Annotated in this window: 45 protein-coding genes and 4 pseudogenes (2 of these 49 only partly in view); 31 read left to right on the forward strand and 18 right to left on the reverse strand. The window is 70.0% G+C overall.

Going from position 1 to position 57,671, the window contains the following annotated elements; all coding sequences use genetic code 11:
- The 10 genes from OHB49_RS32600 to OHB49_RS32645 all read left to right on the forward strand — a co-directional run.
- On the forward strand, nucleotides 1-635 hold the 3' portion of the coding sequence (locus tag OHB49_RS32600) for an amino acid ABC transporter permease (RefSeq protein WP_030977247.1). 244 nt of this gene lie to the left of the window's left edge; only the last 635 of its 879 coding nucleotides appear in the window; the start codon falls outside the window, past its left edge; it ends in the stop codon at nucleotides 633-635.
- Nucleotides 632-2,509, forward strand: coding sequence for an FAD/NAD(P)-binding protein (locus OHB49_RS32605; protein ID WP_329164530.1), 1,878 nt, complete (start codon nucleotides 632-634; stop codon nucleotides 2,507-2,509). Before OHB49_RS32600 ends, OHB49_RS32605 begins: the two co-directional genes overlap by 4 nt.
- Nucleotides 2,510-2,579: 70 nt before the next feature.
- Complete coding sequence (locus tag OHB49_RS32610) at nucleotides 2,580-3,479, forward strand: amino acid ABC transporter permease (RefSeq protein WP_329164532.1); 900 nt, start codon at nucleotides 2,580-2,582, stop codon at nucleotides 3,477-3,479.
- A gap of 41 nt (nucleotides 3,480-3,520) precedes the next feature.
- Nucleotides 3,521-4,273: an amino acid ABC transporter ATP-binding protein gene (locus tag OHB49_RS32615; RefSeq protein WP_329166696.1), complete on the forward strand. Its 753-nt coding sequence runs from the start codon at nucleotides 3,521-3,523 to the stop codon at nucleotides 4,271-4,273.
- 51 nt (nucleotides 4,274-4,324) lie between these two features.
- The gene (locus OHB49_RS32620) at nucleotides 4,325-5,299 is read left to right on the forward strand and encodes an ABC transporter substrate-binding protein (protein ID WP_329164534.1); all 975 of its coding nucleotides are present in this window, start codon (nucleotides 4,325-4,327) and stop codon (nucleotides 5,297-5,299) included.
- 21 nt (nucleotides 5,300-5,320) lie between these two features.
- Complete coding sequence (locus OHB49_RS32625; protein ID WP_329164535.1) at nucleotides 5,321-6,388, forward strand: LLM class flavin-dependent oxidoreductase; 1,068 nt, start codon at nucleotides 5,321-5,323, stop codon at nucleotides 6,386-6,388.
- Nucleotides 6,385-7,728 carry an NtaA/DmoA family FMN-dependent monooxygenase gene (locus OHB49_RS32630; protein ID WP_329164536.1) on the forward strand — a complete coding sequence of 448 codons (1,344 nt, stop codon included), beginning with the start codon at nucleotides 6,385-6,387 and terminating at the stop codon, nucleotides 7,726-7,728. The genes OHB49_RS32625 and OHB49_RS32630 overlap by 4 nt, the downstream gene beginning before the upstream one ends.
- 4 nt (nucleotides 7,729-7,732) lie before the next feature.
- Nucleotides 7,733-8,557, forward strand: coding sequence for a DUF1684 domain-containing protein (locus OHB49_RS32635; RefSeq protein ID WP_329164537.1), 825 nt, complete (start codon nucleotides 7,733-7,735; stop codon nucleotides 8,555-8,557).
- A gap of 296 nt (nucleotides 8,558-8,853) precedes the next feature.
- Nucleotides 8,854-9,753, forward strand: coding sequence for a S1 family peptidase (locus OHB49_RS32640; RefSeq protein WP_030977232.1), 900 nt, complete (start codon nucleotides 8,854-8,856; stop codon nucleotides 9,751-9,753).
- A 208-nt stretch (nucleotides 9,754-9,961) separates the two neighbouring features.
- The gene (locus tag OHB49_RS32645; protein ID WP_329164538.1) at nucleotides 9,962-10,441 is read left to right on the forward strand and encodes a hypothetical protein; all 480 of its coding nucleotides are present in this window, start codon (nucleotides 9,962-9,964) and stop codon (nucleotides 10,439-10,441) included.
- Nucleotides 10,442-10,493: 52 nt separating this feature from the next.
- Here the strand turns inward: OHB49_RS32645 and OHB49_RS32650 are convergent, their stop codons facing one another.
- Nucleotides 10,494-11,420 (reverse strand): DUF4231 domain-containing protein, encoded by a 927-nt coding sequence (locus OHB49_RS32650; RefSeq protein ID WP_329164539.1) that lies wholly within the window; start codon nucleotides 11,418-11,420, stop codon nucleotides 10,494-10,496.
- 212 nt (nucleotides 11,421-11,632) lie between these two features.
- On the opposite strand from OHB49_RS32650, the gene fxsA reads away from it, so the two are divergent.
- The 4 genes from fxsA to fxsT all read left to right on the forward strand — a co-directional run bounded on the left by fxsA (nucleotide 11,633) and on the right by fxsT (nucleotide 19,592).
- Nucleotides 11,633-11,800, forward strand: a complete 168-nt coding sequence (fxsA, locus tag OHB49_RS32655) for an FxSxx-COOH cyclophane-containing RiPP peptide (RefSeq protein ID WP_063756058.1) — start codon at nucleotides 11,633-11,635, stop codon at nucleotides 11,798-11,800.
- A gap of 31 nt (nucleotides 11,801-11,831) precedes the next feature.
- On the forward strand, nucleotides 11,832-14,105 hold the full coding sequence (fxsBH, locus tag OHB49_RS32660) for a radical SAM/SPASM protein FxsBH, inactivated beta-hydroxylase extension form (protein ID WP_329164541.1): 2,274 nt from the start codon (nucleotides 11,832-11,834) through the stop codon (nucleotides 14,103-14,105).
- A gap of 212 nt (nucleotides 14,106-14,317) precedes the next feature.
- Nucleotides 14,318-15,673 (forward strand): FxsC protein, encoded by a 1,356-nt coding sequence (fsxC, locus tag OHB49_RS32665; protein ID WP_267008147.1) that lies wholly within the window; start codon nucleotides 14,318-14,320, stop codon nucleotides 15,671-15,673.
- Nucleotides 15,657-19,592: an FxSxx-COOH system tetratricopeptide repeat protein gene (fxsT, locus tag OHB49_RS32670; RefSeq protein WP_329164543.1), complete on the forward strand. Its 3,936-nt coding sequence runs from the start codon at nucleotides 15,657-15,659 to the stop codon at nucleotides 19,590-19,592. The genes fsxC and fxsT overlap by 17 nt, the downstream gene beginning before the upstream one ends.
- Nucleotides 19,593-19,649: 57 nt before the next feature.
- Here fxsT and OHB49_RS32675 read toward each other — a convergent pair whose 3' ends face one another.
- The gene (locus OHB49_RS32675) at nucleotides 19,650-20,525 is read right to left on the reverse strand and encodes an alpha/beta fold hydrolase (protein ID WP_329164545.1); all 876 of its coding nucleotides are present in this window, start codon (nucleotides 20,523-20,525) and stop codon (nucleotides 19,650-19,652) included.
- 391 nt (nucleotides 20,526-20,916) lie between these two features.
- On the opposite strand from OHB49_RS32675, the gene OHB49_RS32680 reads away from it, so the two are divergent.
- Nucleotides 20,917-22,002: a S1 family peptidase gene (locus tag OHB49_RS32680; protein WP_329164547.1), complete on the forward strand. Its 1,086-nt coding sequence runs from the start codon at nucleotides 20,917-20,919 to the stop codon at nucleotides 22,000-22,002.
- Between the two features lie 127 nt (nucleotides 22,003-22,129).
- Here OHB49_RS32680 and OHB49_RS32685 read toward each other — a convergent pair whose 3' ends face one another.
- Together OHB49_RS32685 and OHB49_RS45900 are read right to left on the reverse strand one after the other, a co-directional pair.
- Nucleotides 22,130-22,642 carry a hypothetical protein gene (locus OHB49_RS32685; RefSeq protein WP_329164548.1) on the reverse strand — a complete coding sequence of 171 codons (513 nt, stop codon included), beginning with the start codon at nucleotides 22,640-22,642 and terminating at the stop codon, nucleotides 22,130-22,132.
- A 116-nt stretch (nucleotides 22,643-22,758) separates the two neighbouring features.
- Nucleotides 22,759-22,902, reverse strand: a pseudogene (locus OHB49_RS45900) (DUF2201 family putative metallopeptidase); the annotation flags it as partial.
- 993 nt (nucleotides 22,903-23,895) lie between these two features.
- On the opposite strand from OHB49_RS45900, the pseudogene OHB49_RS32690 reads away from it, so the two are divergent.
- Nucleotides 23,896-24,043, forward strand: a pseudogene (locus tag OHB49_RS32690) (trypsin-like serine protease); the annotation flags it as partial.
- Nucleotides 24,044-24,113: 70 nt separating this feature from the next.
- On the opposite strand, the gene OHB49_RS32695 reads toward OHB49_RS32690, so the two are convergent.
- The 3 genes from OHB49_RS32695 to OHB49_RS32705 are packed head-to-tail and all read right to left on the reverse strand — an operon-like array spanning nucleotide 24,114 to nucleotide 27,402.
- On the reverse strand, nucleotides 24,114-24,761 hold the full coding sequence (locus tag OHB49_RS32695; RefSeq protein ID WP_329164549.1) for a hypothetical protein: 648 nt from the start codon (nucleotides 24,759-24,761) through the stop codon (nucleotides 24,114-24,116).
- Between the two features lie 31 nt (nucleotides 24,762-24,792).
- A complete protein-coding gene (locus OHB49_RS32700; protein WP_329164550.1) occupies nucleotides 24,793-26,940 on the reverse strand; it encodes a DUF6571 family protein in 2,148 nt (715 codons plus the stop codon).
- Between the two features lie 9 nt (nucleotides 26,941-26,949).
- The gene (locus OHB49_RS32705; protein ID WP_329164551.1) at nucleotides 26,950-27,402 is read right to left on the reverse strand and encodes a hypothetical protein; all 453 of its coding nucleotides are present in this window, start codon (nucleotides 27,400-27,402) and stop codon (nucleotides 26,950-26,952) included.
- A gap of 230 nt (nucleotides 27,403-27,632) precedes the next feature.
- Here OHB49_RS32705 and OHB49_RS32710 point away from each other — a divergent pair.
- The 4 genes and pseudogenes from OHB49_RS32710 to OHB49_RS32725 form a co-directional block, all read left to right on the forward strand.
- A pseudogene (locus OHB49_RS32710) lies at nucleotides 27,633-28,202 on the forward strand (nucleotide disphospho-sugar-binding domain-containing protein); the annotation flags it as partial.
- Between the two features lie 325 nt (nucleotides 28,203-28,527).
- The gene (locus tag OHB49_RS32715) at nucleotides 28,528-32,025 is read left to right on the forward strand and encodes a DNA polymerase III subunit alpha (protein ID WP_329164553.1); all 3,498 of its coding nucleotides are present in this window, start codon (nucleotides 28,528-28,530) and stop codon (nucleotides 32,023-32,025) included.
- On the forward strand, nucleotides 32,022-33,029 hold the full coding sequence (locus tag OHB49_RS32720; RefSeq protein WP_329164555.1) for a DNA polymerase Y family protein: 1,008 nt from the start codon (nucleotides 32,022-32,024) through the stop codon (nucleotides 33,027-33,029). Before OHB49_RS32715 ends, OHB49_RS32720 begins: the two co-directional genes overlap by 4 nt.
- 189 nt (nucleotides 33,030-33,218) lie before the next feature.
- Nucleotides 33,219-34,112 (forward strand): esterase/lipase family protein, encoded by an 894-nt coding sequence (locus OHB49_RS32725; RefSeq protein ID WP_313936549.1) that lies wholly within the window; start codon nucleotides 33,219-33,221, stop codon nucleotides 34,110-34,112.
- Nucleotides 34,113-34,131: 19 nt separating this feature from the next.
- Here the strand turns inward: OHB49_RS32725 and OHB49_RS32730 are convergent, their stop codons facing one another.
- Nucleotides 34,132-35,166 (reverse strand): lytic polysaccharide monooxygenase auxiliary activity family 9 protein, encoded by a 1,035-nt coding sequence (locus OHB49_RS32730; protein WP_329164556.1) that lies wholly within the window; start codon nucleotides 35,164-35,166, stop codon nucleotides 34,132-34,134.
- Nucleotides 35,167-35,461: 295 nt separating this feature from the next.
- Here OHB49_RS32730 and OHB49_RS32735 point away from each other — a divergent pair, with 295 nt between their 5' ends.
- Nucleotides 35,462-36,940, forward strand: a complete 1,479-nt coding sequence (locus tag OHB49_RS32735; RefSeq protein ID WP_329164558.1) for a trifunctional class I SAM-dependent methyltransferase/NUDIX hydrolase/VOC family protein — start codon at nucleotides 35,462-35,464, stop codon at nucleotides 36,938-36,940.
- Here the strand turns inward: OHB49_RS32735 and OHB49_RS32740 are convergent.
- Together OHB49_RS32740 and OHB49_RS32745 are read right to left on the reverse strand one after the other, a co-directional pair.
- Nucleotides 36,937-37,446, reverse strand: coding sequence for a DUF402 domain-containing protein (locus OHB49_RS32740; RefSeq protein WP_329164559.1), 510 nt, complete (start codon nucleotides 37,444-37,446; stop codon nucleotides 36,937-36,939). The genes OHB49_RS32735 and OHB49_RS32740 overlap by 4 nt on opposite strands.
- Nucleotides 37,427-38,347, reverse strand: coding sequence for a GNAT family N-acetyltransferase (locus OHB49_RS32745; RefSeq protein WP_329164560.1), 921 nt, complete (start codon nucleotides 38,345-38,347; stop codon nucleotides 37,427-37,429). The genes OHB49_RS32740 and OHB49_RS32745 overlap by 20 nt, the downstream gene beginning before the upstream one ends.
- 70 nt (nucleotides 38,348-38,417) lie before the next feature.
- Between OHB49_RS32745 and OHB49_RS32750 the strand changes: the two genes are divergently transcribed.
- Entirely contained in the window at nucleotides 38,418-38,792 is a 375-nt protein-coding gene (locus OHB49_RS32750; RefSeq protein WP_030968273.1) for a GntR family transcriptional regulator, read from the forward strand.
- A 150-nt stretch (nucleotides 38,793-38,942) separates the two neighbouring features.
- Here OHB49_RS32750 and OHB49_RS32755 read toward each other — a convergent pair whose 3' ends face one another.
- The gene (locus tag OHB49_RS32755) at nucleotides 38,943-40,037 is read right to left on the reverse strand and encodes a DUF5925 domain-containing protein (protein WP_443079586.1); all 1,095 of its coding nucleotides are present in this window, start codon (nucleotides 40,035-40,037) and stop codon (nucleotides 38,943-38,945) included.
- Nucleotides 40,038-40,301: 264 nt separating this feature from the next.
- Here OHB49_RS32755 and OHB49_RS32760 point away from each other — a divergent pair, with 264 nt between their 5' ends.
- Complete coding sequence (locus OHB49_RS32760) at nucleotides 40,302-41,111, forward strand: SGNH/GDSL hydrolase family protein (protein ID WP_329164563.1); 810 nt, start codon at nucleotides 40,302-40,304, stop codon at nucleotides 41,109-41,111.
- A gap of 18 nt (nucleotides 41,112-41,129) precedes the next feature.
- Here OHB49_RS32760 and OHB49_RS32765 read toward each other — a convergent pair whose 3' ends face one another.
- On the reverse strand, nucleotides 41,130-42,770 hold the full coding sequence (locus tag OHB49_RS32765) for a serine/threonine-protein kinase (protein ID WP_329164565.1): 1,641 nt from the start codon (nucleotides 42,768-42,770) through the stop codon (nucleotides 41,130-41,132).
- A gap of 277 nt (nucleotides 42,771-43,047) precedes the next feature.
- Here OHB49_RS32765 and OHB49_RS32770 point away from each other — a divergent pair, with 277 nt between their 5' ends.
- Complete coding sequence (locus tag OHB49_RS32770; protein ID WP_030968281.1) at nucleotides 43,048-43,311, forward strand: hypothetical protein; 264 nt, start codon at nucleotides 43,048-43,050, stop codon at nucleotides 43,309-43,311.
- A gap of 60 nt (nucleotides 43,312-43,371) precedes the next feature.
- Here OHB49_RS32770 and OHB49_RS32775 read toward each other — a convergent pair.
- Nucleotides 43,372-43,540, reverse strand: a pseudogene (locus tag OHB49_RS32775) (CoA transferase); the annotation flags it as partial.
- A gap of 217 nt (nucleotides 43,541-43,757) precedes the next feature.
- On the opposite strand from OHB49_RS32775, the gene OHB49_RS32780 reads away from it, so the two are divergent.
- The gene (locus OHB49_RS32780) at nucleotides 43,758-45,503 is read left to right on the forward strand and encodes an amidohydrolase (RefSeq protein ID WP_329164567.1); all 1,746 of its coding nucleotides are present in this window, start codon (nucleotides 43,758-43,760) and stop codon (nucleotides 45,501-45,503) included.
- Nucleotides 45,504-45,609: 106 nt separating this feature from the next.
- Here the strand turns inward: OHB49_RS32780 and OHB49_RS32785 are convergent, their stop codons facing one another.
- Nucleotides 45,610-46,437 carry an ABC transporter permease gene (locus OHB49_RS32785; protein WP_329164568.1) on the reverse strand — a complete coding sequence of 276 codons (828 nt, stop codon included), beginning with the start codon at nucleotides 46,435-46,437 and terminating at the stop codon, nucleotides 45,610-45,612.
- Nucleotides 46,434-47,411, reverse strand: coding sequence for an ATP-binding cassette domain-containing protein (locus OHB49_RS32790; protein WP_329164570.1), 978 nt, complete (start codon nucleotides 47,409-47,411; stop codon nucleotides 46,434-46,436). Before OHB49_RS32790 ends, OHB49_RS32785 begins: the two co-directional genes overlap by 4 nt.
- Before the next feature lie 64 nt (nucleotides 47,412-47,475).
- On the opposite strand from OHB49_RS32790, the gene OHB49_RS32795 reads away from it, so the two are divergent.
- The gene (locus tag OHB49_RS32795; protein WP_030968289.1) at nucleotides 47,476-48,183 is read left to right on the forward strand and encodes a TetR/AcrR family transcriptional regulator; all 708 of its coding nucleotides are present in this window, start codon (nucleotides 47,476-47,478) and stop codon (nucleotides 48,181-48,183) included.
- Between the two features lie 19 nt (nucleotides 48,184-48,202).
- Here OHB49_RS32795 and OHB49_RS32800 read toward each other — a convergent pair whose 3' ends face one another.
- From OHB49_RS32800 to hmgA, 3 genes are all read right to left on the reverse strand, one after another.
- Nucleotides 48,203-49,420, reverse strand: a complete 1,218-nt coding sequence (locus OHB49_RS32800; protein WP_329164571.1) for a type ISP restriction/modification enzyme — start codon at nucleotides 49,418-49,420, stop codon at nucleotides 48,203-48,205.
- 72 nt (nucleotides 49,421-49,492) lie between these two features.
- Nucleotides 49,493-50,278: a GntR family transcriptional regulator gene (locus tag OHB49_RS32805; RefSeq protein ID WP_329164573.1), complete on the reverse strand. Its 786-nt coding sequence runs from the start codon at nucleotides 50,276-50,278 to the stop codon at nucleotides 49,493-49,495.
- 264 nt (nucleotides 50,279-50,542) lie between these two features.
- Entirely contained in the window at nucleotides 50,543-51,880 is a 1,338-nt protein-coding gene (gene hmgA / locus OHB49_RS32810) for a homogentisate 1,2-dioxygenase (protein WP_329164574.1), read from the reverse strand.
- 177 nt (nucleotides 51,881-52,057) lie between these two features.
- Between hmgA and OHB49_RS32815 the strand changes: the two genes are divergently transcribed.
- The 5 genes from OHB49_RS32815 to OHB49_RS32835 all read left to right on the forward strand — a co-directional run.
- Complete coding sequence (locus tag OHB49_RS32815; protein WP_329164575.1) at nucleotides 52,058-54,232, forward strand: right-handed parallel beta-helix repeat-containing protein; 2,175 nt, start codon at nucleotides 52,058-52,060, stop codon at nucleotides 54,230-54,232.
- Nucleotides 54,229-55,086 carry a hypothetical protein gene (locus OHB49_RS32820; protein ID WP_329164576.1) on the forward strand — a complete coding sequence of 286 codons (858 nt, stop codon included), beginning with the start codon at nucleotides 54,229-54,231 and terminating at the stop codon, nucleotides 55,084-55,086. Before OHB49_RS32815 ends, OHB49_RS32820 begins: the two co-directional genes overlap by 4 nt.
- Nucleotides 55,083-56,366, forward strand: a complete 1,284-nt coding sequence (locus OHB49_RS32825; RefSeq protein WP_030968302.1) for a hypothetical protein — start codon at nucleotides 55,083-55,085, stop codon at nucleotides 56,364-56,366. The genes OHB49_RS32820 and OHB49_RS32825 overlap by 4 nt, the downstream gene beginning before the upstream one ends.
- A 46-nt stretch (nucleotides 56,367-56,412) precedes the next feature.
- On the forward strand, nucleotides 56,413-57,033 hold the full coding sequence (locus OHB49_RS32830; RefSeq protein ID WP_030968304.1) for a TetR/AcrR family transcriptional regulator: 621 nt from the start codon (nucleotides 56,413-56,415) through the stop codon (nucleotides 57,031-57,033).
- 194 nt (nucleotides 57,034-57,227) lie between these two features.
- Nucleotides 57,228-57,671, forward strand: the beginning of a protein-coding gene (locus OHB49_RS32835; protein ID WP_329164577.1) for a molybdopterin oxidoreductase family protein. 1,836 nt of this gene lie beyond the right edge of the window; only the first 444 of its 2,280 coding nucleotides appear in the window; it begins with the start codon at nucleotides 57,228-57,230; its stop codon lies off the right edge, out of view.

Raw genomic sequence — 57,671 nt, forward strand, 5'->3', positions numbered from 1 at the left:
GCCTCACCCTCTGGCTCACCGCCCTCGTCATGGCGCTCGGCTTCGCCCTCGGCACACTGCTGGCCGTACTCAGGCTCTCCACCAACCGTGTCCTTCAGGTGGTCAGTTGGGGCTACGTCTGGCTCTTCAGGTCCACCCCGATCCTGGTCCAGCTGCTCTTCTGGTTCAACATCGGAGCGCTCTACCCGGAGATCCTCGGTGTCCGTACGGTGAACCTCCTCGGGCCCGTCACGGTCGCCGTCATCGGCCTCACCCTGCATGAGGCCGCGTACGCGGCCGAAGTGGTCCGCGGCGGCATCCTGTCCGTCGAGCGCGGGCAGATCGAGGCCGCACAGTCGCTGGGCCTCGGCGCCTGGCGCCGGTTCCGCCGGATCGTGCTGCCGCAGGCGATGCGCTCCATCGTCCCGCCCGCAGGGAACATGCTGATCGGCACGCTCAAGGGCACCTCGATCGTCAGCATCATCGCCGTGCAGGACCTGCTCTATTCGGTGCAGCTCGTGTACCACCGCACCTACCAGGTGATCCCTCTGCTGCTCGTCGCCACTCTCTGGTACGTGGTGGTCACCTCGCTGCTCAGCGTCGGCCAGCACTACATCGAACGGCACTACGCCCGTGGCACGGCGGGTGCCCGGTGAGCGTCGGGCCGGCCCTCGTCATCGTCGGCGCCGGGCCGCGCGGCACCGGCCTCATCGAGCGCATCGCCGCCAACGCCCCCGAGCTGTACGAGGGCCGGCGGCTGGACATCCATCTCGTCGACCCGTACCCGCCCGGCGGCGGCCGGATCTGGCGGCACGACCAGTCCCCGCTGCTCTGGATGAACTCCATGGCCGAGGACGTCACCATGTTCACCGACGACACGGTCCAGCAGGAGGGGCCGATACGTCCGGGGCCCGCACTGCACGCCTGGGCGGCCGACGTCCGCGACGGCAGAGTCACCCTCGGGGTCGAACCGGAACTCCTCGCACAGATACAGGCGCTGGGAGGCCAGGACTTTCCGAGCAGACGGCTGCAGAGCGCCTATCTGGGATGGGTGTACGAGCAGGCGGTGGCCGCACTTCCGGCGGGCATCACCGTGCATGAGCACCGTGGGCACGCCCTGCGCGTCACCGGGCAGCGCGACGGCCGTCAGCACGTCTGGCTGGAGGGCCGCGACGATCCGCTGACCGCCGACCTCGTCGTGCTCACCATCGGTCACCTCGATGCCGAACCCGCGCCCGAGCACGTCGAGTTGACGCAGTTCGCGGACCGGCACGGGCTCGTCCACCTGCCGCCCGACTTCACCGCCGACAGCGACCTGACCGCCCTGCCCGCCGGTGAACCGGTCATCGTCCGGGGTTTCGGGCTCGCCTTCATCGATCTGATGGTGCTGCTCACCGAGGGGCGCGGGGGGCGGTACGAGAACGGCGAGTACCTGCCCTCCGGCAAGGAGCCCGTTCTGCACATCGGATCGCGTCGCGGTGTCCCGTACCACTCCAAGATCGGCTACGGCCGGCAGGGCGAACGGCCGCCGCTGCCGCGCTTCCTCGGCCCGGACCGGACCGAAGAGCTGCTGAGCCGGCCCGGCCCGCTCGACTTCCGGCGCGATGTGTGGCCACTTGTCGACAAGGAGCTCGGATACGCCCACTACCACCGGCTCTTCGCCGCCCATGCCGAGCGCACGACCGTCGACTGGCAGGTCTTCGAGGAGAAGTACACGGCCGCCGACCCGGGCAGCCAGGAGCTGCGCGCCCTCGTCGTCGCCGCCGTGCCCGACCCGGCCGACCGGCTCGACCTCGAATCGCTCGACCACCCGCTGGACGGCGTGCGCCACCCGTCGTACGACGCACTCCAGGTCGGGCTGCGCGAGTACATCAGCGCCGACCTCGACCGCCGCCACGACCCCGCGCACAGCGAGGACCTCGCCGTCTTCCTCGGACTGCTCTCCGTCTACGGGCAGTTGATGCGGCTCGGTGACATCGGCGGCTGGTGGCACGGCTTCTTCAGCTACCTCGCGTCCGGCCCGCCGGGACCCCGGCTGCACCAGCTGCTCGCCCTCTCCCGGGCCGGGGTCGTCCGCTTCCTCGGCGCGGGAATGACCATCGAGGCGGACGAGGAACGGGGCGTCTTCCGGGCCGGCAGCGCCACCGTTCCGGGGGAGTGGATCGAGGCCCGCGCACTGGTCGAGGCCCGGCTGCCTGATCCGTCACTGGAACGCACCCGCAGCCCGATCCTCCAGGCGCTGTACGAGGACGGAGCCGCCGCCACCGCCACCGGACTGCTCTCCGTCGACCCCGACGACGGCCGGATCCTGGGCCGCGACGGCCGCCCGCACCCCCGGCGCTTCGCCCTGGGTCCGCACACCACCGCGCGGGCGAGCGGCGCCTTCACCCGGCCGCGCACCGGCGGCCCGGCGTTCCGGCAGAACGACGCCACCGCACGGACGGCTCTGGCGTTCCTCCGCGACCTGCTCTGTAGCGACGGCGCCGACCGCAGCGACGGAACGGACGGCGGCGACCGCCTCAGCGCCTGACCGCGGTGCCGTCCCACCTCCTCAGCCCCCTCCGCCCTTGGCCCCATGGCCCGTATCCCAAGGAATCCTCATGTCGCTCACCAGCGATCCACCTCTGGACAGAACGACCGGGCCCCAGGCCGAAGCCGCTTCCGCCATCGACTACGGTGCGCTCACCGTCGTCCCCGTGCGCCACCCCTGGCGCTGGGCCGCCGTCGTCGCCACCGCCGTCCTGCTCGCCCAGTTCCTGCACGGTCTGGTCACCAACCCCGGCTGGGAGTGGGACGTCTTCGCCCGCTTCTTCACCGCCGAGACCATCCTCAAGGCCGTCTGGATCACCCTCCAACTGACCTTCTACGGCACGGTGCTCGGCTTCGCGCTCGGCATAGTGCTCGCCTTCATGCGGCTGTCGGCCAGCCCGTTCCTCGGCGCGGTCGCCTATGCGTACATCTGGGCGTTCCGCTCCATACCACTCATCGTCCAGCTGCTCTTCTGGTTCAACCTCGCCTATCTGTACAAGGAGCTGCAGTTCGGCATCCCGTTCGGGCCCGGCTTCTTCTCCTTCGACACGATGAACCTCGTCGGCGCGATGAGCGCGGCCGTCCTCGGGCTCGCACTGCACCAGGCGGCCTACGCGGCGGAGATCGTCCGTGGTGGCGTACTCGCCGTGGACAGCGGCCAGTTGGAGGCGGCCGCCGCACTCGGTATCCCCCGGCACCGGCAGTTGTGGCGGATCGTGCTGCCGCAGGCGATGCGTTCCATCCTGCCGAACGCCGCCAACGAGATCATCTCGCTCTTCAAGGGCACCTCGATCGTCTCCGTGATGGCGATCGGCGAACTCTTCTACCAGGTCCAGGTCGTCTACGGACGCAACGGCAGGGTCGTGCCGCTGCTGATGGTCGCCACCGTCTGGTACATCCTCCTGACCACCGTGCTCTCCGTCCTCCAGTACTACGTCGAACGTCACTACGCCAAGGGGGCCGCGCGATGAGCGCCATCACCACCGATTCCACGGATGCCGTCCCGGACGCCATGGTCGAGATCCGCGCCGTGCACAAGAGCTTCGGCACTCTCGAGGTCCTGCGCGGCATCGATCTGTCCGTACGCGCCGGAGAGGTGACCGTCGTCCTCGGCCCTTCCGGGTCCGGCAAGTCCACGCTGCTGCGCACCATCAACCACCTGGAGAAGGTCGACAACGGCTGGATCAGCGTCGACGGCACCCTGGTCGGCTACCGCAGGGACGGCAACAAACTCCACGAGCTCCGCGAACGCGAGGTCCTGCGCCAGCGCACCCGGATCGGCTTCGTCTTCCAGAACTTCAATCTCTTCCCGCACCTCACGGTGCTGGAGAACATCATCGAGGCGCCGGTCTCCGCCCTGCGCCGCCCCCGCAAGGAGGCGGTCGCCGCCGCCGAGAAGCTCCTCGCCCGGGTCGGACTCGCCGACAAGGCGGGGGCGTACCCGAAGCAGCTCTCCGGCGGGCAACAGCAGCGCGTGGCCATCGCCCGCGCGCTCGCTCTCGAACCGAAGCTGCTGCTCTTCGACGAGCCGACCTCGGCGCTCGACCCCGAACTGGTCGGCGAAGTCCTCGACGTCATCAAGGACCTGGCGCACGGCGGCACCACGATGATCGTCGTCACGCACGAGATCGGCTTCGCCCGCGAGGTCGCCGACACCGTCGTCTTCATGGACGAGGGACGGATCGTCGAGCAGGGCGCCCCCGCCGACGTACTCGACCGTCCGGAACACCCGCGCACCCGCGCCTTCCTCTCCAAGGTCCTGTGACCTCCCATGTCCCTTTCAACCCCTTCCGCACCGTCTGCAAGGAGCGCCCACGTGCCCGTCCGCCGTACCCTCGCCGCCACGCTCGCCACCCTCACCGCCGCCGGACTCCTCACGGCCTGCGGAACGAGCGACGCCGCCACCGACGAGATCAACCCGAAGGGGCAGCGGGGCACCGGCATCAACATCGGCCCCGACCAGCACCGGATCCGGGAGAAGAAGGTCGACGCCATCGCGGCGAAGGTGCCGGCAGCCATCCGTGAACGCGGCACGCTGCGGCTGGGCGCGAGCGCCGACGCCTCGCCGCCGCTCGGCTTCTACGCCACCGACGACAAGACCCGGATCGGCTCCGAGATCGACCTGGCGACCCTGATCGCCGACACGCTCGGGCTGAAGCCCGAGTTCGAGGAGGTCTCCTGGGAGAACCTCTTCGTCGGCCTCGACAGCTCCAAGTTCGACGGCGTCCTGTCGAACGTCACGGTCACCGAGGAACGCAAGGAGAAGTACGACTTCGCGACCTACCGGCTCGACAACATCGCCTTCGAGGCCAGGAAGGGCTCCGGCTGGAAGGTGAAGGGCCCCAAGGACGTGGCGGGCAAGACCATCGCAGTCGCGTCCGGCACCAACCAGGAGAAGATCCTCGTCGACTGGAGCGAGCAGAACGTCAAGGCCGGACGCAAGCCGGTGGACATCAAGTACTTCCAGAAGGACACCGACTACTACCTGGCCCTGCAGTCCGGCCGGATCGACGGCTATCTCGGCCCCAGCCCGTCGGTGAACTACCACGTGGCGTCGGCGGGCCGGTCCGAGGTCGTCGGCACGCTGTCGGGCGGCGGCGACGGACTCCAGGGGAAGATCGCGGCCACCACGAAGAAGGACAGCGGCCTGGTCGAGGCGTACGCGGCCGCCATCGACCACATCATCGAAGACGGCTCGTACGCCAAGGCGCTGGGGCGCTGGGGGCTCTCCAACGAGGCCGTCGAGAAGTCCGAGATCAACCCGCCCGGCCTTCCCAAGCCCAAGAACTGAGCCCGAGAGGTACGCACAGCAATGTCTGCCACCAACGGTCTTCATCTGGCCGCCGAGATCGGCGGCCCGCCCCACTACGACGCCCGGCACTACGTCGAGCTCGCCCGGCTCGCCGAGCGCGGAGCACTCGACTTCGTGACCCTCGGCGACTCGTTCGCCCGCCCCGGGCCCGACGCGCTCGCCGTGCTCTCCCGGGTCGCACCCGCCACCCGCAGGATCGGGCTGGTGCCGACCGTCACCACCACCCACACCGAGCCGTTCCATGTCTCGTCCGCGGTGGCCACCCTGGACTGGGTGAGCCGCGGCCGGGCGGGCTGGAGCGCCGACGTGTCGACGACCGAGGCCGAGGCCCGGCTGTTCGGCCGGCGGTCCGCCGCGCCCGCCGCCGAGCTGTGGCGCGAGGCGGGCGAGACCGCCGATGTCGCCGCCCGGCTGTGGGACAGCTGGGAGGACGACGCGGAGATCCGAGATGTCGCCACCGGCCGCTTCATCGACCGCGACAAGCTGCACTACGTCGACTTCGAGGGCGCGACGTTCACCGTCCGCGGACCGGCCATCGTGCCCAGGCCCCCGCAGGGCCACCCGGTCACCGTGATCGACGGGACGGGCGGACCGAGCCAGGAGGCCGCCGCACGCCACGCCGATGTCGTACTCGTACGGGCCACCGCGCCCGAGCAGGCCGCGGGCATCCGGGCGGACGTACGGCGCCGCGCCGCGGCGTACGGCCGCGACCCCGACACCCTGCGGGTGCTGGTGGCGCTCACCGTCGACCTCGGGGACGCCGAGACCGCGCCGGAACCCGGTCTGGAGAGCGGACCGCCGCTCGCCGCCGGAGGCTCGTACTACCGAGGTGGGCCGGTCGACCTCGCCGAACTGATCGCCCGGTGGCACCGGGCCGGAGCCGTCGACGGCTTCCACCTCACGCCCATCACACCGGAGCGCGATCTCGAACGGATCGTCAACGGAACCGTCGCCCTGCTTCAGCACCGCAGTCTGTTCCGCACCTTCTACCCGGGAGGCACGCTCCGCGAGCACCTGGGACTGGCGCGCCCGGCGAACCGATACGCCCTTGCGGAGGCACGAACATGACCGCACCGACGCGGAAACAGATGCACCTGGCCGCCCACTTCCCCGGCGTGAACAACACCACCGTCTGGACCGACCCCCGCTCGAAGAGCCAGATCGAGTTCTCCTCCTTCGAGCACCTCGCCCGCACGGCGGAGCGTGGCAGGTTCGACTTCTTCTTCCTCGCGGAGGGGCTCCGGCTGCGCGAGCACAAGGGGCGCATCCACGATCTGGACGTGGTCGGCCGACCCGAGTCCCTCACGGTGCTGAGCGCTCTGGCCGCCGTCACCGACCGGCTCGGCCTCGCCGCCACCGTCAACGCGACCTTCAACGAGCCGTACGAACTGGCCCGGCGGCTCGCCACCCTCGACCACCTCAGCGACGGCCGGGCCGCCTGGAACGTCGTCACCTCCTCCGACGCCTTCACCGGGGAGAACTTCCGGCGCGGCGGCTATCTCGACCGGGCCGACCTCCCCCGAGCTCTCGGATCCGCTCGAACAAGGGGGACCCCGTACACCCGGGCCGCCGAGTTCGTCGCCACCGCCCGCGAGCTGTGGGACACCTGGACCCCCGACGGAACCCCGCGCCCCTTCCGTCACCAGGGGCAGCACTTCACCATCGAGGGCGAGTTCACCGTCCCGCGCTCCCCGCAAGGTCACCCGGTCGTCATCCAGGCCGGGGACTCCCCGGCGGGCCGCGAGTTCGCCGCGTCCGCCGCCGACGTCATCTTCACCCGGCACGGCACCCTGGAGGCGGGCCGCACCTTCTACACCGACGTCAAGGCGCGGCTGGCGAAGTACGGCCGGCAACCCGAAGATCTGAAGATCATGCCCGGGGTCACCTTCGTTCTCGGCGACAGTGACGCCGAGGCCCAGGAGTCGGCGGCCGAGATCCGCCGCCAGCAGATCTCCCCGCAGAACGCGATCCTCGCCCTGGAACAGGTCTGGGGCCGCGACCTCTCCTCGTACGATCCCGACGGGCCGCTCCCCGAGATCGATCCGGACCCCGATTCCGGACTGGTCCAGGGCCGGGTCAGGATCGGCCACCAGCTCGCCGTCGCGGCTCGTTGGCGCGCGCTGTCCGAGGCCAAGGGGCTGTCCATCCGGCAGACGGTCATCGAGACGACGGGGCGGCAGTCGTTCATCGGCAGACCGGAGACGGTCGCCTCGGAGCTCATCGAGTTCGTCTCGACCGATGCGGCCGACGGCTTCATTCTCGTACCGCATCTCACCCCGGGCGGCCTCGACGAGTTCGTGGACCGGGTCGTCCCGCTCCTCCAGGAACGCGGAGCCTTCCGCTCCGAATACACCGGTCTCACTCTTCGGTCCCATCTCGGGCTGGCCGACCCGGTGGGGAAGGATTGATCGCATGAGCACGGATACACAGAAGGCGCAACAAGTGGAACAGGTGCGGCAGGCGGAGCAGGAATGGATCCGCTGGCACGAGGAGCGCACCGCCACGGTCTCGGCACCGTACGGACCGCTCTCCCTCACCGGCACGCACTGGCTGTCCGACCACCCGGAGGGTCGAATTCCGGCCGTCCCCGGGCAGTGGCGGGAGGACGGCGACGAGCTCGTGCTCACAGCCACCGCCGAGGACGGGCTCACCGTCGACGGGAAGCCCTTCACCGGCGAGGTGCGGCTCACCGCGGACCGCGGCGCGGTCGAAACCTCCCGCGTCGCCCACGGTGAGCGGCGGTTGGTCGTGCTGAGCCGCGAAGGGCTGTGGGCAGTCCGGGACTTCGACCCGGACTCCGCGGCGCGGAAGACCTTCCGGGCCATCGAAGCGACGCCGTACGACGCCCGCTGGGCGTTGACGGGCACCTTCCGTCCCTACGACACCACCCGCTCGGTCCGGGTCGAGAACGCCGACGGAGTCGAGCGCGGACTCGGCCTGGGCGGCGAGATCGCCTTCGAGGTGGACGGAACGGAGCACACCCTCCAGGTGACGGTCGAACAGGACGGCTCGCTCTGGGCGGTCTTCGCCGACGCCACCAGCGGGAAGAGCAGCTTCCGCTTCCGCTTCCTGCGGCCCGCGGCGCCGGCCGAGGACGGCAGCGTGACGGTCGACCTCAACCGCGCCGTGCTGCCGCCGTGCGCCTTCGCCGACCACTTCATCTGCCCCTTCCCGCCCCCCGGCAACACCCTTGCCGTCGCCGTCGAGGCGGGGGAGCGGAACCGGATCGACAACTGACGTACCTCTGACGTACCGGCGACGCACCCACGTATTTCATCCGGGCAGGTCCCGGCAGCTCGCGAGCTGCCGGGACCTGCCGCGTGTCCGGTGCCTGCCGGTCGTATGCGCAGAGCGACGACCTCAGGCCAAAAGGCCCTCTTGCGCCAGAAGTTGACGCCTTGAATACTCCCGAGCAGCGCTTGTCAGGGGCACGCCGTATCCGGAATGCGGAGCACGGTCGTGCGCCCGACTGCGCCTCACGGGTCCGACCACCCCACGGGCGGGCCCCCGTTTCCCCTTGGGAGGAACCAGAAGTGAGGATCAAGCGCACCACCCCCCTCAGCGGCATGGCGAGACGAAGCAGGGCCGTCGCGATCTCCGCAGGCCTTGTCGCTGTCGCCGCTCTCGCCGTGCCCAGCGCCCACGCCAACACCACCGGGACGTTCAGCGCCAACCAGCTCAGCGCCGCGAGCGACGCCGTGCTCGGCGCGGACATAGCCGGAACCGCCTGGAACGTCGACCCGGCGACCAAGACCCTGAGGGTCACGGTCGACAGCACGGTCTCGCAGGCCGAGATCAAGCAGATCAAGAAGTCCGCGGGAGCCAACGCCGGCGCCCTGCGGATCGAGCGCACGTCCGGCACGTTCAACAAGCTGCTCTCCGGCGGCGACGCCATCTACGCCCCCGGCTGGCGCTGTTCGCTGGGCTTCAACGTCCGCAGCGGCAGCACCTACTACTTCCTGACCGCCGGTCACTGCACCGACGGCAACCCGCCGTGGTACACCAACTCGTCGAACTCCACGAGCATCGGCCCGACGGTCGGATCGAGCTTCCCGACCAATGACTACGGCATCGTGCGGTACGACAACGCCTCGGTCGCCCACGCGGGCACCGTCGGCAGCCAGGACATCACCAGCGCGGCCAACGCCACCGTCGGTATGTCCGTCACCCGCCGCGGCTCCACCACCGGCATCCACAGCGGAACCGTCACCGCCCTCAACGCCACGGTCAACTACGGCGGCGGCGACATCGTCTACGGCATGATCCAGACAAACGTGTGTGCGGAGCCCGGCGACTCGGGTGGCCCGCTCTACTCCGGCACCAGGGCGATCGGGCTCACCTCGGGCGGCAGCGGCAACTGCAGCTCCGGTGGTACGACGTTCTTCCAGCCGGTCACGGAGGCACTCAGCGCATACGGCGTCAGCGTCTACTGACGCCCGGCACCTCGCGCACCTTCTCGAAACCGCGTTCGGCAACGCCAGAGCCCCCGCCCGAATTCCGGGCGGGGGCTCCCGTTCACCCCGCGGCTTTTGAGAGGATGTGGGGGAGGACGGTCGCGCAGGAACAACGGGGGCGGATGCTGTGCCTTCCGGAGGGATGCCCTCCGGGACCCCCGGCAGACACCCCAGGGGGTTCCAGTCCGTGAAGCGTATCGGAGTGACCGGACATCGCAGCATCCCCGAGGAAGCGCACGCCCATGTGATGGCCGGGATACGAGCGGTGCTCTGCGGCTTCGACGGCTCCCTGGAAGCCCTCTCCAGCCTGGCTGTGGGAGCGGACCAGCTCTTCGCCGACCTGGCACTCGCCTGCGGGGCGGAACTGACCGTGGTCATCCCCAGCGGTGACTACGAGGCCTGCTTCGCCGACGGGCCCGAACTGGCCCGCTACCGAAGCCTCAAGGGCCGCGCGGCCCGCGAGGTCCGGCTGGACTTCCCGCACTCCACCGACGAGGCGTACTACGCGGCGGGCGCCTACATCGCCGACCACTGCGACCGGCTGCTCGCGGTCTGGGACGGCCGGCCCGCCCGCGGCTTCGGCGGGACGGGCGACATCGTGACGTACGCCCGGACACTCGGCCGCCCGGTGACGGTGATCTGGCGCGACGGAGTGGAGCGCACCTGACCGGTCGTCGCGAGCCGCTTCGTATACGGCCGGGCCACTACGGACGGTGCCGTCACGTCTGGTGTCGGGCGAGCCAGTCGGTGTGCTGCGGGGAGACGATGCGCTCGGTCTCGAACACCGCCCGGGGCCACTGCCGTTCGGTGAGCGTGGTCTCCATGGCGACCTGCATCGACTCCAGATCCTTCTCCACCAGCGAATGGGCGGAGATCAGCGGATGGTGGCGGCGCATCTCGCTCCAGGCCAGACAGGCCGCGGCAGCCGCGGACAGCACCCCGGTCGCGGCGAAGGACTGTCCGACGGAGAACATCCTCAACAGGGCGAGGACCAGGGCGAAGGCGGTCAGCGCGGCGATCGTGGTCGACCAGACCAGAGTGGCGCGCCGGGACACCTCCTGGCGGCGACGGTACCAACTGCGCTGTTCGATCAGCCGGTCCCGCACATATGTCTCCTTGCGTACGGTGAACGCTTTGTCCCGTAACTCGCGCATGGAATCCGTGATGAGTCCGCCCGAATCCGTCATGCGCTCGCGAGGGTCCGGCCACCCCACCTTCCGGAGCTCCTGCAGTCCCTCTTCGAGACGATTTGCGAACACTGCTTCGGGGTGCTGGGTGCCGGTGTCGAATGGAGAACCGTGCACCGAGTAACGCCAGCACATGGACTTGATGAACTCTGCCGCGGAGCGGTTTAGTTGCCAATGCGACTTTGCTTTGCGACGGGACGAGAGGTAGGTCGTGATCAGGACACCCAGGTAGGCCAACACACCGACGGAGTCAGTCAGTTGGAACGTGTCAGCAACCTCCCAGTGCCAGGGAAGCGCTGCCGGTATCGCGCCCGCGACCAGCAGGATCAGCTGCCAGCGGGTGGTATTCACCGCCTCCCGCTGCCGTGCGATCGCGATGGCGTCCGTGTGGTGAAAGAGCGCCGGTAGATCAGCGTTCCGGAAGACCAGGCTCTGCAGTGGTCCGGGAATCGCCGTCATCTTCACTCCCGTCTGCGGTTTTGTCTTCACTCATATGGCGGAATGGATGGTTCCGTTGTGTCTGTGGCAGTCTCACGTGACGCTCGCGTTGCAAGAGGGCGTCCTCAGTTGCCAACAGAGGCCATGAGAGTAAAGTCGTGCCGCCGGACACTGCAATGGTGCAGCTGGCCGGTGCAGTTTCCGTGTCCGGAACAATCCCCTCAAGGACGGCCGTGAAGAACTCTGAATCCTCCCTCTCCTTCGCCGTTGCGAAGAAGAGCCGTGTGCCGCTCGCCGAGATCGACGCGCGTGGCAAGGAAGCCGCCAGCAAGCTCGGGCGGGTGTTTGCCGCGTCCACCGGTCGCCCGACCCAGGCATCGACCTTCAACTCGGCTCTCTAGTCACCCCCTCCGGGCTGGCTAGACTGGTGGAATGACAGGACCCCTGGTCCCTTTCCGCGAAATCGTTCTCAAGGTTCACAGCAGGTGCGATCTTGCCTGCGACCATTGCTACGTCTATGAACATGCAGATCAGAGCTGGCGTACCCGTCCGAAAACAATCTCTGACGAAGTCATCTTCCGGACTGCTCAGCGCCTGGCTGAGCATGCCAAGACACATGCACTGCCCTCCGTGTCAGTGATCCTGCACGGAGGGGAGCCTCTGCTGGCAGGCCCCGCGCGACTGCGGCGCATCTGCGAAGAACTCACCACCGCCTTCGACGGCGTCGCCGAGCTCGACCTGCGTATCCACACCAATGGTCTGCAGCTCAGCCCCCGCTATCTCGACCTCTTCAGCGAGTACGACGTCAAGGTGGGTATCTCCCTCGACGGCGACCGCGAGGCAAACGACCGGCACCGCCGGTTCGCCGACGGACGCAGCAGCCACCCCCTGGTCCTCAAGGCCGTCGAGCTGCTCCGCCAGGAGCGGTACCGCCATCTGAACCTCGGGCTCCTGTGCACGATCGACATCGAGAACGACCCGCGCGCGGTCCTCGACGCCCTCGTCGAGCTCGATCCGCCGCTCATCGACTTCCTTCTTCCGCACGCCACCTGGGACGAGCCGCCGCCGCGCCCGGACGGCTCGCGCACCGCCTATGCCGACTGGCTCCTCGCGGTATTCGACCGCTGGCAGGAGCAGGGGCGCCCGGTGCCCGTGCGGCTCTTCTCCTCGGTCCTGTCCACGCTGAGCGGCGGTCCCAGCCTCACCGAGTCCCTCGGGCTCGCCCCCACCGACCTCGTCGTCGTCGAGACCGACGGCCAGTTGGAGCAGGTCGACTCGCTCAAGAGCGCCTACGAGGGTGCGGCGGCCACCGGGTTCGACGTCTTCACGCACGCCTTCGACGAGGTCGCGGCCCATCCCGGGGTCCGGGCCCGGCAGCTCGGGCTGGACGGCGTCAGCGACACCTGCCGCAGCTGCCCCGTCGTGCGGTCGTGCGGCGGCGGTCTCTACACGCACCGCTACAAGTCGGCGGATGCCGTGGATCCCGCCCGGGCGTTCGACCACCCTTCCGTGTATTGCGACGATCTCGAGGCGCTGGTGCGCGGCGTCGAGGAACGGACGTCGGCCTCCGCGGTACCGGCCGCGGTGGCGGACCCCGCCGAGCTGGGCGCCGAGCAGCGGGACCTCACCCGCACAGCGCTCGCCGTGCTCCACAGCGACCTGGACGGACGCGGCGGCGACCACTGGGCGGCCGCCTGGGAGCTGGCGTCAACGGTAGAGGGATCCGAGGGCGGATCGCGAGGCCTGGACGAGGCGCTCGCGCACCCCTACGCCCGCAGCTGGCTGCATGACGCACTCTCCGCCGTGCACGAGGAGAGGCCCGGTGCCGGGAGGGTCGCGTGGCGGCTGTCGTCGTACGTCGCGGTTGCCGTGGTCCGCGCCGGGCTCGATCTGGCCGTACCGGTCGCCTACCGGGACGGCATGCTCGCCCTGCCCGGCCTCGGCTCGCTGCGGATCGACGGGCTGCGGGACGGCACGGCTCAGGTGCGCGTCACCGACGACGGCTTCCTGGTGCGCCGCGCGGGTGACGGCCGTCAGGGTGCTTTCGAACGGCGGATCGTACGGGGCCGGGCGCCCGGTCGGGACTGGCTGCCGGTGCGCCGGCTCGGTGGCGGTGACGCGCCCGGTGCGGCGCCCGGCTCGGCCCCCCGTTGGCTGCTCGACGACCTGGACCCGTACCGCGACTGCTTCCCCGCTCGCCCGGCCGCCCGGCTCCGGCAGGACGAGGCCGACCGCCTCGGCGCCGGACTGGACCGGGCCTGGGCACGGATCGCGAAGCGCGCACCGCGGCACGCCGCGGAGATGGCCCAAAGTCTGACCACGGTGACGCCACTGAACGGCCCCGCGCCGGGGGAGCCCTCGGTGGGACGGCACGGATACGGCGCGCTGGGCATCCGACCGGACGACAGCGCCGAGCAGTTGCCGCTCGCTCTGCTGCGGGGCTTTCGCCAGGCCAAGCTCCGGGCGCTGCTCGACGTCACGGATCTTTACGCGGCGGACGGCTCCTGGGAACATCGAACGCCGTGGCAGGAGGAACTGGTTCCGTTTTCCCGGCTGCTGGCTGAAACGTACGAACGGGTGGCGCTCGGGGCATTCGAGCCGCATTATCTCGACGGCGTACCGCAGGCCATCGAAACGCTGGAGCGCGCAGCCGAGCTCACCGTCAGCGGAAAGCAGCTGCTCGACCTGATGAGAAAGGAGGTCTGAAGCAAGCATTCCGGTTCGGTCCGGACTCCGGCACATACACGGGACAACCGGGAGGGGACGACCCACGAGCGAATTCGATCAAGGACGCGATCGATGGCGTCGGGCACGGATGACCGAAAAGGGGCGTTGAATGACCGAACGCCATGGGGGTGGAGCAAGGTCCGCTCCGGAATGATGAATTCGCTCGCATTCTTTTCACTCCTCGGGTGCGGGTGCTCACACAGGACGGGGGTCGTGTGCACGCAACAACGCAGCAGCGAGCGGCGGACCATCGGCCGTACTTCTTCTTGAGTTATGCGCACACACCGGGGTACGGCGGTGGAACGGACCCCGATATGTGGGTCGAACGGCTCTTCCAGGATCTCTGTGGCCACGTGATGGCCATGACCGACCTGCCCGCGGGTGCGCCCGCGGGCTTCATGGACCGCGAGATACGCTCCGGCGAGGGCTGGTCGGAACGGCTCGGCGAGGTGCTCGCCACCTGCCGGGTGTTCGTCCCGCTGTTCTCGCCCCGCTACTTCGCCAGCGAGATGTGCGGCAAGGAGTGGTACGCCTTCGCCCAGCGAGCCATCCACTACCGGGCCCGCCACAACCAGCCGGCCGAGGCCATCGTCCCGGCCCTGTGGGTGCCGGTGCCGCCCAGCCAACTGCCGGGCCCCGCCGAGCGGTTACAGTTCAACCACCGCGACTTCGGGGACCGTTACGTCAGCGACGGGCTGTACGGACTGATCAAGCTCAGACTCTTCGCCGAGGAGTACGAGCGGGCGGTGTACGAACTCGCCAAGCGCATAGTCAACGTCGCCGACACCATGCGGATCGGCACCGGCCGTCCCGTCGACTACCGCCTGGCCCCCAGCGCCTTCGGCTCACCGAGCAGTGGAGTGACCGGCCCCCGCCCCATGCAGGTGACCATTGCGGCGGCCACCCGCCACGACCTCCCCGAAGGGCGCAGCGTCGACTACTACGGCGACAACCCGCAGGACTGGAACCCCTACCACCCCGCCTCGGCACGGCCCCTGGCCTATGTCGCCGAGGACCTGGTGCGCTCCCTCAACTACCAGGCCACCATCGCCTCCTTCGACGAGGAGTCCGGCCCCCCGGAGGGCAAACAGCCGCCCAGCAGACCGGAGATCCTGCTCGTCGACCGCTGGGCCCTGCAGGACGAGGACCGGCGCCGGCGGCTCGCCGCCTTCGACGCCGAGAACCGCCCGTGGGTGACGATGGTCGTGCCGTGGAACCGCGAGGACCCCCAGAGCAGAGCCGCCGAGGCCGAGCTGACCGCGAAGCTCGAACAGACGATGCCGACCAAGATGCGCCAGGGCCGGGCCTACTGCCGCGCCGCCGCCCGGGGCGTACCGAGCATGGAGGCCTTCGGCCAGGTCCTGCCGCAGGTGGTCGAGGCGGCGGCCCAGCAGTACCTGCGACATGCCGCGGTCTACCCACCCGCGACGGGCGGCGGGCACACCGAACGGACCCGGCTGACCGGGCCGATGGCGCAGACGCACTTCATACCGGAGACACACCACCCTGCGACGGATGCGGAGGACACGGATGACGGCCAGTCGTGACGGGCGCATCGTCACCTTCTACTCGTACAAGGGCGGTACGGGGCGCACCATGGCCCTGGCCAACACCGCCTGGATACTCGCCGCCAACGGCAAACGGGTACTGGCCGTCGACTGGGACCTGGAGGCGCCGGGACTCCACCGGTTCTTCCACCCCTTCCTCGACCCCTCGACCCTCGGTGCCACCACCGGTGTCATCGATCTGATCACCGAGTACGCCTGGGCAGCGACCAGCCCGGTCCAGCGCGCCGACGACTGGCACCGTGACTACGCCCGGATCCAGCCGCACGCGGTCTCCCTCACGCCCGAGACGCTCGGCTGGGAGTTCCCGCAGGGCGGAACGCTCGACTTCGTCTCCGCCGGCCGGCAGAACCGCGAGTACTCCGCGACCGTCTCCACCTTCGACTGGGACAACTTCTACGACCGGCTCGGCGGCGGCCACTTCTTCGACGCCCTGCGCGACGACATGAAGGCCAACTACGACTACGTCCTCATCGACAGCCGGACCGGTCTCAGCGACATCGCCGACATCTGCACCGTCCATCTGCCCGACGTCCTCGTCGACTGCTTCACCCTCAGCGACCAGTCCATCGACGGTGCGGCCTCCGTCGCCCGGCAGATCTCCGAGCGCTACACCGGCCGCCCCATCTCGATCTTCCCCGTCCCGATGCGCATCGACGAGGGCGAGAAGGAGAAAGCCGACGCCGGACGGGCGCTGGCCCGGCTGAAGTTCGACCGGCTGCCGCGCGATCTGTCCGGCGACGAACTCACGGCCTACTGGGGCGCGGTGGAGATTCCGTACCGTCCCTACTACGCCTACGAGGAGACCCTGGCCACCTTCGGCGACGAGGCCGGTCTCACCAACTCGCTGCTCTCTGCCTTCGAACGGCTCACCTCCGTCGTCACCGACCAGCAGGTCACCTCGATGCCGCCGATCGGCGAAGAGGTACGGCTGCGCATCCGCGACGCGTTCACCCGGCGCAGGCCCGCGCTGCCCGCCGACCTGTTCCTCAGCTATGTGGCGGAGAACCGGATGTGGGCCGACTGGATCGAATCAGTCCTCACCCGGGCCGGGTTCCGTGTCGTGCCGCGCGACGTGTCCGCGGAGCGGGAGGCCCTGGAACCGGTGTCCGCGGTCGCCGAGAACGCGACCCGTACCGTGGTGCTGCTCTCCAGCGCCTACCTCAAGTCGCAGCGTGCGGTGACCCTCTGGGACCGGGCCGTCGCCGATGACCCCGGCGCCGCCCGGCGCCAGCTGCTGCCGCTCAGGGTCGGTGACGTGCGGCTGTCGGCGCCGTACATCGACCGCAACCCGGTCGACCTCTTCCGGCTCGACGAGGTGCACGCCACGACCTCCCTGCTGCGCGCCCTGGACCGGCCCGTCCAGCTCACCGACGGTGTCTCGCCCGGACCGCGCTTCCCCGGAACCGTCCCGAGGATCTGGAACGCACCCCCGCGCAACCCCGGCTTCACCGGCCGCTCCCTGGTCCTGGAGCGGATGCGCGACCAGCTCGGCGGCGGGATGGCCGTCGTACTTCCCCAGCCGCAGACCCTGTACGGGCTCGGCGGCGTCGGCAAGACCCAGGTGGCCCTGGAGTACGTGCACCGCTTCATGGCCGACTACGACCTGGTGTGGTGGATATCGTCCGAGCAGATCGACGACGTGGTGGCCGGGCTCGCCGAGCTCGCCGTCCGTCTCGGCGCCCAGGGCGGCGACGACATGGCGGCCGCCTCGCAGGAGGCCGTCGATCTGCTGCGGCGCGGGGTCCCCTCGGACCGCTGGTTGCTGGTCTTCGACAACGCGGACGACCCCGAACGGCTGCGGCGGTACTTCCCGCAGGGCGGCTCCGGCCACATCCTGGTCACCTCCCGGAACCAGGCATGGTCGCAGCACGGCGATGCGCTGCCCGTCGATGTCTTCCTGCGGGAGGAGTCCATCGAGCACCTCCAGCGCCGTGCCCCCGGGCTGAGCGACGAGGACGCCGCCCAGGTGGCCACCGCCGTCGGCGACCTGCCGCTCGCCGTCGAACAGGCGGCCGCCTGGATCGCGGAGACCGCCACCCCGATCGACACCTATCTGGAGCAGCTGGCCCAGCAGGCCCCCGAGGTCCTGGCGCTCAACCAGCCCGCCGGCTACCCGGAGCCGGTCGCCGCGACGTGGAACATCTCCATCGAACGTCTCAAGGAGCGTTCACCCGCCGCGGTGCGGCTGCTGCAACTCTGTGCCTTCTTCGCCCCCGAGCCGATCTCGGGGAACCTCCTGTACAGCAAGGAGATGATCGAGGCGCTCAAGCCGTACGACGCCTCACTCCAGGAGAAGCTGGTGCTGGGCCGGGTCATCCGGGAGATCGGCCGGTTCGCCCTCGCCAAGGTCGACCAGGTCTCCAACTCCATCCAGGTGCACCGTCTGGTGCAGGCCGTCATCCGGGCGCAGCTCAGCGAGGAGGAGCAGCAGGATGCCCGGCATGTCGTGCACCGCATTCTGGCGGGCGCCCGGCCCGATGACGACGAGCCGATCGACAACCCGTCGACCTGGCCGCAGTTCGCCACCATCTGGCCGCACCTCGGGCCGTCCGACGCACGCAACTGCAAGGAGCCCGAAGCGCGCAGGCTCCTGATCGACCGGGTCCGCTATCTGTGGAAGCGCGGAGACTTCAGGACGGCCACCACCCTCTGCGAGGAGCTGCGCGCCCTCTGGAAGGAGACGCTGGGGGAGCGGGACATCCAGTACCTCTACCTCTGCTTCCACCTCTCCAACATCTACCGCTCGCGCGGCCGTTACGTGGAGGCGAGGGAACTCGACGAGATCACCCTCAGCCGGCAGCGGGAGATGCTGGGCCCCGAGCACCCGCACACGTACATGAGCACCAGCAGCCTCGCGACGGACCTCGGCACGCTGGGGGAGTACACCAGGGCGATCGAGCTGGCGACCGAGGCCACCGAGGGGTTCAGCCAGATCTTCCACGATTCGCACCCGAGGACGCTGGCCGCGGCCAACAACCTGGCGTTCACCCTGCGGGTCGTCGGGCAGTACGCCAGGGCCCGCGAGATCGACCAGGACGTGTACGACCGGCGCGTGGAGGTGCTCGGCGCGGAGCATCCGTACAGCCTGTCCTCCGCCATGAACCTGGCCCGTGATCTGCGTGACGTCGGACGGTACGAGGACTCCGTCGCCATCCTCAGCCGTACCTACGACAGCTACAAGGCGACCCTCGGGCGCGCTTTCCCCGGCACGCTGAGTGCGGCGAAGAGCCTCGCGGTCTCGCTGCGCAGGGCAGGGAGACTGGAGGACGCCCGCAGGCTCACGGTGGCCACCCGTGCCAGGTACCGGGCCAAATACACCTCGGCCAACCCCGAATCGCTGGCCTGCGACCTCAATATGGCGGCCGACCTGTTCGCGGCGGGCGAGGCGACCGAGGCCAGGGATGCCGCGCAGGAGGTCGTCGACCAGTACATGAAGGTGCCGGGGGAGAGGCACCCGTACACCCTGGCCGCCCTGAACAACCTCGGCGTCTACCACTCGGGGGCCGGGGCGGCGGAGGAGTCGGAGAGGGTGCTGACCCGGGTGGTCGCCACGATGCGGGAGGTGTACGGGCGCGAGCATCCCAACACGTTGTTCAGTGTGATGAACCTGGCCAACGCGACAGCCGAACGGGGCGATCTCGAACTCGTACTGGAGACGGAACGGCGGGTGGCCGGACAGCTCCGGGACGTGCTCGGGGCGCATCACCCGGAGACCCTCGCGATGATGTCGAACATGGCGGTGACGCTCGACGCGCTGGGGCGCAAGGACGAGGCGCTGCGGGTCAAGTCGGAGACGGTCGAGGAGCTGTCCCGGCAGCTCGGTGACGACCATCCGCTGACCCGGATCGCCCGGGAGGAGGAGCGCTTCCAGCGCGAACTGGAGCCGCTCGCGGTGTGAGTTGCGGGAGCGTCCGGCCGCCGCCGGCCGCTCCCGGTCCCACTGCTCACCCGGTTATCACTCTGCGGGCGTATCCAGCAGCCAGGTGAGGATCCGGGGGAGCGCGTGGAGCGCGTCGAAGTGCGCGGCCGCCGGTTCCAGCACGACGGTGGCGTGCGGGATGCGCTCGGCCAGCCAGCGTGAGTGACCGACCGGTGAGAACACGTCCTTCTCACCGTGCCACAGCAGCACCGGACCCGTGATGTCCGCCGGGTCGAACCCCCACGGGCGGCTGAACGCGATCGCGTCGTCGATCCAGCCGTATGCCGAAGTGCGCAGCCCCTCACGGTAGTTGTTCAGCAGCATGGAGCGGACCCCGGCGTCGTTCACCACCATCCGGTCGGAATCGGTCAGCTCCCGGCGCAGATCGTCGATGAGCCGAACCGGATTCTGTCTGATCACCGCGGACCGCGAGATGAACGACTCCGCCAGTCCGTCCGGGTCGGCCGCCGCCGTGGAGTACGCCAGCACATTCGAGGCGGCCATCCCGTCGAACCAGTCGAGGCCGTCCGCGCCCCAGGGGGCCAGCCCGACCAGTGCTGCGGTACGGGTGACCCGCTCGGGCATCAGCGCGGCGCAGGCCAGCGCGTGCGAGGCGCCGCCGGAGCGGCCCACCACGGCGAACCTCTCCAGCCCGATATGGTCCGCGATGGCCCGTACGTCCTCCACGACATCGGCGACACTGCGGCCCGGCAGCCGGTCGGAGCCGCCGTATCCGGGCCGGTCGTAGGTGATCAGCTGGGTCTTGCGCTGGTACAGCACCATGCCGCGCGGAGCCGGACCGAGCCGGCTTCCGGGCGTTCCGTGCAGCAGAAAGACCGGTCTGCCCCGCGGATCCCCCAGACGCTCGACCAGCAGATGCCGCCCGTCCGCCGCGCGCACCCGACTGCGCACTCCGTGCCTCCTCAGCTCGGTGCGGGCACTGCGTGCCCGGCTTTTCCCGCCGATTCGATGATTACCCATCAACGGCCCTATAGAGGCCCCCTGTTGAGGTAAAGCCTGACCGCGCATCCGGCAGGGGCGTGAACCGGACCCGCAAGGGCCAATACCGGACAGGTCCAGTCCTCACCCACTGCCGACCGGTCGGTTGCACGCGGTGTTCGCAATCGGAATCGACATGGTGTGACGCCGGGTAAGTGAACGCGGCGCGGCGAAACGGTGGTGTCGTGTGTGCGTCCTGAAGTCGACCTTGTGTGCTATCTGCCCGGTCGGAATAGTGGGCGGCTCCATCCTCCGTACCCAAGGCACCCCACTTGCCTGTGTACGGCCCCACAGGAGGTAGAAGTTGAAGCATCGACGCATATCCAGGAAGCGCGCGGTCATGGCCGGATCGGCCGTCGTCGCCCTGGTCGCAGCGGGAGTCACGTTCCAGAGTGCGAACGCCAGTGACGACGTACCGCAGTTCACCGTCCGGACCCTGACGGCGAACGCGGCCGGAAAGCTCGCCACCACTCTCGGACAGGATCTGGGCGGCGACGCGGCCGGCTCGTACTACGACGCCAAGTCGAAGAACCTGGTCGTGAACGTGGTCGACCGGGCCGCCGCCGAGCAGGTGCGGCAGGCGGGCGGCAGGGCGAAGGTCGTGACGAACTCGCTCGCCGAGCTGAAGTCGGCCCGGCAGACCCTCACCACCAAGGCCACGATCCCCGGCACCTCATGGGCCGTCGACCCGGTCAGCAATAAGGTGGTCGTCACCGCCGACCGCACGGTCGACGGCGCCGCCTGGGACAGACTCAGCACGGTCGTCGAGGGGCTGGGCGCCAAGGCCGAACTCAAGAAGACGGCTGGGGAGTTCAAGCCGTTCATCGCCGGCGGCGACGCGATCTGGGGCAACGGCGGGCGCTGCTCGCTCGGCTTCAACGTGGTCAAGGACGGCGAGCCGTACTTCCTGACCGCGGGACACTGCACCGAGGCGATCAGCAGCTGGTCCGACTCGCAGGGCGGCGCGGAGATCGGAACGAACGCGGGATCCGAATTCCCGGGCAACGACTTCGGGCTGGTGAAGTACACCTCCGACACGCCGCACCCCAGCGAGGTCGACCTCTACAACGGCTCCACCCAGCCGATCACCAAGGCGGGCGAGGCGACCGTCGGCATGACGGTGACTCGTAGCGGTTCCACCACCCAGGTGCACGACGGCCAGGTCACCGGCCTCGACGCCACGGTGAACTACGGCAACGGCGACATCGTCGAAGGCCTCATCCAGACGACGGTCTGCGCGGAGCCGGGCGACAGCGGCGGCTCGCTCTTCGCGGGCGACACAGCGATCGGCCTGACCTCCGGCGGCAGCGGCGACTGCTCCTCGGGCGGGGAGACCTTCTTCCAGCCGGTGCCCGAGGCGCTGGCGGCATTCGGGGCCGAGATCGGCTGATCAGGCGGGTCCTCGGGGCGCTGTCCCCATTCGTCGGCCGGGTCCGGACACGGGCCCGGCCGACGAACGAGTCCGGGCATGCCGCAGAAAGCCAGGCCGGCGCCGGACTGCTCGCAGAGCGGCCCGATCAGGAGGCCGTTGACTCCAGGTGGTAGGTCGTGTCGACCCAGAAGCCGTTCGTGGCCCGGGCCTTGATCTCCAGCACGTACTGGCTGGGAGCCAGCGACGCGATGCCGCCCCAGATGCCCCATGCGTAGCGCTGGGTCAGCCCCGTCCTGAACGGTGCGGAGAACTCCTGCAGCGGCAACGGAATGCTGTTGAGCGACGCCGTGGCCTCTGCCACCGTCATGGACTGGGGGACCCTCGAGTACGACCTGGTGTGCTGCATGTTGAGCACCGGGAAGAAGATCGGCCGGTCCGAGGGAATCGTGCAGCGCCGCACCACGTGGCCGCCGTAGGTGCCGGCCAGGAACCAGAGGTCGTCCGGCTGGTTCCAGGCGGCGTGCTCGCCTGTTCTGTCCTCGACCGGGCTGCGGTCGTCAGGGGCGGACAGCGCCCATTTCCACCAGCGGCCCGCGAGCTCTCCGCCCTCTTCGTTGCTCAGTTTCCAGATGCTGTCGACCGATTCCGCACCACTCATGACGCCCCTCCCGCGTGCAGCCCCTGGCTCGAGACCCGATTCGAACAAGCGGACAGTACCCGGGGCGGATGAAGGGCTCGACGCCGACCTCTGAGACTGGTGGCGTCGGCCCGCTGGGGCCGCACGACCCGGGTCGCCGCGTCGCACGCGAGGACGGTGACCAGGCCGCGACGGCCGCCCACGGTTCGGGAGATTGCGGCAACTTCGAGGAGCGCACTGCGCAGTTCGACGTCACTGACCGATGCGGACGTGTCGATGACGGGATTCGGGTGAGAGAGGGGCCTGTTGGATTCCAACTCCCGTCTGACCGCGGGAGCATAGACATCATGGGAGGGAAGAGCTTCGTGCTCTCTGCCGCCGCCGTCGTCCGGGCCGAGCGGAACGCGACCGACCACGCGTCCGCGGCCGTGCCCGTCGACGGTCTGGCCAAGGCACAGTAAGGCGCAGCCCGGTTCGGCCACCCAGGTCGAGGCCGTCAGCGAGCGAACCGAAACCACCACCACCTGTGAACGGTGATGGCACCGTGACGGTGGACTACCACGCCGCCCCGATCCATCTGCCCGACGAGGACGCAGCGGAAGGCTTGCGGACCGTGGACGCCGATCCGGTGCGCGCGGCCAAGGGATCGTACGCGGCCAATGCCCGACCATCCCCACTCAGTCTGGATTGCCCATGCCCTCCGTGTTGGTATGCGGGCCGCTACCCTCACCGGGGTGGCCGCGGCCCTTGTCGTCCTGTGCGCGACCTCCTTCTGGTGGTTCCACCGCACCGACGACAGCCCGTACGCCGTCGCAGCCGAGCCGAAGGTGAGCGTCACCTGCAAGGGCGAGTCCCCGTCCAAGGAGCTGCGTACTTTCCTGACCGTGTTCGTCCAGCGTCTGGCAGACGGTGACGTGAAGGGCATCGACGCGCCGGCCGACGGTTACCCCGACGGTGCGGCGGCGGCCCGGGAGTCCTCGGACTTTCTGCGCCCGCTCGCACCGGCGGCCGGTGGCGACCCGGTCATGGCACACATCGGACCGGTGGGCGACAGCCGTTCATTCCTGCAGCGCATCGAGGCACCGCAGGGCGGTCCGGCCGAGACCGAACTCACCCTGTCCGACGGTAAGCAGGTGCACATCCAACTGGCCAGGGAGCACGGTGCGTGGTGGGGCTACGCACTCGCGCCGGCCGACTCATACCGGTCACGGCCCGGGGCCGGATGCTCGTACGGCACGAGCATCCGGCCCTTCCGTCTGCGTACGCGTCATCGATGCGCGGAGCCGGGCGACAGCGGCGGCTCGCTCTTCGCGGGCGACACAGCGATCGGCCTGACCTCCGGCGGCAGCGGCGACTGCTCCTCGGGCGGGGAGACCCCAGCCGGTGTCCGAGGCGCTGGCGGCATTCGGCGCCGAGAACGGTGACGCCGGCTCGCTCACTCGTGTGAGCGAGGGCCCGCTTGCCCCCACGGGGGCGGGTGGGCCCACTGCTGCTATGCGGAAGGATCGGCCGGAGCCTTCACCACGGGCTTCTTCGCCAGCGGGTCGTTTTCGCAGCCGAGTGCGTCGGTGGCTCTGCGGGTCATGAGGTAGAGGAAGGTGACCTGCTGGTCCACCGTCTTCTGCTGGACGTCGGTCCCGTTGAGCAGGGTGTTGGAAGCCTGTCCCTGGAGCAGGACCTTTTGGGACGGCTTCTTGAGGTCGCCGGGCATCCGGCACGGCACGGTGAGCCGTGAAACGAGGTCGTTGGCTTCGACAGTCGCGCCGTTCACGTCGTAGTGGCTGAGCTTCCCCGGAAGCTTGTCCACGTCGCGGGCCTCGGTGTCCTGCGGAACCCAGGAGAACTCGATGCGCAGTCTCTTGGAGCCGAAGGTGTTCCTCGGAGCGAACGAGCAGGTCGTCTGAGACGACGTCGGCGTGCTCAGGTCTTCTCCCAGTCGTTCCTGCATACCTTCGACCAGATCTGATGTCAGAGCGAAGACAGTGGACTTGAGCTCGTCCGCCTTCAGCAGGTCACGCACCGCTTCTCCCTCGGTGGAGGAAGCGGGTACGTCACAGAACTCCTTCTCCGGGGCGGCCTTGTCATCTGCTGTGCACGCGGATGCGCCGAGTGAGAGAAGGGCTATTGCTGTGAGCGCCAAACCCTTGCGGGACCGGACCGACTTCCGGACCTCAGAGGTGTGCCCCTGCGGCGTCTCTTCCGATGGCGTAACCAGCAGCTGCATCGTCCCTCGCCTCATTGAACGGCCCATTACCCTTGATTCCTCTCTGCTCGCCCCATTCGTCGATCAGGCGAGTGGTTCCGTCCATACCCCGGCCGTAGTTCTCGCTGGAATCCTGCTTGCCCTGCTGCTCGGCTGCCTCGACGACATCCTTGGTCCAGTCGTACTTGAATGAATCGATCAACGCGCCACCCGCGGTGCTCACTACGGGGATCTCGCCTATGAGCCCGTTGGCTCCGATGGCTGAATACTCGGCGGTGTCCTCGGCCCATTCGACCTTGTCATCTTCCTTGTCCTGGTAGACATCGGCGCCGATTCCGTTGATGGCCCCCATCGCCGTGCCGACCTGCTGGCTCCGGTGGTTCCAGTCCGAGCTGGCCCCGTGGATCCCGTTGCCCTCGTAGTCCGGTGCGTCGGCAAGTACCTCGGCGGCGTAGGCGCGTTCGGATTCGTACAGGAGCGAATAGGACGGCGCGTCGTCCGAGATGCCCCGCATGACACGTATGAGGCTGCCTTGGCCCACGGCGATGTGCGCCTTGTCGCCGGACCCGTAGATGGAGTCCTTACCGGCGACGCCGCCATAGTCCGATTCCTGGCCGTTGAGGATGATATGCGTGTCGGGCACATAGTCCGCCAAGGCCTTGGCCATCGGCTGGCGCAGGTTTTCCAGGTCCTTGGGGAACTCGTCCCCGCCCATCTCGTCGTCCAGGTAGCGGATGGCGTTGTGCATGACCCGCGCCTGGCCCTCGGTGTGCGGACCCGCCTCGCCCAGCTTCTCCCCCGGTTCGTGGCCGGTGGCGGCTGCCTGGATGGCCGCCCCCAGGCCTGTGGCCTTGTCGGGGTTGTCGACGTCCATGACCGCGCCCGGTCCGGAGAAGTACTCGTCGGGCCATTCCTTGCGGTCCGTCAGCAGGTATTTCAGGTGGTCGTTCTTGTTCCCCTCGGCCTCCGGGTCGAGGAAGTAGGTGGCCGTGTCCGGATCCTTGCTCATGATCCCCAGGATTCCGTCCAGCGGATCGTTCGCCAGCTTGGGGCGGCTTGCGTCGACGTGGTGAAGCCAGACATTCGGATTGGCCTTCTCGGCGTCGATGATGTCGTTCGCGACGTCGTTGAGGAACTGCTTCCCGTACCCGCTGCCGTGCTGCATGAGAGTGACCGCGGTCTGGTAGCCGTTCACCGGCCGCAGGTTGTCGCCGATGTTGTCCGTACCCGCGTCCTTGAGCCCCTCGACGAAGGGCTTGTACGCGTAGCTGGTCGGATCCTTCGTGCCCGAGGCCACGGTGTTCGCAAGGCTGGTGTTGATCGAGTTGTAGAGCTTCTGGTCTTCCTTCGAAGCGCCTCTCTCGTCGGCCGCCAACTCCATCCTGTCGGCCAGGTCCAGAGTGCCTTTCGCACCGAGGCCGTTCAGATAGGCCTCGCTGAAATGTTTGTCCTTGGAATTCTGGTTCATGATGTCCCGGTAGTGCTTCAGCTCCTTCTCGGAAGCATCACCGGAACGGACCTTCTCCGTGAGGTTGAGGGCCTCAACGGCCTCGACGTCGTTGACCGGCTTCGAATTGAATCCGAAAAGCGCCGGGTTGTCGGCTCCCGATGCCTGCAGCAGGGCCACCTTGATGTCGTGATCGTATTCTGTCACGACCTTGACCGCGTCAGCGATCTTCTGCGTGTAGGAATGCTCCACGTCGGGAAGGTCCGGGTCGTGCTGGATGCTGTACTTGGTCTGGGCGTCGACCTTGCTGAAGTCATAGCTCGCGACGCCTTGGTCCGAGACCTTCATGCCGGCTTCCTTGGCCTCCGCGACGGCGGACTTGACCCGTCCGATCAGCTCGGTGAGCTGGCCGTGGGCGTCACGAAGGAGCGACTCCAGGGCTCGTGCCTCTTTTTGTGCGGCGTCGTACTCACTGCGTGTCAAAGCGAAGTTGGTGGAGGATACGGAGGCGCTCTCGCCCGTCCAGAGCTTCCCCTTGGATATGCTCTGGACGTCGTCCTCGTAGAGGTCTTCGAGCGTCTTGAACTTGCCCGCCATTGTTTTCCAGCCGTCCGCCGCCGTGGTGAGCGCGGACAGCTTTATGTGCATGATCTCGTCGTACGTCGGCATCGGTTCCCCCTAGATATCCGACACTTTGGACTTCACCGAGTTGAAACCGGCCTCGGTTTCCAGGTCGTTGTTACTGAAAAGGACTGCCGTGTTCCGGAGTGCCGACTTCTCCTGACTCAGGCGCCCCATCAGCCGCTTGACCTGCTCGTCCCAGTGGGAGTGGGCCTTCTTGAGCCCGGCGGCCGTCTCCCAGCCCTTGAACTCGGCGACGGCTCCGCGGACGGATTCGTCGGCGGCGTCGGCCGCAGTCCTGGTGCCGGGCTCGAGGTTCTTCTCGATGCTGTTCGCCGCCTTCTTCTTCTTGGCGGGCGTGGTTGCCAGGTCCGGTGAGGTGCTGCTGCCCAGCAAGGGCGGCTGTGTCGTGGCACCTTGGTCGGCGGGGAGCTGGTTCAACCGCATCTGCGACGAGTGACGCTCGATCACCTCGCCCTTCTGCTGAGCCCACTCTTCCTCGAACGACATGGGTCCCCCTGGCTGCTTTCACTCATTGCCGGACTGTTCAGGTGTGATCACCCTACCGAGTGGTCCACGCCCGGAGCCTCGGCGGCATTGCATCTGTAACCAACCCCATTCGGGCCGTATTTGCTGCCTGTAGTCCCCTCTGGGGTCATTTACGGCAACAGTCTTCTGTGATGCGAATCTTCGGTCGCCGGCGGAACGGCCGCTCGTGCCCCGGGTGACCGGAGCGCCGGTTCGTCGGCCCCTGCTTCGGCTCCCGCGCGGACCGGGACACCTGGACGCGGCCGGCCGGTGCCGAGAACGTCCTGCTGATCTCGCTGGGCTCGGCGTACACGAAACAGCCGGAGTTCTACCGCCAGTGCCTGGCCGCCTACGGCAACCTGGCCGGCTGGCACGTCGTACTCCAGATCGGCAAGTGCACGGACCCGGACGAGCTCGGTGACATCCCGGCCAACGTCGAGGTGCACTCGTGGGTGCCGCAGCTGACGGTCCTGGAGCAGGCCGACGCGTTTGTCACCCACGCGGGGATGGGCGGCAGCAGTGAAGGGCTGTACACCGGGGTTCCCATGATCGCTGTCCCGCAGGCCGCCGAGCAGTTCATGAACGCGGACCGGCTAGTCGGCCTGGGTGTGGCCCGCCGCATCGACACCGCTCAGGCCACCGCCGTGGCCCTGCGCACCGCGCTCACCGAACTCGTCGCCGACGAGGATGTCGCCCGGCGCTCGGCCCAGCTCCGCGCCGAAGCGCGGGCCGAGGGCGGTACGGCACGGGCAGCCGGCCTCATCGAGGAGATGTTGGGCTGATCCCTGCCCTCAGGCAGGGCTCGAGCCACCGGGGGCGGTCGCCGCACCCTCGGTGTCGTCCGGCGCGCCGACGTAGGAGGCGATGGACAGCAGCTGCGGTGTCTGCGCCGACGACCAGCAGCGCGGCCCGTGCGGTGACGGCGTTTCTCACCTCGTCAGCGAAAGTCATGCCCCCACGGTCGGGGAGAGTCCGGCATTCGCGCAGGCGGGGGCGGGTCGAATGGCGGAAGAGCGGGGGCGCCTCGATTATCGTACGGATGTTCGAAACTTGGTCTATGGTGGAGAGCGAGGGGGTGGTGAGTACGGATCGGTCCAGGAGGTGCGGGTGCCCGGGTTCACGCATCTGCACACCGTTTCCGGGTTCTCCCTGCGCTATGGGGCCTCGCACCCGGAGCGGCTGGCGGAGCGCGCTGCCGAGCGGGGGATGGATGCCCTCGCGCTGACCGACCGCGACACCCTCGCAGGCGCGGTCCGCTTCGCCAAGGCCTGCGACAGGGCCGGGGTGCGGCCGCTCTTCGGGGTGGGGCTCGCGGTGGGGGCGGAGGGCGCGGAGCGTGCGCCGGAGGGCGGGCGTACGAACCGGCTGCGGACCCCGGTCCGTGGCGGCGCCTTCGTCGATGAATCGGCACCCCGGGTCACCTTCCTCGCCCGGGACGGCGCACGCGGCTGGGCGGAGCTGTGCCGTCTCGTCACCGCCGCGCATGCCGTGACCGGCGACCCGCGGACCGGTGCCGGGCAGCCCCTGGTCGAGTGGTCCGCGCTGCCCGCCGAAGGGCTCACCGTGCTGCTCGGCCCGGCCTCCGAGGTCGGCAGGGCGCTGGCCGCCGGACGTCCCGACCGGGCCGCCGTGCTGCTTGCGCCCTGGCGGGAGATCTACGGCGACGACCTGCGCCTCGAAGCCGTCCACCACGGGCGTGAAGGCACCGGCCCCGGGTCGCTGCGGCTCGCCGCCCGTACCGTCGGCTTCGCTGCCGAACAAGGGGTACGGGCCGTGCTGACCAATGCCGTCCGGTATGCCGACGCCGGGCAGGGCCCGGTCGCCGACGTGCTCGACGCGGCCCGCGGGCTCGTCCCCGTCGATCCGCGCCGCACCCCGCTCGACAGCGGTGAGCGCTGGCTCAAGGACGACCGTGCGATGCGGGAGACCGCCGAGCGGATCACTTCCGCCGCCGGACTCGGCCGCGATGCCGGAGCGCGGCTGCTCGCGGAGACCTGGCGCACCGCCGACGCCTGCGTCGTCGACCCCGAGCGCGACCTCGGCCTCGGCGCCGTCCACTTCCCCGAGCCGCACCTCGTCGGCGCGGGCCGCCGCACCGCCCAGCGGGTACTGGCCTCCCGCGCCGCCGCCGGCATGGTGCTGCGCGGCTACGACCGCAGGCGCGACTACTGGGAGCGGATGCACCATGAGCTGGACATCATCGGTTACCACGGTTTCGCCTCCTACTTCCTGACGGTCGCCCAAGTCGTCGATGACGTACGGGAGATGAAGGTCAGGGTGGCTGCGCGTGGCTCCGGGGCCGGCTCGCTGGTCAACCACCTCCTGGGCATCGCCCACGCCGACCCCGTCGAGCACGGGCTGCTGATGGAGCGCTTTCTCTCCAAGCGCCGCTTCGTGCTGCCCGACATCGACATCGACGTCGAGTCCGCCCGCCGCCTCGACGTCTACCGCGCGATCATCGGACGCTTCGGCGCCGAGCGGGTCGCGACCGTCGCCATGCCCGAGACCTACCGGGTGCGCCATGCCATCAGGGACGTCGGCGCCGCGCTCTCCATGAACCCGGCCGAGACCGACCGGCTCGCCAAGGCCTTCCCGCACATCCGGGCCCGCGACGCCCGCGCGGCCATGGAGGAGCTGCCCGAACTGCGCGAGGTGGCGCGGGAGAAGGAGAAGTACGGGCGGCTCTGGGAGCTGGTGGAGGCGCTGGACGCCCTGCCGCGCGGCATCGCCATGCACCCGTGCGGGGTGCTCCTCTCGGACGCCTCGCTGCTGCGCCGTACGCCCGTCATGCCCACCAGCGGCGAAGGCTTCCCGATGGCGCAGTTCGACAAGGAGGACGTGGAGGACCTCGGGCTGCTCAAGCTCGATGTGCTGGGTGTACGGATGCAGTCGGCGATGGCGCACGCGGTCATGGAGGTGAAGCGGGTCTCGGGCCAGGAGGTGGACCTGGACGCCGTGCCGCCCGGCGACCCGGAGACGTACCGGCTGATCAGGACCGCCGAGACGCTGGGCTGCTTCCAGATCGAGTCGCCGGGCCAGCGCGACCTGGTCGGCAGGCTGCAGCCCGCCACCTTCCACGATCTGGTGGTCGACATCTCGCTGTTCCGGCCGGGACCGGTCGCCGCCGACATGGTGCGGCCGTTCATCGAGGCCCGGCACGGCCGCGCGCCCGTCCGCTACCCCCACCCCGACCTGGAGGGACCGCTGCGTGAGACATACGGCGTGGTCGTCTTCCACGAGCAGATCATCGAGATGGTCGACATCATGACCGGCTGCGGCCGGGACGAGGCCGACCGGGTGCGGCGCGGGCTCTCCGACCCCGAGCAGCAGGGCCGGATCAAGGACGGGTTCGCGCAGCGGGCGGCGGCGAAGGGCTACAGCGCCGAAGTGATCTCCCGGACCTGGGAGATCATCGAGGCGTTCGGCTCGTACGGCTTCTGCAAGGCGCACGCGGTCGCCTTCGCCGTACCGACGTACCAGTCGGCGTGGCTCAAGGCGCACCACCCGGCGGCCTTCTACGCCGGGCTGCTCACCCATGACCCGGGGATGTACCCGAAGCGGCTGCTGCTCGCGGACGCGCGGCGGCGCGGTGTACCGGTGCTGCCGCTGGATGTGAACCGGTCGGCGGCCGCCCATAGAATCGAACTGGTGTCCGGTAAGGGGGAGGATTCCGAGGTGTGGGGGCTGCGGCTGGCGCTCTCGGACGTCCATGGCATCAGCAAGGCCGAGGTCGCCCGGATCGAGGCCGGGCAGCCCTACACCTCGCTGCTGGACTTCTGGCAGCGGGCGCGGCCGGGCAAGCCGGCCGCCGAACGACTGGCCCAGGTCGGCGCGTTGGACGCTTTCGGTGCCAACCGCCGTGATCTGCTGCTGCATCTCTCCGAGCTCCACCGCGCCCAGCGGGGAACCGGGACCAGGTCCGGATCCGGTGGCGCGCAACTCCCGCTCGACGACGGCCGGAAGACCGGCTCCATCGGCCTGCCCGACCTCAATGACGCGGAACGCCTCAGCGCCGAGCTCGGCGTTCTGAGCATGGACGTCTCCCGCCATCTGATGGGTGACCACCACGCGTTCCTGAAGGAGCTCGGTGCGGTCTCCGCCAAACGGCTGCGCGAGACGCGGCACGGGGAGACCGTGCTGGTCGCGGGCGCCAAGGCGGCCACTCAGACCCCGCCGATCCGGTCCGGCCGCAGGGTCATCTTCACCACCCTGGACGACGGTACGGGCCTGGTCGACCTGGCCTTCTTCGACGACAGCCACGCCGCCTGCGCGCACACCGTCTTCCACTCCTGGCTGCTGCTCGTGCGTGGAGTGGTGCAGCGGCGAGGGCCGCAGAGTCTCAGCGTGGTCGGCGAGGCCGCCTGGAACCTGGCGGAACTGGCCGAACTGCGGCGTACCGGCGGACTCGACGCGGTCGCGGCCCGGCTGGCGGAGGACCCCGCAGCGGAGGAGGAGCCCCCGGGCGACCGGGTGGCCGACAACGGCCGCCGCATCCACCTGCCGACCGGATACGAGATGAACCCCTGGTCCGACCTCCAACCGCCCGGCGAAGGCGTCGCCACCGGAAGGAAGCTGTGGCACCAGTCCCCGGGGAGTGCGGGATGAGCGACACGTACGAGGAGCCGGGGATCCTGTACCTGCGGTTCCGCAAGGTCGGCGGCGGCCTACCGGACAGCGCCGGTTACGCCGGGCTGCTCGCTCTCCTCGGCGCATTCACCCCGGTCGTCGAGGCGGCGCCGCCGGACGGGGCGCTCGCCGATGTGCGCGGTGCGCTGCGCTACTTCGGGCAGGACGCGGCAGGGCTGGCGGCGGTGATCCGGGTCCGTGCGCTCGCCCTGCACGGGGTGGACTGCGCGATCGGGGCGGCCGAGAACCCGATGCTGGCCCGGATGGCGGCGCGGCGGGCCGCGCCCGGGACGACTTTCGTGGTGCCCGGCGGCGGGGGTGCCGCATTCCTCGCGGCCGAGCCGGCCGTCGCACTGGACGGTGTCGGGGCGGCTACCGCCCGCACCCTGTGCGGATACGGGCTCGACTCCGTCGGCCGGATCGCGGCGGCTCCGCTCGCCACCCTGCAACGGATCACCGGCGTACGGACCGGGCGCGAACTGTGGGAGCGGGCGCGCGGCATCGACCGTACGAAGGTCGTGCCGAACGCCGCCGCCCGGTCGGTCGCCGCCGAACGGTCCTTCCCGCGCGACGAACTGGACCCGGAGCGGCAGCGCCGCGCACTCATGTCGCTCGCCGAGGAGCTGGGGGCCCGGATGCGCGGGGACGGTCAGGTGTGCCGGGCGCTCGCGGTCTCCGTGCGCTACGCCGACCGGACCGGCTACTCGACGCTGACCCGCAGCCGTACGCTCCGTGAACCCACCGCCCACTCCGCGGAGCTCACCGGACTCGCCTACCGGATCCATGACTCGTTCGGGCTGCAGCGGGCCCGGGTGCGGGGGATCGGGCTGCGCGCCGAGGGGCTCACGGACCGCGAACGGGCCGCTCATCAGCTGTCGTTCGATCCGGTCGACGAACGGGCGCGACGGATCGAGGCGGTGGCGGACCGGCTGCGGGCCAAGTTCGGTCCGCAGGCCGTGATGCCGGGCCGACTCGCCGCCTGACCTGCCGTCATGTGATCGACCGAGATCAAGAGTGATGCTGCGTCAGTTTTTACCGACGCGTAACTTCCCCCACTACCTTACTCGCGCGTAATTTGGCATGAGCACATGGAACGTCGGTACAGAACTTGTGGTCCGGGCCGCAGGGCGCAGTGACATCGCAACTCCCTTGAGCCGCAAGGAGACCACACGATGCTGCCCTGGACACGTGCGCCGCGCACCCCACGTGCGCGGAGACGACTCGTCGCACTGCTCCTCGCCTTCGCAGCGTTCGCCACCCCCACGGCGACCGCCACCGCAGCCACCCCCACCGCCGCCACAGCCCCCTCCCGTGGCTGGAACGACTACTCCTGCAAACCCTCCGCAGCCCACCCACGCCCCGTCGTCCTGGTCCACGGAACCTTCGGGAACTCGGTCGACAACTGGCTCGTCCTCGCCCCGTACCTGGTCGGCCGGGGCTACTGCGTCTACTCGCTCGACTACGGGCAGCTGCCCGGCGTGCCGTTCTTCAACGGCCTCGGCCCGATCGACAAATCGGCCGGCCAGCTGGCCACCTTCGTCGACCAGGTGCTCGCCGCCACCGGAGCGCCCAAGGCCGACATCGTCGGCCACTCCCAGGGCGGCATGATGCCCAACTACTACCTGAAGTTCCTCGGTGGCGCCGCCAAGGTGAACGCCCTGGTCGGACTCGCCCCCGACAACCACGGCACCACCCTCCTCGGGCTGACCAACCTGCTGCCGTACTTCCCGGGCGCCGAGGACCTGCTGAACGCCCACACGCCCGGCCTCGCCGACCAGATGGCCGGATCCCCCTTCATCACCAAGCTCAACGCGGGCGGCGACACCGTGCCCGGGGTGCGGTACACGGTCATCGCGACCAGGTACGACGAGGTCGTGACCCCGTACCGCACGCAGTACCTGAACGGGCCGAACGTACGCAACGTCCTGCTCCAGGACCTGTGCCCGATCGACCTGTCCGAGCATGTGGCGATCGGGACCGTGGACCTGATCGCCTACCACGAGGTGGCGAACGCCCTGGACCCGGCGCACGCCACCCCGACCACCTGCGCCTCCGTCATCGGCTAGGCCAGGCCTGGACCGCCTCTCAGTGTCCGCGTCGGGCCGCTTCGCCGGCCCGGCGACGGACCGAGGCGAACAGGGCGGCCGCGCCGACGGCGAGCGCGGCCGCACCGCCGATCGCAAGGTACGGGGTACTGCCGTCGCCACCCGTCTCGGCGAGGCTCTCGCCCGCCGGGGCGGGGCCGGTGGCGCTGTCCGGCTCGGGTGCGTTCGCCTCGGACGGGCCTGCCGACGCCCCGGCGGCCGGAGCCGCCTGGGTGACCTTCGCGCCCGTACCGGCGTCGTCGTCACCATGACCGGCGTGCTCCACGGACGACTTGCCGGCACCCCCGGCGATCTCCTGCTCGGTCGGCGCGGACGCGGTCGGCGCGGGGACCGCGCCCACCGAACCACTGCCGTCGGCACCGCCGTCGGTGCCCCCGAAGACCACATCGGAGCAGGCGTAGAACGCCTCGGGGGAGTCCGAGCGCTGCCAGACGGTGTAGATCAGCTGCCGCCCCGAACGCTTCGGCACGGTGCCGTCGAACACATACGATCCGTTCTCCAGCTTCGGGTCGGCGGCCGTGGCGAACGGCTCGGACTCCAGATCCGACCACTTCAGGGGCTTCGTCGGGTCGTAACCGGCCTTGGTGAGATACAGCTCGAACGAGCCCTTGTGCGGTGCGGTGGCCCGGAAGTGGAAGGTGTGGCTGCCCGCCGCCATCTCGGTCGACGGCCAGTCGGCGCGCGGCAGATCGAGCCCCTTGAACTTGTCGTTGCCCGCACTGCACAGCTTGCCGTCCGGGATCAACTGCCGGTGATTTCCCGCCGCATTGGCGATGTTGACCCCGTTCCAGTCGTACAGCGCCTGCGTCCCGCCCGCCGCGACCGCGGCCACGCACGCCGCCGACTTCGGATGCTCGGGCCCCTCCGCGAAGCAGGCGGAGACCCGGCTGACCGGATCCGTCAGCGAGCCATGTGCGGCGGCCGGAGCCGCGGACAGGCCGGTCAGCGCGAGCGGCGCCACACCGAGCGCGGCGATTGCGGCGACCTTGCGGCGAGCGGTCCTGATCACGGTCATGGTGCGTCTCTCCTTCGGCGGTTCACGTCTGCGTGCAGGAGAAGCTAGCCGCCCGCCGGCCCGAAAACTGCTGCTGGAAGGGGTACTCGGCGATCTTTATGGCCGACTTAAGGAGCGGCTCAGCAGCGATTAAAGAAGACGCTGACCGGCGCCTCCGATCCGCTCCGTCCCGCCGCCCGCCGTCCGCGGGCGAGCCGGTGGAGTGGCGCGCGGGCAGCGTGTGCCACCCCTTCCACCACCGTGAGCGGTCGGCCCGCTGATCGACTGTGTCGGTGGTGGCTGGGACGATCGGCGCATGACGACGATCGACTGGGACTCCGCCGCCGACTCCTTCGACGAGGAGCCCGACCACGGGCTGCTCGATCCGGTGGTCCGGCACGCATGGGCGCAGCGGTTGGAGAGCTGGCTGCCCGGCGAGCGCTCCGATGTGCTCGACCTGGGATGCGGCACCGGAAGTCTGGCCCTGCTCGTCACCGGGCAGGGCCACCGTGTCACCGCCGTCGACCGGTCGCCGCGCATGGTCGAGCAGGCGCGGGCCAAGCTCGCCGGGACGGGCGCCGAGGTGCTGGTCGGGGATGCGGCCCGACCGCCGGTCGGGAAGCAGCAGTTCGACGTGATCATGGTCCGCCATGTGGTGTGGCTGCTGCCCGACCCCGCGGCGGCCCTGCGCCACTGGTTCGGACTGCTGCGGCCCGGCGGGCGGCTGCTGATGATCGAAGGGGTGTGGGGCGGGGTGGGTCTCTCCGCCGAGCAACTGACCGGGCTCCTCGCCCCGCTCACCGAGCGCATCCACCACGAGCGGCTCTCCGACGACCCGGACCTGTGGGGCAAGCACGTCGACGACGACCGCTACGCCCTGCTGGCCCGCGCCGAACCACCGCACCGGCACACCGAGATCGTCGATGTGCATCTGATCCTCCGCCGCGGCACCGACGTCCTGCTCGCCCGGCGCGCCCGTACGGGATACGCGGACGGGCTGTTCAACGGCCCGTCCGGACATGTGGAGGACGGCGAGGACGTCCGCGAGGCGATGATCCGCGAGGCCGCCGAGGAGATCGGCGTCGAACTGGACCCGGACGAGCTGCGGGTCGCCCTGGTCATGCAGCACCGCGGCCCCGGCGGCGCCCCCCGGACCGGCTGGTTCTTCGAGGCGGAGTACGACCCGGCCCGCCCGCCGTACAACCGTGAACCGGAGAAGTGCTCCGGACTCGCCTGGTTCCCGCTGGACGCCCTGCCCGACGACATCGTCGCGTACTGCCGTGCGGGGCTGGACGGATACCGGGCGGGGGAGCGCTTCCTGATCCACTGGCACGAGGACGGCGACACCGTGGCCTACCAGCCGCACGGCATCCGCCGCGCGGTCCCGCTGCCGTCGGGCGGGGCCCGCACCGGCGGGGTGCACCACATCGAGCTGTGGGTGCCCGACCTGGCGGCGGCCGAGGCGGGATGGGGTTGGCTGCTCGGCGAGCTCGGCCATGTGCCGTATCAGAGCTGGGAGCGCGGCCGCAGCTGGCGGCGCGGCGACAGCTATCTGGTGATCGAGCAGTCGGCCGATCTGACCCCGGGGCCGCACGACCGGCTCCGCCCGGGTCTGAACCACCTCGCGTTCCATGTCCGGGACCGGGCCACGCTGGACGCACTGGTGGCGCGGGCCCCGGACCACGGCTGGCGACTGCTGTTCCCGGACCGCCATCCGTATGCGGGTGGCGAGGGGCACTGCGCCGCGTATCTGGAGGACGCGGCGGGGTTCGAGGTGGAACTGGTGGTGCGTTAGGGGGTGTCGCCGGGCGGGCACGGTGCGGCCAGCAGCCCCGCGAGCCCGCCCGCAAGGGCCAGGCGTTCCAGCTCGTCCAGCGCCTGGCGGGCGGCATCCGCAGCCGCCGGATCGCGTGCGGTCAGGCCGCTCTCCTCGAACTCGTCCTCGTCCAGTCGCAGTACGGACGAGCCGTCCGCCGACACCCACAGGTCGAGATCCAGGTCCTCCACGAGCAGTTCCCCGTCGCGCAGCACGGCAGGCCGGGTGATGTCGCAGTACCAGCCTTTCAGCGTCCCCGCGCCGGTACGGACCTCCTTCACCGCGAACCACCGGTCGCGCCAGTAGTGCTCGGTGAAGACATCGCCCGGCTCGAACCGTACGAAGCCGAAGTCGCGCACACCCGGCGCGGCCCACGGGGCCGTCACCGTCACCCGGATGCCGTCGTCGCGTACGACGTCCGCCAGGTAGCGGATCTTCGTCCGGCCCGCCTTGACCAGGGCGACCTCAACCGAGCTTGCGTACATGCCGTACCTCCGTGGCGCAGATCCCGTAGCCGAACCATGTGTTGATCGCCAGCATCGGGCCGTTGTCCGCGTCATTGCCGGTGTACGCGTCCGTGTAGCCGGCCGCGCGTGCCCGGTGCAGCGAGTCGTTCTTGGCGAGCTTTGCCAGGCCCCGGTTGCGGTACGCCCTGCGGGTGCCCGTCATCCCCGACCAGTAGCGGGTCAGACCGTCGGTGTTCGCGGCGCTGAACGCCGCCACCTGGTCGTCCACCACCACGACCGAGGTGAGCTCCCGGTCGAGACCGGGGTTGCTCCACGTGTGCTGCAGCCAGTCCTCGTAGTCCGCGAGCTCGGTGGGGGTGTCGCTCGGCTCGTCCGCCGTGGACTCGGCGTCCGCCTCGAACAGCGGCCTCGGGTCGTCGGCGAAGTCGGCGGCGGTACGCAGTTCCACACCGGCCGGGAGCTCCTGACGGGGCGGCAAGGTGCCGTGCGCCAGGTCGAGATGGAGGAAGTGCGCCGGGCGGCTCGGCGTGTAGCCGCGCTTCTCGGCGAAGGCCCGGCTCGCCGGTTCGTCGAGCACCCAGGTGTAGACGGCGACGGCCCCCGCACCGGCCAGATACTCCTCGGCGGTGCGCACCAGCAGCGAGCCCGCCCCGCGGCCCGTCCGCCGGGGGAGCGTGTAGGGATTGCAGAAGCCCTGGCCGGGTTCCGGGCTGTCATAGGCGATGCCGACCTGCGCGGTGCCGATGATCTCCCCGTCCTCCTCGGCGATCAGCAGCCGGTACCGCTTGTCGGGGTGGGCGGTCGCCTGCTCGAAGACGACCTGCTCGGGTGTGGTCACCATGTACGGGAGTGCGGCTCGCCGCACCCGTACCCAGGCCTCGGCGTCGGTGGGCAGGAAGTCGCGCACGATGACAGTCATGCGCCGGACGGTACGCGGCGGTCCGGCCCGGTCGCCTCCGAATTTCCGGCGGTGGGGGAGAATCGGTCCCGTGACCTTGAAGATCGCCATTGATCCGGACGCCGGCACCGCCCCGTACGAGCAACTGCGCACGCAGATCTCCGAACTGGCCCGGTCCGGCGAGCTGCCCGTCGGCTACAGACTTCCGACCGTACGCGGCTTCGCCGAGGAGCTGGGCCTCGCCGCGAACACCGTCGCCAAGGCGTACCGGGCGTTGGAGTCGGACGGGGTGATCGAGACCCGCGGGCGCAACGGTACGTTCATCGCCGCCGCGGGCGATACGGCGGAACGCAAGGCGGCTGCTGCGGCGCGGGAGTACGCGGAGCAGGCGAGGCGGCTCGGGCTGTCCCGCGCCCGGGCGGCGTCGCTGGTGGAGGATGCGGTGCGGGTGGCCTACGAGGGGTGACAGGGCGGACCGGGGCCGTCCGGTAGCCGTTAGGTCATCGAGTGCCGGACGGGCCTGAAGATGTCATCGGATGCCGGACGGGCTCAGAGGCTGTCCCCAACTGCCGGACGGGCCTGATCTCAAGCCTGCCCGGCGATCGGGTACTACACCTCAGAGGTACAGTCCCGCGTCCGCTCCCGCGTCCTGCTTCGGTACCGACGCCGGCCCGGTGCCGCGCCGCAGTGCGTACAGCTCGGCCAGCGTCGCGCCCTCCCGGCCGAGCCCCTCCTCCGTACCCAGCCAGGCCACCGCCTCCCGGCGGCTCAACGGACCGATCTCGATGCGGGCGAGGCAGCGGCCGGGCCTGACCACCGCCGGGTGGAGCCGTTCCAGGTCCTCATTGGTCGTCACCCCCACCAGCACGTTGCGTCCCTGGCCCAGCAGCCCGTCGGTGAGGTTCAGCAGCCGGGACAGCGCCTGGCCCGCCGTGTGCTTGGCCTCGCCGCGGATCAGTTCGTCGCAGTCCTCCAGGAGCAGCAGCCGCCACCGGCCCTTCGTCGTGCCGTCGTCCTCGCCGATCGCGATGTCCATGAGATAGCCGACGTCGTTGAAGAGCCGCTCCGGATCGAGTACACAGTCGACCTGGCACCAGTCCCGCCAGGACCGCGCAAGCGTGCGCAGCGCCGACGTCTTGCCGGTGCCGGGCGGGCCGTGCAGCAGGAGCAGCCGGCCCGCGATGTCGTCCGGGGTCACCTTCATCAGCCGGTCCATGGCATCGGCCACCGGTGCCGTGTAGTTGTCGCGCACCTCGTCCCATGTGCCGGCGGCGATCTGCCGGGTGGTGCGGTGCGGGCCGCGGCGCGGGGAGACGTACCAGAAGCCCATGGTCACGTTCTCGGGCTGCGGTTCCGGTTCGTCCTGGGCGCCGTCCGTCGCCTGTTCGAGGATCTGCTGCGCCAGCTCGGGGGTGGTCGCGGTGACGGTGACGTCGGCGCCGCGGTTCCACCGCGAGATGAGGAGTGTCCAGCCGTCGCCCTCGGCGAGTGTGGCGCTGCGGTCGTCGTCGCGGGCGGCGCGCAGCACCTTGGCGGCGGGCGGCAGCAGCGTCGCCCCGGACTTCACCCGGTCGAGGGAGGAACTGTGCGAGTACGGCTGCTCGCCCGTCGCGAAGCGGCCGAGGAACAGCGCGTCGACGACGTCGGCAGGGGAGTCGCTGTCGTCGACGGTGAGCCGGATCGGCAGAGCGGCCTCAGGGTTGGCAGACATGGCGCCCATGATCCGGCACGGCGGCACCCGGCGCACCCAGGTTTCGCCACCTCCCGTCAACCGGCCCGCACATGGGCCGTTCACTCCGCGGAAGCGGTTTTGTCCACCGGTGCGCAGGATGCCGGATTCCGGTGTGACGGGACCTCAGGAGGGCGTCAGAAAGCGCTCATCCGATCGACTTGGCATGGACACTTCCGGACCGGCGGACCTGCTGCTACCACTGAGTAGGCAGAGATCCTGCCGGTTCGGTCCAAGGGAGGTTCCATGAAAATGTCCAGACTCGTGGCGTTCTCGTCCTCGCTCCTGCTAGGTGCCGTACTCGCCCTGACCGGGGCAGCCACCGCGAACGCCGCATCGTCCGTCCAGGCCGTCGACTACGTCGCCCTCGGCGACTCGTACTCCTCGGGGGTCGGGTCCGGCAGCTACGACAGTGCCAGTGGTGACTGCAAGCGCAGCACCAAGGCCTACCCCGCCCTCTGGGCGAACGCCAACTCGCCCTCGTCGTTCGCCTTCACCGCCTGCTCGGGTGCCCGTACCGACGATGTGACGGCTGGACAGCTCTCCCCGCTCAACTCCTCGACCGACCTCGTCTCGATCTCCATCGGCGGCAACGACGCAGGCTTCGCCGATGTCATGACCACCTGTGTACTCCAGTCGGAGTCCACCTGCCTCAGCCGGATCGCCACAGCCCGCAGCTACGTGGACACCACCCTGCCCGGCAAGCTCAACTCGGTGTACACGGCGATCAGGTCCAAGGCGCCGGCCGCCCGTGTCGTCGTCCTCGGCTACCCCCGCTTCTACAAGCTCGGCGGCAGCTGCATCGCCGGTCTGAGCGAGACCGAGCGCTCCGCCATCAACAGCGCGTCCGACTACCTCAACGCGGCAACCGCCAAGCGTGCTGCCGACCACGGCTTCACCTTCAGCGATGTCGCCGGGAGGTTCACCGGGCACGAGATCTGCTCGGGAAGCGCATGGCTGCACAGCGTCAACTGGCTCAACATCGGTGAGTCGTACCACCCCACCGCCGCCGGACAGTCGGGCGGATACCTGCCCGCCTTCAGCTCCGCCGCCTGACCGGGCGGACCGCCCGGGTCAGTCCTCCGCCGGGTAGGAGGCCCCGTTCGACGGGGTCTCCGTCCGGCAGGTCACCGAGAACTCCACCCCGTTCGAGGTGACCACGACCGGACTCCTGACCTCCAGCGTGATCGTTCCGTGGTACGTGGTGTCCTGCTGGTACGTCAGTTCCGTGTGCGACACCTTCTTCGCGCGCCCGTCGCCGGAACCGAAGGGCAACGACTGCCAGCCCGGATCGGAACTCGTACCGTCCTTCAGCACCCACCGGTACTCGACCTCCGCCGGCGTGCGCCCCACCGTGACGGTCGCCTCGACCGCAGGCGCCGATGCGTGCGGGGGAGGACAGCTGCCCTCGTAACTGCCGCGCACCGAGGTGAGATAAACCGTCACGGTCTGCGGCGGCGGCTTGCTCGTACTGCTGTGGCTGCTTCCGCCGCTCACGGCCTTGCCCGTGGTGTCGCCGTCGCCGGTGGAGCTGCTGCCGCCCTGCGCTCCGGCGGACCCGGGCGCCTCCTGCGCGGCGGGTGTGGTGTGCGGAGCGCTGCTGGTCGCACCCGGGCCGCTGCCCGTGGCACCTCCCGTGTCGCCGTCGTCACCGCGGTCCGCGAGCGTCCAGATGATCCCGCCGACCGCCAGCAGCAGCACCGCCACGCCCACGGCGAGCAGCGCGACCGCCCGGCGCGGCGGCCCGGCGGGGGCGACTTCGGCCGTCGTGGACGGATCCGACGAGGGCGGCGCGGGTACGGGACGGGGTGCCCGGGGTGTGATGGTGCCGGCCGTCGTCGTCGGACCGTACGGATCCGGCGTACCCGCCCCGGTGGCGCGCGGCGCACCGCCCGCCGCGATGATGCGGAGCTGGTGCTCGGCCTGTTCGGCGGAGAGCCGCTCAGCAGGATCCTTGCGCAACAGCCCCTCGACGACCGGGCCGAGCGGGCCGGCCCGCCGGGGCGGCGGCAGCTCTTCGTCGACCACAGCCCGGAGGGTGTTCAGCGGTGTGTTCTGACGGAACGGCGAATTGCCCTCGGTCGCGGCGTACAGAAGCACTCCGAGCGACCACAGATCCGATTCGGGCCCCGGCGTGCGCCCCAGCGCGCGCTCCGGTGCGAGGAACTCGGGCGAGCCGATCAGCTCGCCCGTCATGGTGAGTGCGGACGTCCCCTCGACCAGGGCGATCCCGAAGTCCGTCAGTACCACCCGCCCGTCGTTGGCGAGGAGCACATTGCCGGGCTTCACATCACGGTGCAGCACCCCGGAGGCATGGGCGCTGCGCAGCGCGGCCAGCACCTCCGCGCCGATGCGCGCGGCCCGCTGAGGGGTCATCGGCCCCTCGGCGTCCAGCACTTCGGAGAGCGCGAGCCCTCGGATCAGCTCCATCACGATCCACGGGCGGGAGTCCTCGGTCGCCACGTCGTAGACGGTCACCACATTGCGGTGCGAGACCCGGGCCGCCGCCCACGCCTCCCGCTCCAGGCGCGCGTACAGCCGTTGTACGTCGGAGGAGGCGAGCCCCGACGGGGCGCGGACCTCCTTCACGGCGACCTCGCGCCCCAGCACCTCGTCGCGCGCCCGCCACACGACCCCCATCCCGCCCTGGCCCAGGGGCCCCAGCAGGCGGTATCGGCCCGCGATCAGTCGGTCGTCGCCCGGCACTTCGCTCACGGTGATCCCCCATCCGCAGGAGTGGCGGCAGCACGGCGGAAACCTCTCCACGCTAGCTCAGACCGGCCCGTTCCAGACCCCCTTGCGCAATAATCCGCCGCTGCGGGCAACCGCTCCCGATCTGTCCAACTCGCCCTGGAATCGAGCGAATTATGAGCCCGATCGTCAACCTCCGTATGTGTGTGCTCAATCCGACGACCGGGATACACGAGTGTCATAGTGGGGGGATAGGGTTAACCTGCCCGGGCCGGGTGCCCTCGTACGGGTGGGGAGTGACATGGAACAGATAGCGATGCGCAGCAGGCCGCGTGTGCCTGCCATCACATGTGGGAGCAGTGCGACCAGTTCGCGCCTCGACCGCCATCTCGCAGTGCTCGGCGGTCCCGCCGTCCCGCAGCGCGAGACCGCGGAAGCGACGCTGCTGATGCTCGAGCTCACCTCGCGCGACGCCGCGCACACCCGCCGGAGCAAGAGCGCGCGTGTCTCGCTCTTCGCGCCGCTGCGGCGACTGCGACGCTCGCTCTTCGGTGGCCGCCACTGACCCGACGGACCGTCACCACCGTTCCGGCCCCTGACTGATCCGGCCCGCCGCTCGGGCCGCTCAGGCGATCACACCGTCCCGGCACAGCGCTGCTCTCCTGCTCGTCCGTCATCCCCGCGGCCCGCAGCAGCGCTTCGGTGTGCTCGCCGAGCGCCGGTTCGGTCCCCGTGCCCGGCTCGCCCATGATGCCGCCCCGCCCCGGCACCGTGATCGGTGGCAGCACGGTCCGCGGCGCACGCCCGGATCGCCTGCCAACTCCAGTCATCGCGGCGCCTGTTCGCCGAGTCGATGCCACGCCCGTGGTGCGTCGTGCGGGCCGACGGCGGGTGCGTGGGATCCCGTGTACGTAACAACTTTTTCATCACGAGATGTTGACGTCGAAAACTTCCAGGGCCAGGGTGCTGATCGTTTGGCACGTACACGGCACCTCACCCCCGGAGGCGTACATGTGTGACCTGCACGATCAGCACGAGCACGCGCACGAAGCGGCCTTGGCGGCAGGACCGGTCCTCAGCCGGAGACGGATCATGCAGATGCTCGGCGCGGCAGGGGTGACCACCGCAGTGATGGCGGCCGACGCCGACCCGGCGATGGCCGCGGCCTCCGAGGCGGCCGACACCGCGACGGACGACGGTTACGAGGCTCCGAAGGGACTGGCGCAGGACAGCCCGGCCAAGCAGGCGGCGATGGGCTGGATCGACGGCAACAGCGGTCGGATCACCGGGCTCAACGCAGAGATATGGGACCACGCCGAGCTCAGCCTGCGCGAGTGGAACTCCTCATTGGCCGAGGCCGGGTTCCTGGAGAAGGCGGGCTTCGACGTCGAGTTCGGCACCGCGGGCTTCCCGACCGCGTTCACCGCCACGTTCCGCCACGGCAGCGGCGGCCCGGTCCTCGGCTTCAGCGGGGAGTACGACGCGCTGCCCGGCCTCTCGCAGAACAAGGGCGTCGGCCACCACGACCCGCGCGAGTACATCCACGACCCGTTCGCGCCCGGTTACGGCCCCGGACACGGCTGCGGGCACAGTGCGCTGGGAACGGCCGCGGCGGCCGCCGCGGCAGCCGTCGCCCAGACCGCGAAGAAGCACCGGCTCCCGGTCACCGTGAAGTTCTTCGGCTCGACGGCCGAGGAGGCGCTGATCGGCAAGACGTACGCAGTCAGCAAGGGCGTGTACGACGGCCTCGACGCCTTCCTGGACTGGCATCCGTCCACGGCCAACGCCACCGGCTGGGGCACCACCACCGCGATGACGGCGGTGACGTTCACCTTCCTCGGGGTCGCCGGACACGGCGGCACCCCGCTCGGCAACAAGAGCGCGCTGGACGCCGCCGTGATGATGGCGACGATGTCGGAGTTCCTGCGCGAGGAGAACCTCGCCCCGTCGGGCCGGCTCCACTGGGTGATCAACAACGGTGGTGACATCCCCAATGTCACCCCGGAGATCGCCGAGATCTCGTACTACGTGCGCGAAGGCAGCCCGGCCCGCGTCCAGGTGCTGCTCGACAAGGTGATCGCGGTCTCCGAAGCGGCGGCGAAGGCCAGCCAGACCACGGTCGGACACCGGATCACCTCGGCCTGCTGGAACCAGCTGCCGTCGAAGTCCTTCGCCGAACTGCTGCACGAGAACATGACGCAGATCGGTCCGCCCGCGTTCACCGACGAGGCGCACGCGCTGGCGAAGGAACTCCAGGAGTCTCTCGGACTGCCGGCCGCCGGCATGCACGACAAGGTCGGCGCGCTGACCCCGCCCAACCCGGTCTTCATGGGCGGCGGTTCGACGGATGTCGCGGACATCAGCTGGAATGTGCCGACCGTTTCGATGGGCGCGGCCCTGGCCCCGATCGGCACCAAGATGCACACCTGGTCCACGGCCGCGTGCGCGGCCGCCGCTCCCGGTCAGGCGGCGGTGCTCGCGGCGGCGAAGTATCTGGCGGCGACCGCGGTCGATCTCATCACGCAGCCGGAGCGGCTGAAGGCGATCAAGGCCGAGTTCGCGGAACGCACCAAGGGGCTGGAGTGGAAGACGGCGCTGCCGGAAGGCTATGAGCCGCCGATGTACGAGCCGCCGTCCTGGTTCCTGAAGAAGACCGGACAGAAGTGGCCGCCGAACAACATCACCTGGCCGCCGAAGCGGGTCGTGTCGCACGAGAAGTTCTCCTCGCTGGGACCGGAGCTGTCACCGCAGAAGTAGCGGGCGGGTGCCGGGGCGTGTGCGCGGCATGCCCCGGCGCCACGGCACCGGGTGACGCCTGCCCGGCGGCGGGAACAGCGCTCGGGGCCGCCGGAGTCGGCCCGGGTCACTCGCCGCCGCGTGCGTGGCGTCGTACGGCCAGTGGGACGAAGACCGCGAGCAGCACCGCCGACCAGGCGATTGTGCCCGCCACCGGGTGGGTGACCGGCCAGGCGGCGTCGGGGGGCGGTGATGCGTTGCCGAACAGGTCGCGGGTGGCGGCGGCCATGGCGCTGATCGGGTTCCACTCCGCGACCGTCCGCAGCCAGCCCGGCAGGTTGTCGGTCGGGATGTACGCGTTGGACAGCAGCGGCAGGACGAAGGTGGCACTGCCGAGTTGGCCGGCCGCCTCCTCGTTGCGGATCAGCAGGCCCAGCCAGCAGCCCATCCACGACGTGGCGAACCGGAGAAGCAGCAGCAGCCCGAAGGCGCCCAGAGCGGCGAGCGGGCCGCCCTCGATCCGCCAGCCGACCGCGAGTCCGACCAGGATCAGCGGGACCATGCCGATGGCCGTGGTCAGCAGATCGGCGGCGGTCTGGCCGAGGGGTACGGCGGGCCGGCTCATCGGCAGTGTGCGGAACCGGTCCATCACCCCGCGGTGGCAGTCCTGCGCGGACTGGAACATCCCGGTCATGATGCCGTTGGCCGCCGTCGACGCGAGCAGACCCGGCACCAGGAACGCGCGGTACTCCTGGCCGGGCATGGCCAGGGCGCTGCCGAACACGTAGCCGAAGAACAGCAGCATCGTGATCGGCATGGTCTGGGTCAGGATCACCACGCCCGGGGCTGCTTTGATCCGCTGCAGATGGCGGCCCAGCACGGCCAGGCTGTCGGCGATCGGGGTGCTCGTCGCGGGTCCGGTGTGCTGCTCATGGGCCAGTACGGTGCTGCTCATGCTGCCGTCTCCTTCAGAGGCGGGGAGGTGCGGCCGTCGCCGCGGCCGGTCAGGCGGAGGAAGACCTCGTCGAGCGTCGGCGGGCGCAGGCTCGCATCGATCACCGGTACGCCGGCCGCGTCGAGTTCGCGGACGATTCTGGGGAGGGTGAGAGTGGCGTCGGTAGTGACGGCGCCCACGGTGCGGCGCTCGTGGTCGAGTACCGGTTCGGCGCCGGTGAGCTGGTCGAGGACGGCCGCTGCCGGGACCAGTGCCGACGCCTGAGGGACGACCACCTCGGCGTACGAACCGATGAGGGCCTTCAGCTCGGCGGGGGTGCCGCGGTGGGCGGTCCGGCCCCGGTCGATCAGCACGATGTCGTCGGCCAGCTGATCGGCCTCCTCCAGATACTGCGTGGTGAGCAGGACGGTCGTGCCCCGGCCGGCCAGTTCGCGTACCGCCGCCCAGATCTGGTTGCGGCTGTGCGGGTCGAGTCCGGTGGTCGGCTCGTCCAGGAAGAGCACCCTCGGCCGGGTCAGCAGGCTGGCGGCGAGGTCGAGGCGGCGGTGCATGCCGCCCGAGTAGGTGCGGGCCGGGCGGTCGGCGGCGTCGGTCAGCTCGAAGCGTTCGAGGAGCTCGTCGGCGCGGATGCGTGCTGCCTCGCCGCGGAACCGCAGGAGCTTGGCGAAGAGCCGCAGGTTCTGTCGGCCGGTGAGCTCGCCGTCGACCGAGGCGTTCTGCCCGGTGACGCCGATCGCCGCGCGTACCGAGGCCGCCTCGCGCACCACGTCGTGCCCGGCGACCCTGGCGCTGCCGCTGTCCGGGGCGGTCAATGTGGTGAGCACCCGGACGGCGGTGGTCTTGCCCGCGCCGTTCGGCCCCAACACTCCGCAGACGGCGCCCTCGGTGACGGCGAGATCGAGGCCGCGCAGTGCATGGACATCGCCGTAGTGCTTCTCCAGACCTTCACTAAGTACAGCGTACGTAGTTGTCATGTGGCCCACCGTAGCGCACTACGTACGGTGTACGTAACTAGGATGGTGAACGAGGTGATGATCGATGGTGGGGCGACCCGCTGTACCGGAAGTGATCTGGGCGCGCCCCGAGCGTGCGGGCCGCGGCCCCAGGCCCGCGTTCAGCCGCGCCGACATCGCGGCAGCCGCCGTCCGTATCGCCGATGCGGAGGGCTTCGACGCGGTGTCCATGCGGAAGGTCGCGGCGGAGCTCGGCTGCGGCACGATGTCGCTCTACAACTACGTACCCCGCAAGGAGGACCTGTACGAGCTGATGCTCGACGCGGTCAGCGGCGGGTACGAGTTCCCGGAGCCGTCCGGCGACTGGCGCGCCGATCTCATCGCGCTGGCCCATCAGGCCCGCGAGATGATGCACCGCCACACCTGGGTGCCGCGGCTCATGTCACCCGTGTACGGCTTCAGCCCGAACGCGCTGCGGTATCTGGAGTACACGCTCAGCTGCCTGGACGGCGTGGACGCACGGTTCGGCGAGAAGATGGAACTCATCGCCATGATCAACGGCGTGGTGACCACCTACGTGGCCAACGAGATCGCCACGGCGGAACGCAGTCGGTCGCTGCCCTGGTCCGAGGAGCAGGAGCAGGCCGCACGCACCGGCTATCTGATCAGCCAGATCGCGACCGGGAGGTATCCGCGGATGGCGGCGGGATTCGCCGAGGACCCCGGGCCGATCGATCTGGACGGCGTCTTCGACCGGGCACTGCACCGGGTGCTGGACTCGTTCGACCGGTAGCGCGCATGCGCCCATGCCGTCACAGCAGCGCGAACTGCCCGTCCGGCCCCTCCTCCTGATGGTCGAGCACCGACGCGGGCCGGCGGGCCGTCGCCGCCACCGGCAGGACGCCGGCCGCCCGCAGATCACCGGCGGTGAGCTGCGGACCTTCGGTCAACGCCTGCTGCCGGGGCCGGAGTTCGGTGAGCAGTGCCAGCACGGTGATCAGTTCCAGCAGCTCCGAGGTCCACTCCTGGGGCCAGCCCCGGGGCCGTATCGCTTCCAGCCCGTCCGCCTCGTCCGACGAGGCCCGCCGCCCGAACCACAGCTCCAGCATCCGTACCCCGCCCACCCGGAACTCCCAGGCCCCCGCCGGTACCGGCGAAATGCGTCCCGTACCCAGCAGGAGCGCCTCGTCATCGGGGTCGTACTCCAGCGTGCCCGGCGCGGCCGGTACCGCCGCCCGCACATAGGGGCGCCGCCCGCCGGGCAGCCGGGGGCGCTCCCCGCCACGGGCACCGCGCAGCTGCAGCCGCGACAGTTCCCGGCCCAGTTCCACCCCGGCCCACCAGCGTGCGGTGTCGGCGGGCAGCGGTACGACACAGCCGGCGGGGGAGTGGCGGGCCGCCGTGACGATCCACGCCAGCACGGACTCCGCGGTGACCGCGTCCCCGTGCCGGGCGCGCAGCAGCCCGAGCAGACCGGGCGCCAGATTGGGTTCCAGTCCACCGGGCCGCCGGTAGAGCGGCCGGATCCGGCCGGGGCGGCCCGCCGGGGAGTGGCCGTCGGGCAGCAGTGCCGTCACGGACAGGGCGGGACCGGCGTCCTGCGGTACGTACCCGTGCTCGACGGCGAAAAGTTGGTGGCCGTCGGCGACCCGCCACAGCTCCGGGCGGGCGGCGTCGATCAGCCGGTGGTCGGGGATCAGCCACTGCTCGTCGTACGGGCCGTGCAGGATCCGTACCGGCTCGGGGCAGGGGCCGGACTCCCGGGCGAACCGGGCGGTGGAGCCGGACTGTCCGGGCAGCGCCGCGACCGGAGTCTGTTGGCTACGGGAACGGGTGGGCCTGAAGAGCCGTTCGCGCTCAGCTCCCTCGGTGCGCACCAGCCGCGCCCAACGGGCCTTGAGGGAAGCGGTGTCCGGAGCCGTCACCCACTGGCGCCCGGTGCGCAGGGGTCGTACGGACCATGGCATGAGGTCGTCGAGCAACGGGATGTCGTCGTCCCCGCCGGCTCCGGCGCCCGCCCGTGCTGCCACCGTGTCGTCCTCCCCGTCGCCACGTCTGCCCGCCCCCGGCATCGTAACGGCGTGACGCGGGAGGGTGCCCGGTCAGTGCGCTTCCACCGTCACCGAGAAGGAGAACCGGTCGCCCCGGTACCGGATCTGTGCCACATCCACCACCCGGCCGCTCTCGTCGTACGTCACCCCCGTGTAGAAGAGGATCGGGCTGAGCAGCGGGACCTGCAGGAGCTCGGCGGTGGCCGGGTCGGCGAGCCGGGCCTCGACCGTGTCCGTGATCCGCGCGATCCGGACGCCGACGCGGTCGCGCAGCACCTTGGTCATCGGCCAGCGTTCCAGATCGGCGGGATCGAGCCGGGCGGCGACCTCGGGATGCACGGCGTTCTCCGCCCAGTTGGTGGGCTCACCGTTGTCGCCGTCGCAGCGCAGCCGTCGGTAGCCGACCACCTCCGTGCACTCCGGGAAGTACTCCACGAGATCGCCCGTCAGTGCCAGCGGACCGTGGCCGAGAACCGTGGTCCGTTCGCCCGACTGCTGGGCGACGATCGCATCGATCGAACCGAGCAGCCGCACCGGTGACACCCGCCGGGCGCGCGGCTCGATGAAGGTGCCGCGCCGCCGGTGTCTGCTGATCATCCCCTCCGTCTCCAGCTCCTTGAGCGCCTGCCGCATCGTGAGGACGCTGACGCCGTAGTGCGCGGCAAGCTGTTCCTCGGTCGGCAGCCGCAGCGAGGCGTCCTGGGCTCGGCCGAGTATGGAGGCGCGCAGGGACTGCGAGACCTGGTACCACAGCGGCAGTTTGCGGTTCAGCACCAGCGAGTCGGGGGCGAAGGCCGTCACCTGGGGCGTCTGGGGAAGTTGAGGCACCTGGGTCACCTGGACTCTCCGTACTGCGACACTGCGGTCGCGACGAGCGGGGGCTGGAAGGGGCGGGCTTCGCCCAGGGTCTTTCGTTTGGATCAGGCTGGATCAGGGAGCGGGGTCCGGTGCGTGCAGCTGCAAGGCGGAGGAGGGAGCCCACGCGGAGCGAATGGGGTCTCCCCCGCTCGAGCGAAGCCGAGAGCTCGGGGAAGACTGACGACAACGCGGCAGATGTGCGTGCCGGGCCCCGCGAGCCCAGCATGATCCAAACGAGAGGCCCTAGGGCCGGAAGTTGCGTTCGAGACCCTGCCACACGTCGTCGTACCCGCGCTGCAGATGGTCGGCGGTTGCCGCCTGTCCGGTCGCCGTGACCGGCCAGCGGGTCTCGAACATGAAGGCAAGACCGTCGTCGATCTTCTGCGGTTTCAGCTCCGCGGCGCTCGCCCGGTCGAAGGTCTCCCGGTCCGGGCCGTGCGCCGACATCATGTTGTGGAGCGAGCCGCCGCCCGGCACGAAGCCGCCCTTGCCGGCCGTCTTCGCGTCGTACGCGCCCTCGATCAGCCCCATGTACTCGCTCATCACATTGCGGTGGAAGTACGGCGGCCGGAACGTGTCCTCGCCGACCAGCCAGCGCGGCGCGAAGACGACGAAGTCCACACCGGCCAGACCGGGGGTGTCGGACGGCGAGGTCAGCACAGTGAAGATCGACGGGTCGGGGTGGTCGTAGCTGATGGAGCCGATGACATTGAAGCGGTGCAGGTCGTAGACGTACGGGGTGTGGTTGCCGTGCCAGGCGACCACGTCGAGCGGCGAGTGGTCGTACGTCGCGGACCAGAGGTTGCCGCAGAACTTGTTGATCACCTGGACCGGGCGGTCCTCGTCCTCGTACGCGGCGACGGGGGCGAGGAAGTCACGGGCGTTGGCAAGGCCGTTGGCCCCGATCGGCCCGAGGTCGGGGAGAGTGAACGGCTGACCGTAGTTCTCGCAGACGTAGCCGCGGGCGGAGTCGTCGAGGAGTTCCACGCGGAAGCGGACTCCGCGGGGGATCAGCGCGATGTGGCCGGGGTCGGCGCGCAGCAGGCCCAGTTCGGTACGGAGCAGCAGGCCGCCGCGCTCCGGGACGATCAGCAGTTCGCCGTCCGAGTCGCTGAACACCCGGTCGGTCATGGCCGTGTTGGCGTGGTACAGGTGCACCGCCATGCCCGTGCGCTGGGTGACGTCGCCGTTGCCGCCGAGGGTCCACAGGCCTGCCAGGAAGTCCGTATCGGGAGCGGGCTCGGGGAGCGGGTTCCAGCGCAGCCGGTTCGGATCGGGGACGGACTCGGCGAAGGGGGCGGTGCGCACCGCGCCGTTGTCGATCCGGACGAACGGCGGGTGGGCGGCCGACGGGCGGATCCGGTAGAGCCATGAACGGCGGTTGTGGGCGCGCGGTTCGGTGAAGGCCGAGCCGCTCAGCTGCTCGGCGTAGAGCCCGAGGGGCGCTCGCTGCGGCGAGTTACGGCCGTGCGGCAGCGCCCCCGGGACCGCCTCGGAGCTGTGCTCGTTGCCGAAACCGGGGGAGTGCGCAAGCGCTTCCGCCGTCTTCCTCGCCTGCTCGATGCCGCTGGTGCTGCCCATGCCGCGCTCCCGGTGCCGAAGAAATCCTATGGGTCACCGTAGGAATCAGATCGGGGCACGTCAACGGGGCGGGGCGGTGGCGCGCCGCGGATCCGGGGCGGGGCCGTGCCGGAAATCTTTTGGTCCGTCGTGCACAAGGGGGTTTCAAAAGATGAACAATGCTCTACTCTCCCGCACATGTCGTGGACACGAAGACTTCTGGTGGTCCTGGTGGCGCTGGCTGCCGCACTCCTCGCGGCCTCGGCCGCCCAGGCACACGAGGAACGGCCGGTCCCCCTGCCGGACGGTTCCGGCAGCGTCCCGGTCCACCGCGCCGGCGAACCCGATCTGCTGGTCTGCAAGAGCGACCGGGTCGACTTCGAACGCCGGATATCCGGCTTTCCGGCGAAGCTCCGGGCGCGCAACCTCGAACTCTTCGACCGGTGCCGGAAATCCGGCTACCGCCATCTGCAACAGGCCGTCGACAAGGTCGGCAGACCCGGCATGAACATCGCGATCCTGCCCGGCCTGTACGAGGAGGAGCCCTCGCTGCCCAGGCCGACGGGGGAGTGCGCGAGGCTCAAGGCACCCGACTCGCAGCTCGGCTACCAGATCCTGTCGTACGCGCAGCAGAAGCAGTGTCCGCACAATCAGAACCTGGTGGCGATCCTCGGCAAGAAGCAGCTCCAGATCGAGGGGACCGGGGCGGCGCGCACCGACGTCGTCATCGACGCCAAGTACCAGAAGCTCAACGCGATCCGCGCGGACGGCTCCGACGGCATCTACTTCAAGAATTTCACCGCACAGCGCACCACGTTCAACTCGCTGTACGTGCTGGCACAGGACGGCTTCGTCATCGACGACGTCCTCACCCGGTGGAACGACGAGTACGGCTTCCTCACCTTCGCCAGTGACCACGGGCTGTACAAGAACTGCGAGTCGTACGGCAACGGCGACTCCGGCATCTATCCCGGCAGTGCGTCGGACATCAACGACGGCTACGGCTACGACGTGCCGCGCTACTCGATCGAGATCACCGGCTGCCGCAGCCACCACAACATGGTCGGATACTCCGGCACCGCGGGCGACTCCGTCCACGTCCACGACAACGAGTTCGACCACAACATGGGCGGCGCCTCGATGGACAGCGCCTTCCCGGGTCACCCGGGGCTCCCGCAGAACCACGCACGCTTCGAACGCAACCTGATCCACGACAACAACGCCGACTACTACCCGTACGTCGCCGACGGCACCTGCGCCAAACCGCCCGTGGAGCGCGGCTACGAGGAGGGTGTCGTCTGCCCGCAGATCTCCATGCCGCCGGGCACCGGCATCATCACCGCGGGCGGCAACTGGAACATCTACGAGAACAACTGGATCTACGGACAGCGGCGCGCCGCCTTTTTCCTGAGTGCCGTCCCCGCCTTCATTCGCGGCGAGAACGCCCTGGCGAAGCAGGTCGACACCTCGCACCACAACCGGTACGCGGACAACCACCTCGGCACGGACAAGGCGGGCCGCTCCCGGCCCAACCGCACCGATGTGTGGTGGGACGGCCAGGGGGACGGCAACTGCTGGCAGTCGGACACCGGGCCGTCCACACCGCGCTCGCTGCCCGAGTGCGGGGCGGCGCGCGGCGCGGTCTCCGGCCGCACCGATCGATTGGTGGGCGAACCGGTCAAACTCGCCCAATTGCTGGTCTGTGCCGACTACAACGTGCGGGCGCGGCGGCTGCCGACCGGCTGCGACTGGTACGGCGCACGCGGCGTCGAGCGCATCGAGGTACAGATCGCGCTGGGTGTCGCCCTGGTGCTCGTGCTGGTCGGCGGCGTGCTGTGGTGGCGCCGCCTGCGGCACAGCCGGCTCGCCACAGCGGCCACGCTGCTCGGCGCGATCGGCCTCGGGCTGGATGTGGCCGGTGCGACGACGGGCCTCGCGTCCTCCTATCTGCCTGCGGTGGCGCTGCTGCTGACCGGGGCGTGGTGGACCGGCATCGGGCTCGTACTGCGCGGCGAGCGGCCCGGACTGGGCTGGACCACGATGGTGCTGGGCGTCCTGACCCTGCTCGACGCCTTCGACAAGGCCGTCCTGATGATCCCGTGGATCCCGATCGGCCCGGCCTGGATGCGCGGCCTCCTCGGTGTCATCTGGGTGCTGTGGGCGGTGGTGGCCTCGGCTCGGCACGGTGAACGGGCGGTAGGGAAGAGGACGGACCCGGGGCCGGACGCAGACGCGGATGTCGATGCGGCGGACACACATGGCAGCGACGAGACGGGGGCCGATGCGGACGCGGGGTCCGGATCGGCGGATTCCGGGCCGGACACGCATTCCGAGGCCGACCGGAGCTCCGCACCGGATCGGGACCGATCATGAAGCGATCCCCCAGCCCCCTGCGGCTCAGCAGGCTCAACAGGCGCACGGCGCGCACGGCCTTCCGCCGGCTCACCGTCGCGCTCCTCACCGCAGGCGCCCTCGTGGTCGGTGCGAGTGCCTGTGGTGGGCGGGCAACCACCCACCACCGACCCGGCACCAGTCATGAACAGGCCGTCGGCAGCGTCGGCCGGCTCCTTGCTGCCGACGACGGATCCGGTCACCGGCTCCGGCAGGTCGACGCCGAGAGCGCCCCCGCGGTGACCGTCGCCGTCCGGCCGGACTCCGAGGACGGGTGGAACGTCCATCTCTCCGTACGGAACTTCAGGTTCACCCCGGACAGCGTCGGCGGCGCGGCGCTCCCCGGACGCGGCCACGCCCTGCTCCTCCTCGACGGGCGCCCACTGGCCCGGCTCTACGGTCCCTGGTACCACCTCCCCCGCTCGCTCGTCCGCGGTGCCGGCGGCGGCCGCACCGTCACGGCCCGGCTGTACGCCGACGATCACACCGCCTGGGCCGTGCACTCCACGACGATCCAGGCCACCACCCCGCTCACCACCACTCCTCCCGTCGGCACACCCGCCGAGCCCCGCCCCGACCGGACTCTGGAGATCGTCATCTCCCACGGCAAGGTCAGCCCCGCCCCCGGCCGCATCGAGATCAAGAAGGGGCAGCGGATCGAGCTGCGCGTCCGCACCGACCACGCCGACACCCTCCACGTCCACGGCTACGACAGGGAAGCGCGCCTGCGCGCCGGACGGACCACCACCCTCACCTTCACCGCCGATCGCACCGGACTGTTCGAGGTCGAGACCCATGAGTCCGCACTGCTGCTGACCCAGCTCGTCGTACGGTGAACGTCCTCGCTCACGGCATCGGCTCCCAGCACGATCTGCCGCTGTCCCCCTTCTATGCGTTCGCCGGTGCGTTCGCCGCCCTCTTCGTCTCGTTTCTCGCCCTCGGCCTGCTCTGGTCCGCCTCCCGATTCCGTGGGGACCGGGCGGGCCGCCCGATCCCGGCCGCCCTCCAGCGCCTCGCCGACGCCCACCCCACCCGCATGGTCGCGCGCGTCCTCGGCCTGGCCGCCGCCCTGTTCGTCCTCCTCCACCTCCTCCTCGGCCCGAACGGGCCGGAGCACAACCCGGCCGCGGGCACCGTCTATGTGCTCCTCTGGGTCGGGCTCGTCCCCGCCTCGCTCCTCCTCGGTCCCGTCTGGCGACTCCTCAACCCCCTGCGTACGCTCCACCTCCTCGTCTGCCGGGCACTCGGCCGCGACCCGGCCGCAGGCCGCCCCCTCCCCGTACATCTCGGCCTGTGGCCCGCCGCGGCCGGACTCCTCGCCTTCACCTGGCTCGAACTCGTCGCCCCGGACCCCGCGTCGTCCACCGCACTCCTTCTCTTCTTCGTGCTCCACGGCGTTGTCCACCTCGCGGGCGCCGCCCGCCACGGCGCCCGCTGGTTCGACCACGCCGACGCCTTCGAGGTCTACTCCGGTCTGCTCGCCCGGCTCTCCCCCCTCGGCCGCCGGCCCGCCGACCGGCGACTCGTCCTGCGCTCCCCGTTCAACGGACTCGATGCCGTCCCTCAGACCCCCGGTCTCGTCGCCACCGTCTGCGTCATGCTCGGCTCCACCGCCTACGACGGCTTCTCCGACGCCCCTTCCTGGATCACCACCGTCCAGACCTCACCCCTGGGTCGCACCACCGCGGCCACGCTCGGACTGCTCGCCGCCGTCGCCCTCGTCGCCACCCTGTATGCCCTCTGCGCCGGTGCCACCCGGCTGATCTCCGGCCGACTCAGCCACCCCCTCACCGCCTTCGCGCACTCGCTCGTCCCGATCGCCCTCGGCTATCTCGTCGCCCACTACTTCACACTCTTCGTAACCGAAGGTGCACGTACAGTCATGGTGGCACTCGGCACTGACAATCCGGTCCCGCCCGAACCACCCCTGACCCCCGGCGGCATCGCCACGCTCCAGGTCACCGCCATCGTCATCGGGCACGTCCTCGGCGTCGTCGCAGCCCACGACAGGTCCGTCCGCCTCTTCCCGCCCGCTCGCGCCGTCGCGGGGCAACTCCCCCTGCTGGCCCTGATGATCGCGTACACCATCGGCGGCCTGACCCTGCTCCTGGCCTGACCGCAGGTGCGCACCCGACCGTCCCGCAGAGGAGAGCCACGGCATCATGGAGCCCGTGCCCCATGCGAATACGAACCTCCGCCGCGCCCCCGTGCAGCAGCGCAGTGCCGAACGCCTCTCCCGGATACTCGACGCCTGCGCCGAACTCCTCGACGAGACCGGTTACGAGCAGCTCTCCACCCGGGCCGTCGCCGCACGCGCGGAAGTCCCGATCGGATCCGTCTACCGGTTCTTCTCCAACAAGCGCGCCCTCGCCGACGCCCTGGCCCGGCGCAACCTGGACAGTTACGCGGAGCGCATCACCGGCCGCCTGGCCGCCATCCCGGCCGCCGACTGGCGCAGCGCCATCGACGCCGTGCTCGACGAATACCTCGAGATGAAGCGCTCCGTCCCCGGCTTCGCGCTCGTCGACTTCGGCGCTCCGGCCCCCGTGGACGATCCGGCCTCCGACGCCAACCACCGCGTCGCGGACCGGCTGACCCACCTGCTCTCCGGCCATCTGGGGCGCACCCCTGACGAAGATCTGCTCCGGACGATCCTGGTCTGCGTCGAAGCCGCCGACGCGCTCCTCCAACTCGCCTTCCGCACGGAGCCGTCGGGCGATCAGGCCATCGTCGCCGAGACCCGCGTGCTGATCCAGGCGTACCTGGCCCGGGTCCTGGACTGAACCCGAGGCCGCACGGCACCTCACGGCAGCGCAACCCACCGCACGGCACCGCGCCGCACCCCGCTTCGCGGAGATCCGACGAGACCCCCTGCCCGGCAACATCGCCGCGACAACACCTCCCCACCATGCGTACCGGTCGGTATGCTCGGCCGTGCTTGCCCGCGTCTCCGCTGTTGCCGCCCCGGGGAGGGCCCATGCCGCACGACTCCAGCAGTTCCCGCGAGTCCCGCACCGCCCTGCGCATCTGCCCCCTGTGCGAAGCCACCTGCGGACTCACCCTCACCATCGAGGGGACACGGGTCACCGGTGCCCGCGGCGACCGGGACGATGTCTTCAGCCGGGGCTTCATCTGCCCCAAGGGCGCTTCCTTCGGCGGGCTCGACGCCGATCCCGACCGGCTCCGCACCCCCCTCGTCCGCAAGGACGGCGTGCTCCAGGAGGCCAGTTGGTCCGAGGCGTTCGACGCGATCGCGTCAGCCCTGCCCGCACTGACCGAGCAGCACGGGCAACAGTCCGTCGGTGTCGTCCTCGGCAACCCGAACGTGCACACCATGGCCGGCGCGCTCTATCCGCCCACCCTGCTCGCCACGCTCCGCACCCGGGCCTTCTTCACCGCGAGCACCCTCGACCAGATGCCC

It is taken from the genome of Streptomyces sp. NBC_01717 (genome assembly GCF_036248255.1).
Lineage (GTDB): Bacteria > Actinomycetota > Actinomycetes > Streptomycetales > Streptomycetaceae > Streptomyces.

Excerpts from the sequence above, each read along its gene's own strand:
- OHB49_RS32610 (WP_329164532.1), top strand. The coding sequence starts at position 2,580 with ATGTCGCTCACCAGCGATCCACCTCTGGACAGAACGACCGGGCCCCAG.
- OHB49_RS32615 (WP_329166696.1), top strand. The coding sequence starts at position 3,521 with ATGGTCGAGATCCGCGCCGTGCACAAGAGCTTCGGCACTCTCGAGGTC.
- OHB49_RS32625 (WP_329164535.1), top strand. The coding sequence starts at position 5,321 with ATGTCTGCCACCAACGGTCTTCATCTGGCCGCCGAGATCGGCGGCCCG.
- OHB49_RS32630 (WP_329164536.1), top strand. The coding sequence starts at position 6,385 with ATGACCGCACCGACGCGGAAACAGATGCACCTGGCCGCCCACTTCCCC.
- OHB49_RS32635 (WP_329164537.1), top strand. The coding sequence starts at position 7,733 with ATGAGCACGGATACACAGAAGGCGCAACAAGTGGAACAGGTGCGGCAG.
- OHB49_RS32650 (WP_329164539.1), bottom strand. The coding sequence starts at position 11,420 with ATGACGGCGATTCCCGGACCACTGCAGAGCCTGGTCTTCCGGAACGCT.
- fxsBH (WP_329164541.1), top strand. The coding sequence starts at position 11,832 with ATGACAGGACCCCTGGTCCCTTTCCGCGAAATCGTTCTCAAGGTTCAC.
- fxsT (WP_329164543.1), top strand. The coding sequence starts at position 15,657 with ATGACGGCCAGTCGTGACGGGCGCATCGTCACCTTCTACTCGTACAAG.
- OHB49_RS32685 (WP_329164548.1), bottom strand. The coding sequence starts at position 22,642 with ATGAGTGGTGCGGAATCGGTCGACAGCATCTGGAAACTGAGCAACGAA.
- OHB49_RS32700 (WP_329164550.1), bottom strand. The coding sequence starts at position 26,940 with ATGCCGACGTACGACGAGATCATGCACATAAAGCTGTCCGCGCTCACC.
- OHB49_RS32705 (WP_329164551.1), bottom strand. The coding sequence starts at position 27,402 with ATGTCGTTCGAGGAAGAGTGGGCTCAGCAGAAGGGCGAGGTGATCGAG.
- OHB49_RS32720 (WP_329164555.1), top strand. The coding sequence starts at position 32,022 with ATGAGCGACACGTACGAGGAGCCGGGGATCCTGTACCTGCGGTTCCGC.
- OHB49_RS32725 (WP_313936549.1), top strand. The coding sequence starts at position 33,219 with ATGCTGCCCTGGACACGTGCGCCGCGCACCCCACGTGCGCGGAGACGA.
- OHB49_RS32730 (WP_329164556.1), bottom strand. The coding sequence starts at position 35,166 with ATGACCGTGATCAGGACCGCTCGCCGCAAGGTCGCCGCAATCGCCGCG.
- OHB49_RS32735 (WP_329164558.1), top strand. The coding sequence starts at position 35,462 with ATGACGACGATCGACTGGGACTCCGCCGCCGACTCCTTCGACGAGGAG.
- OHB49_RS32740 (WP_329164559.1), bottom strand. The coding sequence starts at position 37,446 with ATGTACGCAAGCTCGGTTGAGGTCGCCCTGGTCAAGGCGGGCCGGACG.
- OHB49_RS32745 (WP_329164560.1), bottom strand. The coding sequence starts at position 38,347 with ATGACTGTCATCGTGCGCGACTTCCTGCCCACCGACGCCGAGGCCTGG.
- OHB49_RS32755 (WP_443079586.1), bottom strand. The coding sequence starts at position 40,037 with ATGTCTGCCAACCCTGAGGCCGCTCTGCCGATCCGGCTCACCGTCGAC.
- OHB49_RS32760 (WP_329164563.1), top strand. The coding sequence starts at position 40,302 with ATGAAAATGTCCAGACTCGTGGCGTTCTCGTCCTCGCTCCTGCTAGGT.
- OHB49_RS32770 (WP_030968281.1), top strand. The coding sequence starts at position 43,048 with ATGGAACAGATAGCGATGCGCAGCAGGCCGCGTGTGCCTGCCATCACA.
- OHB49_RS32780 (WP_329164567.1), top strand. The coding sequence starts at position 43,758 with ATGTGTGACCTGCACGATCAGCACGAGCACGCGCACGAAGCGGCCTTG.
- OHB49_RS32785 (WP_329164568.1), bottom strand. The coding sequence starts at position 46,437 with ATGAGCAGCACCGTACTGGCCCATGAGCAGCACACCGGACCCGCGACG.
- OHB49_RS32790 (WP_329164570.1), bottom strand. The coding sequence starts at position 47,411 with ATGACAACTACGTACGCTGTACTTAGTGAAGGTCTGGAGAAGCACTAC.
- OHB49_RS32795 (WP_030968289.1), top strand. The coding sequence starts at position 47,476 with ATGGTGGGGCGACCCGCTGTACCGGAAGTGATCTGGGCGCGCCCCGAG.
- hmgA (WP_329164574.1), bottom strand. The coding sequence starts at position 51,880 with ATGGGCAGCACCAGCGGCATCGAGCAGGCGAGGAAGACGGCGGAAGCG.
- OHB49_RS32815 (WP_329164575.1), top strand. The coding sequence starts at position 52,058 with ATGTCGTGGACACGAAGACTTCTGGTGGTCCTGGTGGCGCTGGCTGCC.
- OHB49_RS32820 (WP_329164576.1), top strand. The coding sequence starts at position 54,229 with ATGAAGCGATCCCCCAGCCCCCTGCGGCTCAGCAGGCTCAACAGGCGC.
- OHB49_RS32830 (WP_030968304.1), top strand. The coding sequence starts at position 56,413 with ATGGAGCCCGTGCCCCATGCGAATACGAACCTCCGCCGCGCCCCCGTG.